This is a genomic window from Streptomyces sp. NPDC017940 (assembly GCF_044328435.1).
Taxonomy (GTDB): Bacteria; Actinomycetota; Actinomycetes; order Streptomycetales; family Streptomycetaceae; genus Streptomyces.
On the sequence record NZ_JBIRHJ010000002.1, the window covers coordinates 859977 to 917647 of the forward strand.

General features: G+C 72.8%; 48 protein-coding genes (2 of these 48 cut by a window edge). 14 read left to right on the forward strand and 34 right to left on the reverse strand.

The genetic code is table 11. The features are described from left to right. The 5 genes from ACH4DX_RS09245 to ACH4DX_RS09265 form a co-directional block, all read left to right on the forward strand. On the forward strand, positions 1-1191 hold the 3' portion of the coding sequence (locus tag ACH4DX_RS09245; protein ID WP_398154620.1) for a DUF2254 domain-containing protein. Its footprint begins 144 nt before the window's first position; only the last 1191 of its 1335 coding nucleotides appear in the window; its start codon lies beyond the left edge, outside the window; its stop codon occupies positions 1189-1191. A 298-nt stretch (positions 1192-1489) separates the two neighbouring features. Then, entirely contained in the window at positions 1490-3181 is a 1692-nt protein-coding gene (locus ACH4DX_RS09250) for a thiamine pyrophosphate-binding protein (protein ID WP_398154621.1), read from the forward strand. 12 nt (positions 3182-3193) lie between these two features. Further along, positions 3194-4423 carry a formyl-CoA transferase gene (gene frc / locus ACH4DX_RS09255; protein WP_398154622.1) on the forward strand — a complete coding sequence of 410 codons (1230 nt, stop codon included), beginning with the start codon at positions 3194-3196 and terminating at the stop codon, positions 4421-4423. Continuing rightward, positions 4424-6580 carry an acetate--CoA ligase family protein gene (locus tag ACH4DX_RS09260; protein ID WP_398154623.1) on the forward strand — a complete coding sequence of 719 codons (2157 nt, stop codon included), beginning with the start codon at positions 4424-4426 and terminating at the stop codon, positions 6578-6580. 199 nt (positions 6581-6779) lie between these two features. After that, positions 6780-8168: an OFA family MFS transporter gene (locus ACH4DX_RS09265; RefSeq protein WP_398154624.1), complete on the forward strand. Its 1389-nt coding sequence runs from the start codon at positions 6780-6782 to the stop codon at positions 8166-8168. A 176-nt stretch (positions 8169-8344) separates the two neighbouring features. Here the strand turns inward: ACH4DX_RS09265 and ACH4DX_RS09270 are convergent, their stop codons facing one another. From ACH4DX_RS09270 to ACH4DX_RS09365, 20 genes are all read right to left on the reverse strand, one after another. Continuing rightward, entirely contained in the window at positions 8345-9412 is a 1068-nt protein-coding gene (locus ACH4DX_RS09270) for a sugar phosphate isomerase/epimerase family protein (protein WP_398154625.1), read from the reverse strand. Between the two features lie 274 nt (positions 9413-9686). Further along, complete coding sequence (locus ACH4DX_RS09275; protein WP_398154626.1) at positions 9687-11087, reverse strand: nucleotide pyrophosphatase/phosphodiesterase family protein; 1401 nt, start codon at positions 11085-11087, stop codon at positions 9687-9689. Then, positions 11084-12292, reverse strand: a complete 1209-nt coding sequence (eboE, locus tag ACH4DX_RS09280; RefSeq protein WP_398154627.1) for a metabolite traffic protein EboE — start codon at positions 12290-12292, stop codon at positions 11084-11086. The genes ACH4DX_RS09275 and eboE overlap by 4 nt, the downstream gene beginning before the upstream one ends. A 3-nt stretch (positions 12293-12295) precedes the next feature. Beyond that, positions 12296-13150 carry a TatD family hydrolase gene (locus ACH4DX_RS09285; RefSeq protein ID WP_398154628.1) on the reverse strand — a complete coding sequence of 285 codons (855 nt, stop codon included), beginning with the start codon at positions 13148-13150 and terminating at the stop codon, positions 12296-12298. Next, on the reverse strand, positions 13150-14013 hold the full coding sequence (locus ACH4DX_RS09290; RefSeq protein WP_398154629.1) for an EboA domain-containing protein: 864 nt from the start codon (positions 14011-14013) through the stop codon (positions 13150-13152). The genes ACH4DX_RS09285 and ACH4DX_RS09290 overlap by 1 nt, the downstream gene beginning before the upstream one ends. Further along, on the reverse strand, positions 14010-14960 hold the full coding sequence (locus ACH4DX_RS09295; RefSeq protein ID WP_398154766.1) for a sugar phosphate isomerase/epimerase family protein: 951 nt from the start codon (positions 14958-14960) through the stop codon (positions 14010-14012). Before ACH4DX_RS09295 ends, ACH4DX_RS09290 begins: the two co-directional genes overlap by 4 nt. 209 nt (positions 14961-15169) lie before the next feature. Beyond that, positions 15170-16540: a UbiA family prenyltransferase gene (locus ACH4DX_RS09300; RefSeq protein WP_398154630.1), complete on the reverse strand. Its 1371-nt coding sequence runs from the start codon at positions 16538-16540 to the stop codon at positions 15170-15172. A gap of 271 nt (positions 16541-16811) precedes the next feature. Beyond that, the gene (locus ACH4DX_RS09305; RefSeq protein WP_398154631.1) at positions 16812-17981 is read right to left on the reverse strand and encodes an inositol-3-phosphate synthase; all 1170 of its coding nucleotides are present in this window, start codon (positions 17979-17981) and stop codon (positions 16812-16814) included. A gap of 106 nt (positions 17982-18087) precedes the next feature. After that, entirely contained in the window at positions 18088-19524 is a 1437-nt protein-coding gene (locus ACH4DX_RS09310) for a ThuA domain-containing protein (protein WP_398154632.1), read from the reverse strand. 15 nt (positions 19525-19539) lie between these two features. Beyond that, positions 19540-22023 (reverse strand): PQQ-dependent sugar dehydrogenase, encoded by a 2484-nt coding sequence (locus ACH4DX_RS09315; protein ID WP_398154633.1) that lies wholly within the window; start codon positions 22021-22023, stop codon positions 19540-19542. 333 nt (positions 22024-22356) lie between these two features. Next, complete coding sequence (locus tag ACH4DX_RS09320) at positions 22357-23361, reverse strand: sugar phosphate isomerase/epimerase family protein (RefSeq protein WP_398154634.1); 1005 nt, start codon at positions 23359-23361, stop codon at positions 22357-22359. A 12-nt stretch (positions 23362-23373) separates the two neighbouring features. Then, positions 23374-24639 carry a Gfo/Idh/MocA family protein gene (locus tag ACH4DX_RS09325; RefSeq protein ID WP_398154767.1) on the reverse strand — a complete coding sequence of 422 codons (1266 nt, stop codon included), beginning with the start codon at positions 24637-24639 and terminating at the stop codon, positions 23374-23376. 864 nt (positions 24640-25503) lie between these two features. Further along, entirely contained in the window at positions 25504-26553 is a 1050-nt protein-coding gene (locus ACH4DX_RS09330) for a substrate-binding domain-containing protein (protein ID WP_398154635.1), read from the reverse strand. A gap of 55 nt (positions 26554-26608) precedes the next feature. Further along, positions 26609-27628, reverse strand: coding sequence for an ABC transporter permease (locus ACH4DX_RS09335; RefSeq protein WP_398154636.1), 1020 nt, complete (start codon positions 27626-27628; stop codon positions 26609-26611). After that, complete coding sequence (locus tag ACH4DX_RS09340) at positions 27625-29190, reverse strand: sugar ABC transporter ATP-binding protein (protein ID WP_398154637.1); 1566 nt, start codon at positions 29188-29190, stop codon at positions 27625-27627. Before ACH4DX_RS09340 ends, ACH4DX_RS09335 begins: the two co-directional genes overlap by 4 nt. 116 nt (positions 29191-29306) lie before the next feature. Then, positions 29307-30488: an ROK family protein gene (locus tag ACH4DX_RS09345; protein WP_398154638.1), complete on the reverse strand. Its 1182-nt coding sequence runs from the start codon at positions 30486-30488 to the stop codon at positions 29307-29309. A gap of 388 nt (positions 30489-30876) precedes the next feature. Further along, the gene (locus ACH4DX_RS09350; RefSeq protein WP_398154639.1) at positions 30877-31554 is read right to left on the reverse strand and encodes a GntR family transcriptional regulator; all 678 of its coding nucleotides are present in this window, start codon (positions 31552-31554) and stop codon (positions 30877-30879) included. Between the two features lie 104 nt (positions 31555-31658). Next, entirely contained in the window at positions 31659-32606 is a 948-nt protein-coding gene (locus ACH4DX_RS09355) for a beta-ketoacyl-ACP synthase III (protein WP_398114892.1), read from the reverse strand. A gap of 122 nt (positions 32607-32728) precedes the next feature. Beyond that, entirely contained in the window at positions 32729-32878 is a 150-nt protein-coding gene (locus ACH4DX_RS09360; protein WP_398154640.1) for a hypothetical protein, read from the reverse strand. Next, positions 32850-34238 (reverse strand): OFA family MFS transporter, encoded by a 1389-nt coding sequence (locus tag ACH4DX_RS09365; protein WP_398154641.1) that lies wholly within the window; start codon positions 34236-34238, stop codon positions 32850-32852. Before ACH4DX_RS09365 ends, ACH4DX_RS09360 begins: the two co-directional genes overlap by 29 nt. 282 nt (positions 34239-34520) lie before the next feature. Between ACH4DX_RS09365 and fdhD the strand changes: the two genes are divergently transcribed. The 3 genes from fdhD (at position 34521) to ACH4DX_RS09380 (ending at position 38923) form a co-directional block, all read left to right on the forward strand. Continuing rightward, entirely contained in the window at positions 34521-35390 is an 870-nt protein-coding gene (fdhD, locus tag ACH4DX_RS09370; protein ID WP_398154642.1) for a formate dehydrogenase accessory sulfurtransferase FdhD, read from the forward strand. Positions 35391-35619: 229 nt separating this feature from the next. Then, positions 35620-37590 carry an exo-alpha-sialidase gene (locus ACH4DX_RS09375; RefSeq protein ID WP_398114899.1) on the forward strand — a complete coding sequence of 657 codons (1971 nt, stop codon included), beginning with the start codon at positions 35620-35622 and terminating at the stop codon, positions 37588-37590. A 76-nt stretch (positions 37591-37666) separates the two neighbouring features. After that, the gene (locus tag ACH4DX_RS09380; RefSeq protein ID WP_398154768.1) at positions 37667-38923 is read left to right on the forward strand and encodes a hypothetical protein; all 1257 of its coding nucleotides are present in this window, start codon (positions 37667-37669) and stop codon (positions 38921-38923) included. Here the strand turns inward: ACH4DX_RS09380 and ACH4DX_RS09385 are convergent. Next, the gene (locus ACH4DX_RS09385) at positions 38859-39944 is read right to left on the reverse strand and encodes a bile acid:sodium symporter family protein (protein WP_398154643.1); all 1086 of its coding nucleotides are present in this window, start codon (positions 39942-39944) and stop codon (positions 38859-38861) included. The genes ACH4DX_RS09380 and ACH4DX_RS09385 overlap by 65 nt on opposite strands. Positions 39945-40213: 269 nt before the next feature. On the opposite strand from ACH4DX_RS09385, the gene ACH4DX_RS09390 reads away from it, so the two are divergent. Next, positions 40214-41083: a LysR substrate-binding domain-containing protein gene (locus ACH4DX_RS09390; protein WP_398154644.1), complete on the forward strand. Its 870-nt coding sequence runs from the start codon at positions 40214-40216 to the stop codon at positions 41081-41083. 91 nt (positions 41084-41174) lie between these two features. On the opposite strand, the gene ACH4DX_RS09395 is transcribed toward ACH4DX_RS09390, so the two are convergent. Then, on the reverse strand, positions 41175-42158 hold the full coding sequence (locus tag ACH4DX_RS09395; protein WP_398154645.1) for an Lrp/AsnC family transcriptional regulator: 984 nt from the start codon (positions 42156-42158) through the stop codon (positions 41175-41177). A gap of 165 nt (positions 42159-42323) precedes the next feature. Between ACH4DX_RS09395 and ACH4DX_RS09400 the strand changes: the two genes are divergently transcribed. Together ACH4DX_RS09400 and ACH4DX_RS09405 are read left to right on the forward strand one after the other, a co-directional pair. Beyond that, complete coding sequence (locus tag ACH4DX_RS09400; protein ID WP_398154646.1) at positions 42324-43877, forward strand: MFS transporter; 1554 nt, start codon at positions 42324-42326, stop codon at positions 43875-43877. Positions 43878-44023: 146 nt separating this feature from the next. Next, entirely contained in the window at positions 44024-45847 is a 1824-nt protein-coding gene (locus ACH4DX_RS09405) for an AMP-dependent synthetase/ligase (protein ID WP_398154647.1), read from the forward strand. Positions 45848-46055: 208 nt separating this feature from the next. Here ACH4DX_RS09405 and ACH4DX_RS09410 read toward each other — a convergent pair whose 3' ends face one another. The 7 genes from ACH4DX_RS09410 to pqqA all read right to left on the reverse strand — a co-directional run bounded on the left by ACH4DX_RS09410 (position 46056) and on the right by pqqA (position 51861). Next, a complete protein-coding gene (locus ACH4DX_RS09410; RefSeq protein WP_398114911.1) occupies positions 46056-47129 on the reverse strand; it encodes a PQQ-dependent sugar dehydrogenase in 1074 nt (357 codons plus the stop codon). Between the two features lie 130 nt (positions 47130-47259). After that, entirely contained in the window at positions 47260-48108 is an 849-nt protein-coding gene (locus ACH4DX_RS09415) for a Tat pathway signal sequence domain protein (RefSeq protein WP_398114913.1), read from the reverse strand. 7 nt (positions 48109-48115) lie between these two features. Beyond that, positions 48116-49276, reverse strand: a complete 1161-nt coding sequence (pqqE, locus tag ACH4DX_RS09420; protein WP_398154648.1) for a pyrroloquinoline quinone biosynthesis protein PqqE — start codon at positions 49274-49276, stop codon at positions 48116-48118. Between the two features lie 356 nt (positions 49277-49632). Continuing rightward, the gene (gene pqqD / locus ACH4DX_RS09425; RefSeq protein ID WP_398154769.1) at positions 49633-49854 is read right to left on the reverse strand and encodes a pyrroloquinoline quinone biosynthesis peptide chaperone PqqD; all 222 of its coding nucleotides are present in this window, start codon (positions 49852-49854) and stop codon (positions 49633-49635) included. A 100-nt stretch (positions 49855-49954) separates the two neighbouring features. Continuing rightward, positions 49955-50620: a pyrroloquinoline-quinone synthase PqqC gene (pqqC, locus tag ACH4DX_RS09430; RefSeq protein WP_398116068.1), complete on the reverse strand. Its 666-nt coding sequence runs from the start codon at positions 50618-50620 to the stop codon at positions 49955-49957. A gap of 170 nt (positions 50621-50790) precedes the next feature. Then, positions 50791-51702, reverse strand: a complete 912-nt coding sequence (gene pqqB, locus ACH4DX_RS09435) for a pyrroloquinoline quinone biosynthesis protein PqqB (RefSeq protein WP_398154649.1) — start codon at positions 51700-51702, stop codon at positions 50791-50793. A gap of 9 nt (positions 51703-51711) precedes the next feature. After that, on the reverse strand, positions 51712-51861 hold the full coding sequence (gene pqqA / locus ACH4DX_RS09440; protein ID WP_107054842.1) for a pyrroloquinoline quinone precursor peptide PqqA: 150 nt from the start codon (positions 51859-51861) through the stop codon (positions 51712-51714). A gap of 343 nt (positions 51862-52204) precedes the next feature. On the opposite strand from pqqA, the gene ACH4DX_RS09445 reads away from it, so the two are divergent. Both ACH4DX_RS09445 and ACH4DX_RS09450 read left to right on the forward strand, forming a co-directional pair. Beyond that, on the forward strand, positions 52205-52987 hold the full coding sequence (locus ACH4DX_RS09445; RefSeq protein WP_398154770.1) for an aldo/keto reductase: 783 nt from the start codon (positions 52205-52207) through the stop codon (positions 52985-52987). Between the two features lie 129 nt (positions 52988-53116). Beyond that, complete coding sequence (locus ACH4DX_RS09450; RefSeq protein WP_398154650.1) at positions 53117-53818, forward strand: bleomycin resistance protein; 702 nt, start codon at positions 53117-53119, stop codon at positions 53816-53818. Between the two features lie 21 nt (positions 53819-53839). Here the strand turns inward: ACH4DX_RS09450 and ACH4DX_RS09455 are convergent, their stop codons facing one another. From ACH4DX_RS09455 to ACH4DX_RS09470, 4 genes are all read right to left on the reverse strand, one after another. Continuing rightward, positions 53840-54922, reverse strand: a complete 1083-nt coding sequence (locus tag ACH4DX_RS09455; protein ID WP_398154651.1) for a class I SAM-dependent methyltransferase — start codon at positions 54920-54922, stop codon at positions 53840-53842. 130 nt (positions 54923-55052) lie between these two features. Next, positions 55053-55799, reverse strand: a complete 747-nt coding sequence (locus ACH4DX_RS09460) for a class I SAM-dependent methyltransferase (RefSeq protein WP_398154652.1) — start codon at positions 55797-55799, stop codon at positions 55053-55055. A 49-nt stretch (positions 55800-55848) separates the two neighbouring features. Further along, positions 55849-56208 (reverse strand): 4a-hydroxytetrahydrobiopterin dehydratase, encoded by a 360-nt coding sequence (locus ACH4DX_RS09465; protein WP_398154653.1) that lies wholly within the window; start codon positions 56206-56208, stop codon positions 55849-55851. A gap of 105 nt (positions 56209-56313) precedes the next feature. Next, a complete protein-coding gene (locus ACH4DX_RS09470) occupies positions 56314-56454 on the reverse strand; it encodes a hypothetical protein (RefSeq protein ID WP_398114926.1) in 141 nt (46 codons plus the stop codon). Positions 56455-56517: 63 nt separating this feature from the next. On the opposite strand from ACH4DX_RS09470, the gene ACH4DX_RS09475 reads away from it, so the two are divergent. Continuing rightward, positions 56518-57351: a helix-turn-helix domain-containing protein gene (locus ACH4DX_RS09475; RefSeq protein ID WP_398154654.1), complete on the forward strand. Its 834-nt coding sequence runs from the start codon at positions 56518-56520 to the stop codon at positions 57349-57351. A 25-nt stretch (positions 57352-57376) separates the two neighbouring features. On the opposite strand, the gene dnaK is transcribed toward ACH4DX_RS09475, so the two are convergent. After that, positions 57377-57671: the final stretch of a molecular chaperone DnaK gene (gene dnaK / locus ACH4DX_RS09480; protein WP_398154655.1), read on the reverse strand. 1847 nt of this gene lie beyond the right edge of the window; only the last 295 of its 2142 coding nucleotides appear in the window; its start codon lies off the right edge, out of view; it ends in the stop codon at positions 57377-57379.

Sequence of the window (57671 nt, forward strand, 5' to 3'; positions counted from 1 at the left end):
GGCGCCGCGGAGCTGGACACGGAGCTGGTGCGGCTGCTCCAGGACGAGGAGGAGTACGACACCCTCGGGGACCTGAACCGGCTCGCCGAGGACGTGAAGGTGGTCATCAGCACCATCGGCTCGGCGATGATGACCTTCATCGGTGTCGTCTTCAGCATCTCGCTGGTGGCCGTGCAGATGGCGAGCGGTCAGTTCAGCCCGCGGGTGGTGCGGCTCTACGTCCGCTCCCGGATCACGAAGCTCACCCTGACGGTCTTCCTCGCGACGTTCCTGTTCTCGCTGATGACGCTGACGTCGTTCGAGAGCGAGCAGGACCCCCGCCTGGTCTCGAACGTGCCGTTGGCCGAGGCCGTGCTCGCCTTCCTGATGGTGCTCCTGAGCCTGCTCCTCTTCATCGCGTACGTGAACGGCACCCTGCGGATGATGCGCGTCGGCTTCGTCATCGACCGCATCGCCCGCGACTCGTTCCGGGTGGCCGTGCGGCACCCGGCGGAGCAGGAACCCGACCACGGCCGGCTCGGACCCGAAACCGCACGGATCACCCACGAGGGGCGGGCCGGCGTGCTGCGGGACGTCAACATCGCGCGGGCGGTGCGCGCGGCGCGGCGCCAGGGTGTCGTGCTGCGGCTGCTCCCCCGCATCGGGGACTTCGTGGTGCCGGGCATGCCGCTGTTCGCGGTGCACGGAGGGCCTCCGCCCGGCCGCCACGCCCTGCGGTACACCGTGCACGTCGGGGTGGAACGGACGTTCCACCAGGACCTCGGGTTCGGCCTCCGGCAGCTGTCCGACATCGCGCTGCGGGCACTGTCCACGTCGGTCAACGACCCGACGACCGCCGTGCAGGCACTGGACCGCATCGTGCAGTTCCTGGCGTCGGTCGCCGGACATCCCCTGGGGGCGCTGCGCCATCGCGACCGGCGCGGGGACGTGCGCCTGGTCCAGCCGGTGCCCGACTGGGAGGACCTGGTGGACCTCGGCCTCGCCGAGATCCGCTGCTGCGCCGCGGACCACCCCCAGGTCACCCGGCGCATGCTGGCCGGGCTCGACGACCTGCTCCTGCTCGCGCCCGAGGCCCGCCGGGCTCCGCTCGTCCGGCACCGGGCGCTCCTGGAGCAGGCCGTGGAACGCCTCGTACCGGAACCCGCCGACCGCGCCTTCGCCCTGCTCCCGGACCGGCAGGGCATCGGCTGACGCCGCCAGGCCCGGGTAGCGGACACCGGCTCACCGTCCGCCCCGCGGCCGCGGTGGCCGTCACGACCGCGGGGCTCCGGCTGTTGTCCGGAAAGCGCGTACGCCCCCTGGACACCACCCACTGGATGCGGGATAACAGGCTCCATACAGTATTCGTCGACTGTATGCAATGTTCCGCGTAAGCCCCTCAGCACGGCTGCTCCGACGCCTGCTCGGCGCACCGCGCACCTACCGAGCGCGCACCCGACTCCGTACGAACCGCCTACGCGCATTCCCCACGAAGGGACAGGACTTCGCCATGCCCGACGACAGCAGCGACAACGACACCCTCATATCCGGTGGACATCTGGTCGCCAAGGCCCTCAAGGCCGAGGGGGTGGACGTCATCTACACCCTCTGCGGTGGCCACATCATCGACATCTACGACGGTTGCGTGGACGAGGGCATCGACGTCGTCGACGTACGTCATGAGCAGGTCGCCGCCCACGCCGCCGACGGGTACGCGCGGATCACCGGCAAGCCCGGGTGCGCCGTGGTGACGGCCGGGCCCGGCACCACCGACGCCGTCACGGGCGTGGCGAACGCCTTCCGCGCGGAGTCCCCGATGCTCCTCATCGGCGGCCAAGGAGCCCACGCACAGCACAAGATGGGGTCGCTCCAGGACCTGCCGCACGTCGACATGATGACGCCCGTCACCAAGTTCGCGGCGACCGTCCCGGACACGGCGCGCGTGGCGGACATGGTGTCGATGGCGTTCCGCGAGTGCTATCACGGCGCTCCCGGGCCCTCCTTCCTGGAGATCCCCCGTGACGTCCTCGACGCCAAGGTCCCCGCCGCCCAGGCCCGGGTACCGCGCGCGGGGCACTACCGGGCCTCGACGCGCTCGGCCGGCGACCCCGAGGCCGTCGAGAAGCTCGCCGACCTGCTCGTGCACGCGGAGAAACCGGCCATCCTCCTCGGCGGCCAGGTGTGGACGACCCGGGGCACGGCAGCGGCGATCGAACTCGTCCGCGCCCTCGATGTGCCCGCGTACATGAACGGCGCGGGGCGCGGCACGCTGCCGCCCGGTGACCCCCACCACTTCCAGCTGTCGCGGCGGTACGCCTTCTCCCACGCCGATGTGATCGTCGTCGTCGGCACGCCCTTCGACTTCCGCATGGGATACGGCAAACGGCTCTCTCCGGAGGCGACGGTCGTCCAGATCGACCTCGACTACCGCACCGTCGGCAAGAACCGTGACATCGACCTCGGCATCGTCGGCGACGCGGGCCTCGTCCTGAAGTCGGTGGCCGAGGCCGCGTCCGGACGCATCGACGGGGGCGCGGCGCCGCGCAAGGAGTGGCTGGACGAACTGCGGGCCGCCGAGCGGGCGGCGCTGGCGAAGCGGCTGCCGAGCCTGCGCTCCGACGCCTCCCCCATCCATCCCTACCGCCTGGTGAGCGAGATCAACGACTTCCTCACCGAGGACTCGGTCTTCATCGGCGACGGCGGCGACATCGTCACCTTCTCCGGACAGGTCGTGCAGCCGAAGACGCCCGGCCACTGGATGGACCCGGGACCGCTCGGCACGCTCGGCGTCGGCATCCCCTTCGTGCTTGCCGCCAAGCAGGCCCGGCCCGACAAGGAGGTGGTGGCCCTCTTCGGAGACGGCGCCTTCAGCCTCACGGGCTGGGACTTCGAGACGCTCGTGCGCTACGACCTGCCCTTCGTCGGCATCGTCGGCAACAACTCCTCCATGAATCAGATCCGCTACGGCCAGCGGGCCAAGTACGGCGAGGAGCGCCAGCGAGTCGGCAACACCCTCGGTGACGTCCACTACGACAAGTTCGCCCGGATGCTCGGCGGTTACGGCGAGGAGGTCCGGGACCCCGCCGACATCGGCCCCGCCCTGCGCCGCGCCCACGAGTCCGGCAGGCCCTCGCTCGTCAACGTGTGGGTCGACCCGGACGCGTACGCACCCGGAACCATGAACCAGACGATGTACAAGTGAGGTGACACGGCCGTGACCAAGGCTCTCGAAGGAATCCGCGTCCTGGACATGACCCACGTCCAGTCGGGGCCCTCCGCGACCCAGCTCCTCGCCTGGCTGGGCGCGGACGTGGTGAAGCTGGAGGCGCCCTGCGGAGACATCACACGCAAGCAGCTGCGCGACCTGCCGGGCGTGGACTCGCTCTACTTCACGATGCTCAACTGCAACAAGCGGAGCATCACTCTCAACACCAAGACCGAACGCGGCAAGGAGCTCCTCACGGAGCTGATCCGCCGCTCCGACGTGCTGGTCGAGAACTTCGCGCCGGGCGCCGTGGACCGCATGGGCTTCACCTGGGAACGCGTCCAGGAGATCAACCCGCGTATCGTCTACGCCTCGATCAAGGGCTTCGGAGAGGGGCCGTACACCGACTTCAAGGCCTACGAAGTCGTGGCCCAGGCCATGGGCGGCTCCATGTCGACCACCGGGTTCGCGGACGGTCCGCCGCTCGCCACCGGTGCGCAGATCGGTGACTCCGGGACGGGCGTCCACGCCGTCGCGGGCATCCTGGCCGCCCTCTTCCAGAGGGAGACCACGGGACGCGGTCAGCGCGTCGACGTCGCCATGCAGCACGCCGTGCTCAACCTGTGCCGCGTCAAGCTGCGCGACCAGCAGCGGCTCGCCCGCGGGCCGCTCGCCGAGTACCCGAACGAGGACTTCGGGGACGCCGTGCCGCGCTCCGGCAACGCCTCCGGTGGCGGGCAGCCCGGGTGGGCCGTCAAGTGCGCCCCCGGCGGGCCCGACGACTACGTGTACGTCATCGTGCAGCCCGTCGGCTGGAGGCCCCTCACCGAGCTGATCGGCCGCCCCGAGCTGGCCGAGGATCCCGAGTGGGCGACCCCCGAGGCGCGGCTCCTCCAGCTCGGCAAGATGTTCCAGCTGATCGAGGAGTGGTCCTCGACCCTGCACAAGTGGGAGGTCCTTGAGCGGCTCAACTCCCACAACGTTCCGTGCGGGCCGATCCTGTCCACCAAGGAGATCATCGAGGACGCCTCGCTGGCGGCCAACGGGATGGTCGTCGAGGTGGCGCACCCCGAGCGCGGCTCCTTCACGACCGTGGGCTCGCCGCTCAAGCTCTCCGACTCCCCCGTCGACGTGACCGGCTCGCCGCTGCTCGGCGAGCACAACGAAGAGGTGTTCATCGGCGAGCTCGGCCTCGGTGACGGGGAGCTGCGCCTGCTGAAGTCGAACGGAGTGGTCTGAGTGCCGGCCGGGGACCGCGGGGAGCGGGTGCGCGCGCTGCTGGACGCCGTGCGCGCCGACGGGCGGGCCGCGCTGACGGCGCCGGAGGCGAAGGTCCTCGCGGACGCCTACGGCATCGCCGTGCCCGCGGAGGAACTCGCGCGGGACGTCGAGGAGGCGGTGGCCTGCGCGGCACGCTTCGACGGGCCCGTGGTCATGAAGATCGTCTCGCCGGACATCCTGCACAAGACCGAGGCGGGCGGCGTGGTCGTGGGCGTGGAGGGCGCCGCGGACGTACGGGCGGTGTTCCACCGGATCGTCGCCGCCGCACGCGCGTACGCGCCCGCAGCGCACATCGAGGGTGTGCAGGTGCAGGAACTGCTGCCTTCGGGGCCCGCCGCGCGGGAGGTGATCGTGGGCGCGGTCACCGATCCGACGTTCGGCAAGGTCGTCGCCCTCGGACTCGGCGGGGTGCTCGTCGAGGTCCTGAAGGACGTCACGTTCCGGCTGGCGCCCGTCGACGCGGACGAGGCGGAGTCCATGCTCGACTCGATCCGGGCGGCTGAGGTGCTGCGGGGCGTCCGGGGCACCCCCGGTGTCGACCGGTGTGCCCTCGCCGAGCAGATACGCCGGGTGTCCGAGCTCGTCACCGATTTCCCGGAGATCGCGGAGGTCGACCTCAACCCGGTCGTGGCGACGCCACAGGGGGCGCTCGCCGCGGACGTCCGCGTCATCCTCGCCGACCGGGCTCCGGCACCACGGCGCACCCACACGCGCGCGGAGATACTCGCTTCGATGCGGCGCCTGATGCAACCGCGCTCCGTCGCCGTGATCGGTGCCTCCAACGAGCCGGGCAAGATCGGCAATGCGGTGATGCGCAACCTCATCGACGGCGGCTTCTCCGGAGACATCCATCCGGTGAACCCCAGGGCCGATGACATCGTGGGCCGCAAGACGTACAAGAGCGTCACGGACATCCCCGGTGAGGTGGACGTGGCGGTCTTCGCCATCCCCGCCGCGTCGGTCGCCGCCGCGCTCGAGGAGGTCGGGCGCAAGGGCGTCCCGAACGCGGTCCTCATCCCCTCCGGTTTCGCCGAGACCGGTGAACAGGCACTCCAGGACGAGATCGCGGCCATCGGGGAACGCCACGGCGTGCGGCTGCTCGGACCGAACATCTACGGCTACTACTCGACGTGGCAGGACCTGTGCGCCACGTTCTGCACGCCCTACGACGTCAAGGGCCACGTGGCGCTCACCTCGCAGTCCGGTGGCATCGGCATGGCGATCCTCGGCTTCGCACGCGCCACGAACACGGGGGTCTCGGCGATCGTCGGCCTCGGCAACAAGTCGGACCTCGACGAGGACGACTTCCTCACCTGGTTCGGCGAGGACACCAACACCCGGTGCGTCGCCATGCACTTGGAGGACCTCAAGGACGGCCGGGCCTTCGTGGCGGCCGCGCGCGCCACCGTGCCGAAGAAGCCCGTCGTGGTCCTCAAGGCGGGCCGCACCGCCGCGGGCGCCAGGGCCGCGGGCTCCCACACGGGCGCCCTCGCGGGGGACGACGCCGTCTACGACGACATCCTGCGGCAGGCCGGTGTCGTCCGGGCCCCGGGGCTGCACGAGATGCTGGAGTACGCGCGTGCGCTGCCCGTCCTTGCGACGCCGAAGGGCGACAACGTCGTCATCATCACCGGGGCGGGCGGCTCGGGCGTGCTGCTCTGCGACGCGGTGACCGACAACGGCCTGAAGCTCATGGAGATCCCGGCCGACCTGGACGCGGCCTTCCGGGCGTTCATCCCGCCGTTCGGCGCCGCGGGCAACCCCGTCGACATCACCGGCGGCGAGCCCTGCTCGACGTACGAGGCGACGATCCGGCTCGGCCTGGAGGATCCGCGCGTCCATGCGCTCGTGCTCGGTTACTGGCACACCGTCGTCACCCCTCCCATGGTCTTCGCCGAGTCAACGGCCCGCGTGGTCGGGGAGTTCCGCGCCCGCGGCATCGACAAGCCCGTCGTCGCGTCGCTCGCGGGCGACGTGGAGGTGGAGGAGGCCTGCCGGTACCTCTTCGAACGGGGGGTCGTGGCTTATCCGTACACGACGGAACGGCCCGTGGCGGTACTCGGGGCGAAGTACCGGTGGGCGCGTGCCGCGGGACTTCTCGGAGGCCATCCATGAGGTGAGCCGGTACGGGGCGGCCAGCGGTGCGCGCTGGCTGGCGGTGCGCACCGGCCGACGATGCGCGCTGGCCGGCGGTGCGCGCCGGTCGGCAGTGCGCGCCGGCCGGCCGCGGAACCCGTGCGCGCGAAAGGAACGCGAAAGGAAGGGGACGGGGGCGCCGGCCAGGATCTTTCGACGCAAGGGGTGCTCAAGCGACATGACGACAACAGACTTACGCACTGCCGTCCCTTATCGGGAGGTGACGGGCGCGGGCGGCCGGGTGTACCGGGTCGGCGAGACCGACATCGACATCATGGGACGCAAGCGCACCTGGATGGTCATCCTGCCGTGGGTCGGCATGATGGGCATCAGTTCGGCCGAGTACGCTTTCGCGTCCGCCGAGGACACCCTGCACACCGCGCATTCCTGGAGCAGTCTGCACATCTTCTGGATGCTGGGGGTCTGGGTGTTCTTCCAGGCCGCGGTGGCCTTCCCGGCGGGCAAACTGCGGGAGAGCGGCAGACTTCCCGCGCGCTGGGCCATGATGTTCGGCGCGCTCGGCACACTCCTGGGCTATGTGTCACTGGCGTTCGCGCCCCATGTGGTGGTCGCCTACATCGGCTTCGGAATGTTCAGCGGCATGGGTGCCGGAATGGTGTACGCGACGTGCGTGAACATGGTGGGCAAGTGGTATCCGGAACGCAAGGGCGGAAAGACCGGTTTCGTGAACGGGGGTTTCGCCTACGGTTCGGTGCCGTTCGTCTTCCTCTTCACCGGCTACATGGACCTCACGAATTACCGCTGGGTGCTGGTCGGCGCCGGCGTTCTCCTTGCCGCGACGGTCGCCGCCGCCGGACACTTCTTCCAGGATCCGCCGAAGAACTGGTGGCCCGCGTCGGTGGACCCGCTGCGGCCGCCGAGCGATCCACGGGCCCGGCGCGCGCTGCGGATGAATCCCCCCGCGGTGCGGCAGTACACCCCCAAGGAGGCATGGCGGACCGGCCGCGTCGGGCTGATGTGGTTCTGTCTGCTCTGCACCTCGGGTGTGAACATATTCGGCATCGCGTTCCAGGTGGACATCGGTGAGGAAGCCGGTTTCACCGGTGGCATCGTCGCCACGGCGATGTCACTCAAAGCCGTCGTGAACGGCACCGGCCGCGGCGTCATCGGCTGGCTCTCGGACCGCTACGGACGCAAACGCTGCCTGATCTTCGTCTGCATCGTTCTCGGCCTCGCCCAGTACGGAATCCTGTGGGCCGCCGACCTCAAGAACCTCCCGATGTTCCTGGTGTTCTCCAGCATCTCCGGATTCGGTGGCGGCGCCATCTTCCCGATGTTCGCGGCCATGACCGCGGACTACTTCGGAGAGAACAACAACGCCTCCAACTACGGTTTGGTCTACAGCTCCAAGCTGGTCTCCGGTCTGCTCGGCTCCGGAATGGGTTCCGTGGTGGTGAACCACTGGGGCCACACCGGCGCATTCACGCTCGCCGGGTCCATATCCCTGTTCGCCGGATTCCTCGCGCTGTTCCTCTCCCAGCCGGGGAGGCCGAGATCGAAGAGCATCACTCCCAACCCGCAGCCCCTCGGTGAGGAGATGTCCTGACGGGGCTGTCCTGACGGGGCCGTCCTGACGGGGCTGTCCTGACGGCTTCCCTGACGGGACGGCTGAGTCCTGCGCCACCCGAGGGTGCTGCCCGCCGGCCGGTGGGCAGCACCCTTCCTGTACGCGGACCAGGTACTCCCCCTGTGCGTCCGTACCGTTCCCGGCCGGACGGGCGGTCAGTCGCCGCAGCGTTCCCTGAGGGAGTGCAGATGCGCGCTGGACTTGCGGGCGAAGGCGTACGACTCGGCCGGGTTGTCGTGTTCGGTCTGCCAGTGGTGGTAGCGGCGGCCGCCGTGCGTGCGGGCGGTCACCTTCGACAGGAACCTCTTGTAGTCGATGTCGCCGTCCCCCACGTCCACCATGCGGTAGCCGTCGCGGGCGGAGTCGTCACGGATGCCGTCCTTGACGTGGAACAGCGGATAGCGGTGCGGCCGCTTCAGTACGTAGTCCAGCGGGTCGAAGGGCCGCGGTGTGCCGTCCACCTGCTTACCGAAGCGGAACTGCGCCGAGTACGCCCAGTAGATGTCCATCTCCAGGAACACATGGTCCGGATCGGTCTCCGCGAGCAGTACGTCGTAGAGGCGCACGCCGGGCTTGTCCGTGGCGAAGGAGAACTCCTCGGCGTGGTTGTGCTGGTAGAACTTCATGCCCCGCGCGCGGGCCGCTTCGCCGTAGGTGTTGAAGTCCTCCGCGGCGCGCTTCCAGGCGTCGACGGTCGTGCCGTAGCGGAAGGGCCCGGCCGCGGTGCCGATGTGCTTCAGACCCAGGGCCTCCGCGTCGTCCAGGACCTTGGTGAGGTTCTGCGCGAAGGTGTAGGCGTTCGGGTTGCCGTTGTCGTAGTAGCCGACGTGACTGCCGATCGGGTGCAGGCCGTGGTGGTGCGCGAGCCTCTTCAGCTGGGCGAGCGTGATGGGCCCCGCGGAGCCCTGGGTGTACCCGGCGAACTCGATCTCGTTGTATCCGTAGCGCTCCAGCTCGGCGAAGACGGCCGCGAATCCGGCGGTGGAGACCTTGTCACGAAGGCTGTACAGCTGGACGCCGAGCCGGCCCGGCGGCAGAACGGGACGGCCGCGTCCCTTGCCCTTCGCCCGCGCGGCGGAGTCGGCCGTCGCGGACGCGGGACCCGCGGCGGCCGCGGTACCCACGAGCGCCGCCGCGGTGGCGCCCGCGGCGACGCCGAGCATGCCGCGTCGGCTGAGTCTGCGGGCGAGTTCGGGGTCGTCCGGTGTGTGCTTGCGGCTCATGGGTTCTCCCTGGGATCGGGATGGGGAAACGGGTTCGGAAACAGGTCGGCACGGGTCGGCGCGGGACGGGGTCGGGGACGGGTCAGGGGTGGGTCAGGGATCGGTTCGAGGAGCGGATCGGGGTGGAGCCAGGGGCGGACCCTGATGGCGGGGTGTGTCCGGTCTGGTTCAGTGGAGATCGACCGGAGTTCGGCGGATGCCGGGTCCGGGCGCGGCGGGGGCAGCACATGACCCGTGCGGGGCCGGTGCGTGCGTGCCGCGGGTTCGACGGGGCTCAGTGCAGCCCGGCGAGCCGGAGCAGGAGCGATTTCACATCCGTGGCCGCGACGCGGCCGGAGAGGGCTTGAGGGGTGGAGCACAGGATGAGCGGTCCGGAGTCGGGGTCGTCGGCGGCGGGGAGGCGGCCGTGGCTGCCACGAATAGGTGACGGGTCCAGGGGCACGACCGCCATGCGGTAGCGCATGCCGAGCTTCTTGCGGGCCAGGGCGCGCGCGGCCTTGACGCGGACGTAGGGGTCCTCGGGGTCCATGAAGAGCTCGACCGGGTCGTAGCCGGGTTTGCGGTGGATCTCGACGAGCTGCGCGAAGTCGGGCGCGCGGGCGTCGTCGAGCCAGTAGTAGTACGTGAACCAGGCGTCGGGTTCCGCGACCGCGACGAGTTCCCCGGCACGGGGGTGGTCCAGGTGGTGGGCCTTCTTTCCCTCGTCGTCGAGGAGCTGTTCGATGCCGGGCAGGTCGGTGAGGGCCTCGCGGGCGGCCGCCAGGTCCTCCGGTCTCCGGACGTAGACGTGGGCGATCTGGTGGTCGGCGACGGCGAAGGCGCGGGACGCCATCGGGTCGAGGTACTCCATGCCGTCCTGGGTGTGCACCTCGAGGAGACCGGCGCGGCGCAGGGACCGGTTGATGTCCACGGGCCTGCTGACTCGGGTGATGCCGTATTCGGACAGGGCGACGACGACACGTCCCTCCGTCCTCGCCTGGTCCAGGAGGGGGGTGAGCGTCGCGTCCAGGTCGGCGGCCGCCTGGTGCGAGCGGGGGTCGTCGGGGCCGAAGCGTTGCAGGTCGTAGTCGAGATGAGGGAGGTAGCACAGGGCCAGGTCGGGCCTGCGGGTGCCGATGATGTGGCGCGTGGCGTCCACGATCCAGCGGCTGGAGACGATGTCCGCGCCGGGCCCCCAGAAGTGGAAGAGGGGGAACGTGCCGAACTTGGCGGTGAGTTCGTCGTGCAGGACCGGGGGGCGGGTGTAGCAGTCGGGTTCCTTGCGGCCGTCGGCGTAGTAGACGGGCCTGGGCGTCACGGTGATGTCGGTGTCGGCGCCCATCGCGTACCACCAGCAGATGTTGGCGACGGTGTAGCCAGGATGTGCGCGGCGGGCGGCGTCCCACAGTTTGTCACCGGCGACGAGGCCGTTGTGCTGCCGCCACAGCAGTACGTCACCGAGCTCACGGAAGTACCAGCCGTTGCCGACGATGCCGTGTTCGGCGGGGGTGGTGCCGGTGAGGAAGGTGGACTGGGCGGCGCAGGTGACGGCCGGCAGGACGGTGCCGAGGGGGGCGCGGGAGCCGGACCTGGCGAGGGCGGTGAGGTGGGGCATGTGGTCGAGCAGCCGGGGCGTGAGACCGACGACGTCGAGAACGAGCAGGGGGGTCGGGCGGCCCGGGGCGGGAGGTGTCATGGCAGTTCCTTCAGGCCGAGTTCCGTCAGGAGGTCACGGGCGAGGGTGAGTTCGGCGGCGATGCCGTCGGCGAGCTGGTGGCGGGCGCGCGGGCGCAGCTCGGGCGGGAGGGCCTGCCAGGTGTAGGTCTCGACTTCGAGGTGGTGGGTGCGCGGGTGCGGGCCGCCGACGAGCCGGGTGAGGGCGTCCTTGAGGACCGGGAGGGTGGAGGTGAGCGGCGCGGTAAGGGGTGCGTGCAGCGGGACGTGGAAGTGGGACCGCCAGGGTGCCGAGTCGGGCAGGGTCCGGTGGGTCAGGGCTTCACCCAGGTCGTCGGTGCCGCGCAGGGCGGTGGCGACGAGGGTTCCGGCGGCCCCGGGGCCGCCGGGTTCCCTGGGCAGGGTGCGGGTCTGGTGCAGGAAGCGGGGTTCGTCGAAGGCGGCGAGGGCCGCGCGTACCTCCGGCAGATGGGGGTGTTCGGCGTGCAGGGCGGCGGAGAGCTGGGTCTTGACGATGGGGATGCCCGCGGTCTCGAGTGCGTGGAGAGCGGTCGCGGGGTCCTCGAAGGAGGTGGCGAGGTGGCAGGTGTCGACGCAGACGCCGATGCGGTCGTGGCCGATCGCGGTGAGGGGGGCGATGGCGTCGCCGGTGGTCTCGACGGTGCAGCCGGGTTCGGGTTCGAGACCCACACGGATGGACTTGCCGGTGAGTTCGGTGAGGGCGTCCAAGCGGTGCCCCAGTGCGCGGAGGGCGGAGTGGGCCTTCTCGGCACGGGCATCGTCGAAGGTGGTGCGCCAGGCCAGCGGCAGGGTGGAGATGGTGCCTTCGGTGACATCGTCCGGCAGCAGCTGGACGAGGACACGGGCCAGGGCGGAGGTGTGGGCGAGGCGTTCGGGATCGGCCCAGTCCGGTGTGTACACGCGGTACTTGACCTCTTCGGCACCGAAGCCCTCATAGGGGAAGCCGTTGAGCGTGACGACCTCCAGGCCGCGCCGGTCGAGTTCGGTGCGCAGTCCGCGCAGTGCGGCCAGATCGGTGACCAGGGCGTGGGCGGCGTCCTTGGCGAGCCACAGGCCGATGCCGATGCGGTCGCGGCCGAGCCGCTTGCGGACGGGTTCGCAGTGGTCCCGCAGTTGGGCGAGCACGCCTTCGAGGGTCTCGGCGGGGTGGACGTTCGTGCAGTAGGCGAGGTGGACGGTGGAGCCGTCCGGGTGCCGGAAGCGCATGGGTCATTCACCGCCGCGCAGAATGGAGTTGCCCTCGTGGGTGTCACCGGCGCCGGGGTTCGTGACGTCGAGGGCGAGTCGCCCGCTGAGCCCGTAGAAGGCCACGGGGTTGCGCCACAGGACCCGGTCGACGTCGTCGTCGTCGTACCCCGCGTCCAGCATGGCGTCGCCGACCTTGCGGGTTTTGAGCGGATCGCTTCTGCCCCAGTCGGCGGCCGAGTTGACCAGGACCCGGTCGGGTCCGTACTGCCGCAGGATCGCGACCATCCGGTCCTCGTCCATCTTCGTGTCGGGGTAGACCGAGAAGCCGAGCCAGCAGCCGGCGTCCTTGGCCTCCTTGACGGTGGTTTCGTTGAGGTGGTCGATCAGGACGCGTTCCAGGGGCAGCGGGGACTCGCGGACGACGTCGAGGGTGCGGCGCAGCCCCGTCAGCTTGTCGCGGTGCGGGGTGTGGACGAGTGCGGGCAGCTCATGGTCGGCCGCGAGCCGCAGCTGCGCGGCGAGGGCGCTGTCCTCGGCGGGCGTCATGGAGTCGTAGCCGATCTCGCCCACGGCGACGACGTTGTCCTTGACGAGGTAGCGGGGAAGCACGTCGAGGACGGGTGTGCACCGCGGGTCGTTCGCCTCCTTGGGGTTCAGCGCGATGGTGCAGTGGTGGGCGATGCCGTACTGCGCGGCGCGGAAGGGTTCCCAGCCGAGGAGCGAGTCGAAGTAGTCGACGAAGGAGGCGGGCGAGGTGCGGGGCTGGCCGAGCCAGAAGGCGGGCTCGACGACGGCGCGGACACCGGCCGCGTACATCGCCTCGTAGTCGTCGGTGGTGCGGGACGTCATGTGGATGTGGGGGTCGAAGATGCGCATCAGGACTCCTGCTCCTCACCGAGGGGCGTCGAGGGGTCGGCGTGGCGCTCGGGCACGGCGGGAGCGCCCGTCCGGGCGGGTGGCGTACGGGCGGGACCGGTGGGCGCCGAGTGGCCCGGCCGGGCGGGGCTGGTGGCGGCCGAGTCCGAGGCAGTGTTCGCGGCGTCCGCGGTGTTCGCAGTGTTCGCGGTGTGCACAGCGTCCGAGGCGGCCTCCTCGGGGCTCACGCCGGTCAAGGCGAGGACCCGGTACAGATCGCCGGGGACGGTGCGACCGGCGGCGGCGCGTTCGGTGGCGTAGTCGCCGAGCATGCGGGCCAGTTCGGCGTCGCCCCGGGAACGTCGTGCGAGGTCGGTGACGGAGTCGACGGGCACGCCGGTGAACAGGCACTTGAGGACGGCGTGACGCCAGTCGTGCGGGGGCAGGTGCGTGGCCGCGTAGGGGCCGAGGGCGGTGGCGACGAGCCGGGTGTCGTTGGTGCGCAGTGCGTCCTCGACCAGCGGCAGCGCGTCGGGGCCCGGCACCAGGTGCGGCAGGGCGGCCAGGACGGCGCGGCGTTCGGCGGCGGTGCCCTGTTCGTACAGCCTGGTCAGGGTGGTGGTGTCGGCGCGGGCCGCGTGCAGCAGGACGAGTCGGGCGGCGTCGGCGTGGTCGGGCCCGCAGCGGCGACCGGCTTCGGCGAAGCGCAGCTCCCATACGGGGGTGGCGAGGCCGGGTGCAGGATGCCGGGAGGACTCGTTCGTGTCGGCGACGGGACCGGCGGTGGCTTCGGCGGTGGCCTGGTCGAGCCAGGCGCGGGCGGCACCGCCGAGGACGGCTTCGAGGTGCGAGCGGAGGTCGGAGACGGAAGGGGCGGCGGTCACGGCGTTCCTCCTCGGGGCGGCGCCTCGCCTGCCGGCGGCGGGGACCCGGCGAGGCGTTCCGCCCGGCGCAGGAACTCGAGGGAACGGAAGGCGAGTTGGGGGCCCGCGTGGGAGTGGCGGGGCAGTTCGACGACGGTCAGTCCCTGGTAGCCGGTGGCGGACAGGGCGCGCAGGACGGGCGGGAAGTCGATCTCGCCGTCACCGAAGGGGAGGTGTTCATGGACGCCGCGGCGCATGTCCTCTATCTGGACGTGCCGGAGCCAGGGTGCGGCGGCGCGGACGCAGTCGGCGGGTGACTGCGGTTCCAGGCACTGGCAGTGACCGATGTCCAGGGTGAGGCCGAGGGGCTCGGGGCTGCCGAGCAGCTCACGGAGGTGGTGGAAGTCGGCGAGGGTGGCGAGGAGGTGTCCGGGTTCGGGTTCGATGGCCAGCGGCACGTGGGCGCGGGACGCGGCTTCGAGGACGGGGGTGAGCGCGTCGCCCAGGCGTTGCCAGGCCGTGGCGTCGGTGGTGCCGTCGGGGGTGATGCCGCTGAAGCAGTGCACGGCGTGGGCTCCGAGGTCGGCCGCGACCTGCACGGCGCGGAGAAGGAGACGCACGCGTGCGGCGCGGCGTTCGGGGTCGGGATCGAGGAGGGAGGGGCCGTGTTTGCGGCGGGGGTCGAGGACATAGCGGGCGCCGGTCTCGACGGTGGCGGTGAGGCCGAGCCGGTCGAGGCGCCGGGCCACCTGACGGGTGCGGGTGGTCAGGTCGGGCGCGAGGGGGTCGAGGTGCATGTGGTCGAGGGTGAGTCCGACACCGGAGTAACCGAGGTCGGCGAGCAGCGCGAGGGCGTCGTCGAGCCGCAGGTCGGTGAGTCCGTTGGTGCCGTAGCCGAAGCGGAGGGGGGTGGCGGGGGTGTCGGTGCCCGCGGGTGCCGGTGCGGCTGCCGGTGCCGGTGCGACCACCGCTGCTGGTGCCGGTACGGCCGCCGCTGCTGGTGCCGGTACGGCCGCCGCTACTGGTGCCGGTGCGACTGCGACCGCCTGCGCGGGGGGCCTCACCTGGCCCGAGACACCCGCCCTCCCGGAGGCACCCACCTCCGGGGCGTCGACGCTCGGCTCAGGGCTCGTGGCGCCCGGCCCTCCTGCGTGCGGCGCCGTGCCGCCGTCGTCGCTCACGTGACACTCACCTTGCGGGCGAAGCGGCGAGCCGCGGGGGCGAGGGCCGCGGTGAGCAGGGCGGTGCCGAGAGAGCCGTAGCGGGCGGCGAGGGCGGCTTGGAGAGGGATGAGTGCGCGGATGCCGCCGCCGACGGCTCGTTGGGTCAGAGGAGGTGAGGGGTTCAGGGTCGCGTGGAAGTAGGGCCGGGCGGCGGTGCCTGCGTAGGCCGCGGCGAGGGCGGTGGTGGCGCCCGGCAGGGCGGTGGTGGCCAGGGGGTGCCGACCTTCCGGGGCCGAGGGGGTTGACGATGCCATGGCGCGGCCGAGGGCCAGGGTCGTGACGAGAGCACCCAGCGGGGCGCCGGTCGAACCGCCCTGCGTCTCGTTGCGGGAGACGGTGGTCACGGCCAGGGTGTGCGCGGCGAGGGTGGCTGCCGCGGGCAGGGCGGCCCGGACGGCGGCCACGGCGGCCTGGAGGAGGGGGGCTGCCGTGGTGTCGGCGGGAGAGTGGTTGCCGCCTGTGTGGGGGGTGAGGGTGTAGGGGCCTCCCGTGCGGGGGGCACCCGTGCCGCCGGGTCCCGTCCCACGGGCTCCCGTGACGCTGGGCACCGTACCGCCAGGTCCCGTCCCACGGGCTCCCGTGACGCTGGGCACCGTACCGCCCGCTCCCGTCCCACGGGCTCCCGTCCCGCCCGTTCCCGTCCCTTGGGCACCCGTGCCGCCCAGGGCCGTGCGCGGTGGCCACGGAACCGTACGCGGTAGCCACGAACTCGTACGCGGTGGCCACGGGCTCGGTCGGGATGGCCATGGTCCCGGTTGGGTCAGCCGTGGTGAAGGGCCCCCACCGGCCCGCTCGGTCGAGTTGGTCACGGCCAGACCCTTCGCAGGTGGGTCGGCGGGAGGCGTGTGCTTCCCGGGCGGTGTGGGCGCCGAGGTGGCGGTGCGGGTGGCGACGGCTCCGAGGAGCAGGTCGAGGCCACGCGCCGCGGCCATGGCTGCGGGCCCCGCGGGGGTGCGTTTCAGGCCCAGGTCGTAGGCCCAGACCGTGCCGGCGAGGGCGGTGGCGGTGGCCAGGGCGGGGCGGCCCGCGCGGGCGGCCAGGGCAAGGCCGCCCGCGGTGAGTGCGACGGCGGCCGTGAGTGCGGCGGTGGGGGTGACGCGTCCTGAGGGGATGGGCCGTTGCGGGCGGTCCACGGCGTCCTCGGCCCGGTCGGCCCAGTCGTTGAGGGCCATGCCGGCTTCGTACAGGCAGAGGGAGGAACCGATGGCGAGGAAGGTGCCCCGGCCGGGGCGCAGGCCCGTTGCCGCGGCGCCCGCGAGGGCGTCACCGGGGACGGTGAACAGGGCGGGGAGGCGAAGGAGTTCGACCCAGGCGCGGAGGTTCACGCGGCCTCCCCGCGCCGCGGGGCCACGGTGGGCGGGGGTGCGGTGACCCGTGGCACGGCACCCCACGGCACGGCACCCCACGGCACGAGCGCAGACGCAGGCGTGGGCGCAGACGTTGACGCAGGCACAGGCACGGGCGCAGACGCAGGCACGGACACAGGCACAGGCGCAGACGCAGGCACGGGCACAAGTGCACGCGCAGACGCAGGCACGGGCCCAGGCACAGGCACGGGCGCGGGCGCGGGTGCAGGCAGGTGCCCGGTCGGGGCCGTCACGCCTCCGCCCCCCGGTCCCGGAGGCGCGCGGCGAAGGTGAGGAGGGTGTGGTGTTGGTCGGGCAGGGCGGAGGAGGCGCCCGGGTCGGGGTCCTTGAAGTAGAAGGCGAGTTCGGGGCGTGGGCCGGTGAGGCCGGTTTCGTGGGCGCGGGCGAGGAGGCGGGCCAGGTCGAGGATCAGAGGGGCGGCGAGCGCCGAGTCGCAGCCCTGCCAGGTGGTCTGGAGGGTCATGCGGGTGCCGAGGAAGCCGTCGAAGGCGATGTGGTCCCAGGCGGTCTTCCAGTCGCCGAGGGCGGGGACGTCGTCGATGTGGACCTCGCCTTCGGGGGCGGCGCCGAGGGTGTCGGCGAGGACGCGTTCCTTGCCGGCGTTCTTGGCGGCGGCCGCGGCGGGGTCGGCGAGGGCGGCGCCGTCACCGCCGCCGAGGAGGTTGGTGCCGGACCAGGCGCGGACGGCCAGAGCGCGCTGGGCGAACATCGGCCCGAGCACGGAGCGCAGCAGGGTCTGGCCGGTCTTGCCGTCGCGTCCGGCGAACGGCAGTGGGGCGTCGGCGGCGAAGGCCGCGAGGGCGGGGTGGTGCAGCCCCGCGGAGGGCGTGAAGTTGGCGTAGGGCGCGCCGGCGCGCAGGGCGGCGGCGGCGTAGAGGGAGCTGGGTGGCAGCCGGTCGTCGGGGCCGGGGACGGGGGTGGGTTCGGTGGAGGCGACGTTGACGACGACCACGCGGGCGAGGTGGTGGCGGTGGGCGAAGTCGAGGATCTCGGCGGCGAAGTCGGCGATGAGTTCGTCGTCGCTGCGGGTGTCGCCGGGCAGTGGGCCGCCGGTGCGGATCTCGGCGTCGGCGGCGGCCAGTTCGGCGCGCACGGCGGCGGGCAGACCGTGCGGCAGTACGCCACCGGCGGCGAGCTGTTCGGCGCGTTTGGGCAGCGGGCACTCCAGGGTGTCGTGCCCGCCGAAGACGAGGGAGGAGAGCGCGGGGATTCCGGTGCCGGAGAAGGGCGGGGATTCGGTGACGAGGCCGGTGGGCGGGTGCAGTCCCGCCGACATCGCCGCGCAGCCCGCGACGGCCGTGGTGGCGACGGAGCCGCGCGCTCCGATCAGCCACACCCCGGTGGGTCCGGTGCCGGAAACGTTCGGGCCCTCGGTAGCGGAAGGGGACTCGGTGGACACGGCGGCTGCCTCCTGTCGTCACGCGCGTACGGTCGTCGCCCGCGCGTCGCGGTGCACGGCGGGCAAGACGGTGGGCGGAGGTCCGGCGTCCTCCGCCCACCGCCGTCTAACGGCCGCCCGCCTCCTCGGCGGCGGCCAGTTCCCTCACCCGGATGTCGCGGAAGGCGACCTGGTCGTCGGCACCGTGGTTCTGGATGCCGATGTGGCCGTCCCGCAGGCTCCGTGCCGGATCGGTGTTGGTGAAGTCGTTGATCTGTACGCCGTTGAGCCGGATCCGCAGGCGCTCGCCCTCGACGCGCAGTTCGTAGGTGTTCCACTCCCCCGGCGGGTTCAGGGCCCGGTCGCGGGCGGCGAGGTCGGCGGACTTGAAGCCGTAGACCGAGCCGGTGGTCTTCTCGGGGACGTCGGTGGCGTCGATCTGGATCTCGTAGCCGTTGGCGACCGCCGTCCAGGGGTCGTCGGACGGCGGGAAGCCCACGAAGATCCCGGAGTTGTCGTCCTTGTCGGTGCCGGTCATCCTCCAGTCGAGCTTCAGGGAGTACGCGCCGAACTGCTCGGGCGCGTACCAGAGCAGGCCCATGCCGCCCACGGAGGTGATGGTCCCGTCGTCCTCGCGTGCGAAGGATCCCGGCCCTGCCTGGCGCCACCGCGCGAGGGACTCAGCGGTGCCGTCGAACAGCGGCTCGTAGCCCTGTTCGGGGCGGCAGTCGGCCTGGGCCGTGCCCATCGCGTAGCGGATGCCGCCCCCGAGGTGCCGGCGGAAGGCCGGGTCGGCGAAGGACTCCTCGGTGTGGCCGCCGCCGGTGTAGAAGGAGCGGCCGGGGGTGCCGTCGACGTCGCCCTGGCACCAGGCGATCGGATGGTCGCCGCCCATCGAGCCGCCGCTGTAGGAGGACTCGTCGAGGGAGGCGAGGACGCGGGCGCGGGCGCGCGGGTTGGAGCGGTAGTCGTACCACTCGTCGGTGCGTTCCCACACCGGACCGAGGTGGGCGGTGGCGGGGTGCGCGTGGTCCTCGACCTGGACGTCGGCGGCCTGTATCGCCGGGTGCGACTGGAAGTAGGCACCGGCGAGACGGCCGTAGAAGGGCCAGTCGTACTCGGTGTCGGCGGCGGCGTGCACGCCGACGTAGCCGCCGCCCGCGCGGATGTACTGCTCGAAGGCGGACTGCTGCTTGCCGTTCAGGACGTCGCCGGTGGTCGAGAGCCACACGACGGCGTCGTAGCGGGCGAGGTTCTTGGGGGTGAAGGCGGCGGCGTTCTCGGTCGCGTCGACCGTGAAGCCGTGGGTCGCGCCCAGGTCCCGTACGGCGGCGATGCCCGCGGGGATGGAGTCGTGGCGGAAACCGGCGGTCCTGGAGAAGACCAGGACCCGTTCAGCGGCCCGGTCGCGGTCACCGGCCCGGTCACGCTCACGCTCACCGGCCCGGTCGCGTTCTCCGGACGGGGCCGTGGGGTCGGGATCGGACGCCGCCGGCCCCGACACGCAGCCGATCAGCAGGGCCGCTGCCGCCGTCGCGGTGATCAGACGTGCTCGTGCGCGCATGGGGTGCCCCCTTCCTCAGCCGGTGGTGAAGGTGAAGTCGTCGACGTCGTAGAGCGCGCCCGTGCCCGCGCCCTTGAACACCAGGAACAGCGTCGTCGTCCCGGCGGGTGCTCCGGTGAGGGCGGTGCTGACGTCCGTGTACGTCTCCCACGACCCGGTGGGGTCGACCCTCGCGCTGCCGAGCAGCGGTCCCTCGGCGGAGCCGCTGCGCACCTCGAGGGTGCCGCCGGAGCCCGCGGAGGCGACGCGGGCGGTCAGCTTCGTGGCGTTGCTCAGGATGTACGGCTTGAAGGAGACCCAGTCGCCGTTGTGGATGTCGCCGACGGTCCTGCCGCCGTGCGCGGGGGTGTGGTTGACGATCGACACGCCCTTGGAGTCGCCGTAGTGCTCGCCCTGGCGGTGCCGGGTCTGGGTGACGCTCTGGTCGTGGGTGGTCAGCGGGGGCTGGCCGTTCGCGCCCTTGTCGGTGTACTCGGCGTCGAAGACCCCGAAGATGTTCGCGTTCGGGTCGTGTTCGCCGTCCGCGGACGTCTGCAAGGTGCCTTCGCAGCCGTTGGCGGTGGTGACCGGATGGCCGTGGCTGTCGTGGCCGAGTATGTGGGTGACCTTGACCTTGGAGCAGTCGACGGCCCCGTCCTCGGGGTCGCTCACGGTGACCTTGAAGGGCACCTTGTCGCCGAAGGTGAACAGCTGTCCGTCACCGGGGAGTTCCAGCTTGACGGTGGGGGCGGTGTTGCCGACGGTGATGTGGGCGCTGGAGGTGCCGGTGCGGCCCGAGGGGTCCTTGGCGGTGACGGTCGCGGTGTATGTGCCGTTCCTGTCGTAGGTGTGCGCGGGATTCTGCTGGGTGGACGTGGTGCCGTCGCCGAAGTCCCAGGCGTACGTCAGCGCGTCGCCGTCGGCGTCCGTCCCCTTGGCGGTGAACTGGGTCCTCAGGGGGGCCTGGCCACTGGTCACGGACGCCGATGCCTCCACGACCGGAGAGTGCCCGCCGGTGGAGTTCTCGATGCGGTACAGGGCGGAGTTCTGGTCGCCGTTGAAGAAGCCGGTGCCGTAGTCGAGGACGTACAGCGCGCCGTCCGGGCCGAACTCCATGTCCATGACCTGTGTGCCCGCCCAGGGGAAGGCGTTGATGGACCGCACGGTGCCGTCGGCGCCCTGGTCGACGCGCTTGATCCAGCGGCGGCCGAACTCCCCGGCGAAGAAGTCCCCGTCGTAGGCCTGCGGGAACTTGACCGGGGAGTCGAGCCGCGCGTCGTAGCGGTAGACCGGGCCGCCCATCGGCGACTCCGAGCCGGTGCCGAACTCGGGGACGGATCCGCCGTCGTAGGGGATCCAGGCGGGCTGTGCGGCGGGCAGGTCGGTCCTGCCGGTGTTGCGCGGCGAGGTGTTCTTCGGCGCGGCGCAGTCGAAGGCCGGGCCGGAGGTCCTGGTGGCGAAGTCGTAGTCCACGTACGCGTCGTTCTTGCCGGTGCAGTACGGCCAGCCGTAGTTGCCGGGCTTGGTGACGCGGGCGAACTCCACCTGGCCCGCGGGACCGCGCTTGGGGTCGGCTGCGCCCGCGTCGGGGCCGTAGTCGCCGACGTACACGATGCCGGTGGGCTTGTCGACGCTCATCCGGAAGGGGTTGCGGAAGCCCATGGCGTAGATCTCGGGGCGGGTCTTCCTGGTGCCCTTGGCGAAGAGGTTGCCCTGGGGCACGGTGTACGAGCCGTCCGGCTTCACCTTGATGCGCAGGATCTTTCCGCGCAGGTCGTTGGTGTTGGCGGAGGTGCGCTGCGCGTCGTACGCGGGGTTGCGGTCCGGGCGCTCGTCGATCGGGGTGAAGCCGTCGGAAGCGAAGGGGTTGGAGTCGTCGCCCGTCGACAGATAGAGGTTGCCCGCCTTGTCGAAGTCGATGTCGCCGCCGACGTGGCAGCAGATGCCGCGGCTCGCCGGGACGTCGAGGACCTTCTTCTCACCGGCCGTGTCCAGGGTGCCGTCGGCCTTCAGGACGAAGCGGGACAGCCGGTTCACGCCGTCGAACTTCTTGAAGTCGGCCGCCGTGCCCTCGTTGGGGGCGTCGCCCGCGGGGGTGCTCAGGGGCGGGGCGTAGTAGAGGTAGACGGCCCGGTTCTTCTTGAAGCCCGGGTCGACGGCGATGCCCTGGAGGCCTTCCTCGTCGTGGGTGTAGACCGGGATCCTCCCGGCGACCTTGGTCTCGCCCGCGGCGTCCGTCAGGCGGACCGTGCCGTCGCGCGACGTGTGCAGGACCGAGCGGTCCGGGAGCACGGCGAGGGTCATGGGCTCGCCCATCTCCGGCTCGCCCTTGGCGAGGGTGACCTGCTGGAAGTTCTCGGCCTTCGGCTGCGCGCCGGTCCCCGCGGCGGCCTCGGGCGCGGCCTGCGGCCCGGTCCTGGCTCCGGCGTGGGGCGCGGCGAAGGTGAGGGTGGCGGCGGTGAGCAGGGTTCCGGTGAGCAGGGCGAGGCCTCTGCGGTGGGGTGGGCGGAGTCTGTGCACGGGGTCCTCCGGTCGGGGGCCGTTCGCTGTGGGGGTGCGTGGCTGGCGCCCGGGGTGCGCCGTCACCCCGGGAGGGGTCTATGTCCTGTACACATCAGGGACGGTAGCCAGGTTTGTCCTTGGCGGAAAGACCTTGCACAACGCTTTAGTTGGACTTTTTCCCGTGGGTGGACAAACCTGGTTCCGGGCAGCCCGGGGCACCGCGGGGCGCCACAGGTGCGCTCCGCGGCACGCCGCGCGGAACTGCTCCGCGCCGGGGAGCCGCTCGGCCTCCGAGAAGCGCTCGGCCTCGGAGAGCCGCTCGGCTCCGGAGGGCCGCTCGCCGCCCGCGACCTACTTGTCGGCGCCGAAAGCCGCGTCGAAGGACGCCGTCGGCGGCTCGAAGTCGTACGCCTTCAGATGCCGCAGCGCTTCCGGTGCGCCTTGCAGGCGGTCCATCCCCGCGTCCTCCCACTCCACCGATACGGGTCCCTCGTAGCCGATGGAGCGCAGCACCCGGAACACGTCCTCCCAGGGGACGTCGCCGTGTCCCGCCGAGACGAAGTCCCAGCCGCGGCGCGGGTCGCCCCACGGCAGGTGGGAGCCGAGCCGTCCGTTGCGCCCGTCGAGGCGGCGCCGGGCCTCCTTGCAGTCGACGTGGTAGACGCGGTCCTTGAAGTCGAGCAGGAATCCGACGGGGTCGAGGTCCTGCCAGACGAAGTGCGAGGGGTCGAAGTTCAGGCCGAAGGCGGGCCGGTGGCCGACGGCCTCCAGGGCCTTGTGCGTGGTCCAGTAGTCGTAGGCGATCTCCGAGGGGTGCACCTCGTGGGCGAACCGGACGCCCTGCTCGTCGAAGACGTCCAGGATCGGGTTCCAGCGCGCGGCGAAGTCCTCGTAGCCTCGTTCGATCATCGACTCCGGGGCGGGCGGGAACATCGCCACCAGGTGCCAGATCGACGAGCCCGTGAAGCCGACGACGGTGTCCACGCCGAACGTGGCGGCGGCCCGCGCGGTGTCGGCCATCTCGGCCGCGGCGCGCCGCCGTACGCCTTCGGCGTCGCCGTCGCCCCAGATGCGGGCCGGCAGGATCGCCCGGTGGCGCTCGTCGATGATCGCGTCGCAGACCGCCTGGCCGACCAGGTGGTTGGAGACGGCCCAGCACTTCAGGCCGTACTTGTCGAGCAGCGCGTGCCGCCCCTCGACGTACGCGGGGTCGGCGAGGGCCCTGTCGACCTCGAAGTGGTCGCCCCAGCAGGCGAGTTCCAGGCCGTCGTAGCCGAAGTCGCGGGCCAGGGCGCAGACCTCTTCCAGGGGCAGGTCCGCCCACTGGCCGGTGAAGAGGGTGAACGAACGGGGCATCGGGGGGCCTCCTCAGACTGCCGTGGCGCCGGCGTCGGACCCGGTGGGGGCATCGGCGACGGGCGCGGCGTGGGCGGGGGTGCCGACGGGCGGGCCGGCGGGGGTGTCGGCCGGGGTGCCGACGGGGGTGTACACGGCGTTCTTCGCCGCGCTCTCCTCCACGGCGGCGAGCACCCGCTGCACGGAGAGCCCGTCCGCGAAGGAGGGCTCGGGTGTGCTGCCCGTGGCGACGGCGTGGAGCAGGTCGCGGGCTTGGTGCACGAAGGAGTGCTCGTAGCCGAGTCCGTGGCCGGGGGGCCACCAGGCCTCCAGGTAGGGGTGGCCGGGTTCGGTGACGAGGATGCGGCGGAAGCCGGACGAGACGGCGGGTTCGGTGTGGTCGTGGAAGGACAGCTCGTTCAGCCGCTCCAGGTCGAAGGCGAGCGAGCCGTCGGAGCCGTTGAGTTCGACGCGCAGGGCGTTCTTGCGTCCCGCGGCGAAGCGGGTGGCCTCGAAGGAGGCGAGTGCGCCGGAGGGGAAGCGCGCCGTGAAGACGGCCGCGTCGTCGACGGTGACCTGCCCGGTCTCCGTCCGTGTCCGCCCCGCCACGGCACCGGCCGCGGAGATCGCGCCGGCGCCCGCGTCGGGGAGCGGGCGTTCGCGTACGAAGGTCTCCGTCAGGGCCGATACACCCGCGATCGGCTCGCCGGTCAGGTACTGCGCGAGGTCCACGATGTGCGCGCCGAGGTCGCCGAGCGCGCCGGAGCCCGCGCGGTCCCTGCGCAGCCGCCAGGTCAGCGGGAAGGAGGGGTCGACGAGCCAGTCCTGGAGGTAGGTGAGGCGGACGTGCCGCAGTGTGCCGATGCGCCCCTGCGCGACCATGCGGCGGGCGAGCGCGAGCGCCGGGACCCGGCGGTAGTTGAAGCCGACCATCGCCACCTGGCCGCTGGCGGCGGCGCGGGCGGCGGCGGCCGCCATGGCCTCCGCCTCCTCGACGGTGTTGGCGAGCGGCTTCTCGCACAGCACGTGCTTGCCCGCGTCGAGGGCGGCGACGGCGATCTCCGCGTGGCTGTCGCCGGGGGTGCAGATGTCGACGAGGTCGATGTCGTCCCGGGCGACGAGGGCGCGCCAGTCGGTCTCGGCGGAGGCCCAGCCGAGCCGGTCGGCCGCGGCGCGTACGGCGGCTCCGTCACGGCCGCAGACCGCGGCGAGGCGCGCGTCGACCGGCAGGTCGAAGACGCGGCCCACGGTCCGCCAGCCCTGCGAGTGGGCGGCGCCCATGAAGGCGTAGCCGACCATGCCGACACCCACCACCCGCCGCACCCCGGCGTTTCCGGTCCGCGCCCCGGCATCCGCAGGCCGCGCCCCGACGTCCCCGGTCCGCACCCCGACGTCCCCGGTCCGCACCCGGGCATCCGCAGGCTGCACCCCGGCGTCCGCAGGCTGCGCCCCGGCGCCCCCGGTCTGCGCCCCGGCATCCGCAGGCTGCACCCCGGCGTCCGCAGGCTGCGCCCCGGCGCCCCCGGTCCGCACCCCGGCGTCCGCAGACTGCACCCCGGCGCCCCCGGTCCGCACCCCGACGTCCGCAGGCTGCACCCCGGCACCCCCGCTCCGCACCCCGGCATCCGCAGACCGCACCCCGGCACCCCCGCTCCGCACCCCGGCATCCGCAGACCGCACCCCGGCACCCCCGCTCCGCACCCCGGCATCCGCCGGACGCGCAAGCGGGACGCCCACCGGGCCCAGGTCACCGCCGGTGCCGGAGTCACCCGCCGAGGACGGCGCCCCCACCGGCTCGGCAGCGGACCCGACCGCGGGACCGGCCACGGGCCCAGCCACGGGCCCGGCCACGGACCCGACCCCGGCCCCGCCCGGAGCTCCGGCAGCGGATCCACCCGCCGACCCACCAGCGACCCCGGCCTCGGGCCCACCCGCAACCCCGGCATCGGGAGCCCCGGCCCCGGCAGCGAACCCACCGGCAACCCCGCCCGCAACCCCGGCCTCGGGAGCCCCGGACCCGGTCACGGGCCCGCCCGCGGGCCCGTCCTCGTGCTCCGTCTCACTCATGCGGCAACTCCTCCTCGTCGACACGTCGACTCCACTCGCTCGGCCCGGTGTGCCCGGCGCGGCAGCGCTCCCGTGCCCGCCGCGGGGCGGGCCGCGTCACTTGAAGCCGGTGGACATGTACTGGTCGACGTTGTCCTTGTCGACGACGGCCGAGTAGAGCGTCAGGGACGCCGGGATCTCGAACTCGGCCATGCCGCTGACGCCCTTGCCCTGGCCGAGCGCGCGGGCCAGGTCGATGGCGGAGGCCGCCATCGTCGGCGGGTACAGGACGGTGGCCTTCAGGACGCCCCGGTCCTGCTTGATCTCCTCGAAGGCGGAGAGCGCGCCCGCGCCGCCGACCATCATGAAGTCGTCGCGGCCCGCCTGCTCGATGGCGCGCAGGGCGCCCACGCCCTGGTCGTCGTCGTGGTTCCACAGGGCGTCGAAGTTCTTCTGCGCTTGCAGGAGCTGGGACATCTTCGACTGCCCGGACTCGACGGTGAACTCGGCCGCCTGCCGGGCGACCTTCTCGATGTTGGAGTAGTTCTTCAGGGCGTCGTCGAAGCCCTTCGTGCGCTGCTTGGTCAGCTCCAGGTTGTCGAGGCCGGCGAGCTCCACGACCTTCGCGTTCTTCTTGTCCTTCAGCTTCTCGCCGATGTAGTGCCCGGCGTTCAGGCCCATGCCGTAGTTGTCGCCGCCGATCCAGCAGCGGTAGGCCTGCGCGGAGGCGAAGATCCGGTCGAGGTTGACCACGGGGATGCCGGCCCGCATGGCCTTCAGGCCGACCTGGGTGAGCGCCTTGCCGTCGGCGGGCAGGATGACCAGGACGTCGACCTTCTTGTTGATGAGGGTCTCGACCTGGCCGATCTGCGCGGCGGTGTCGTTGGAGCCCTCGGTGGCCTCCAGGGTGACGTCCTTGTACCTCTTGGCCCGCGACCTGGCGTTGTCGTTGATGGCGTTGAGCCAGCCGTGGTCGGCCTGCGGGCCCGCGAAGCCGATGGTGACCCGCTTGCCGGGCTTGTCGTCGGCGACGGCCTGCTTGTTGTCGCCGGAGGTGTCCCCGTCGGAGTCCTTGGACTCGTTGCTGGTGCAGCCGGTCAGCACGGCTCCCGCGGACACGGCGGCCGCCCCGAAGAGCAGCCCTCTGCGGCTCGTGAACTCTGGCATGACATGAACCCCTTAGGTGATGTCCGTACGTACGCCTCAGGTGGTGCCGTACGCCTCAGGTGGTGGCCGTGCGCCGCTGGACCAGGACCGCGGCGACGATGATCGCGCCCTTGGCGATCTGCTGGACCGCGGTCTCCAGGTTGTTGAGCGCGAAGATGTTGGTGATCGTGGTGAAGATCAGGACGCCGAGCACGGAGCCGGTGATGGTGCCGCGTCCGCCGCTGAGCAGGGTGCCGCCGATGATCGCGGCCGCGATGGCGTCGAGCTCGTACAGATTGCCGTTGGTGTTCTGACCCGACCCGGACAGGATGATCAGCAGGAAGGCGGCGATGCCGCAGCACAGGCCGGACAGCAGATACAGAGAGAGCCGCTGCCTGCGGACGTCGATGCCGGCCAGGCGGGCGGCCTCCGCGTTGCCGCCGACGGCGACGGACCTGCGCCCGAAGGTGGTGCGGTTGAGGAGCAGCCAGCCGACGACGGTGACGGCGGCGAACACGAGGACGAGCGGCGGGATGCCGAGGACGTAGGAGTCGCGCTCGCCGAGCTTCAGGACGCCGTCCACGGTGACCATCTGCGTCTTGCCGTCGGTGATCTCCAGGGCGAGGCCGCGTCCGGAGGCGAGCATGGCGAGCGTCGCGATGAACGGCACCATGCCGCCGTAGGCGATGAGCAGCCCGTTGACCAGGCCGCAGCCGAGTCCGACGACCACGGCGGTGAAGAGGATGCCCGCGAATCCGTAGTCCTGGGTGGCCACCGTCGTCGCCCACACCGACGCGAGCGCGACGATCGCGCCGACCGACAGGTCGATGCCCCCGGAGATGATGACGAAGGTCATGCCGACGGTGACGACACCGATGACGGACGCCTGGGTGAGGATCAGCTGGAGGTTGTCGGTGTCGAGGAACGCCTCGGGCTCGGTGATCCCGCCGATGACGACGAGGGTGGCGAGGACGCCGAGCAGCGAGAGCGTCCGCACGTCGACCCGGGCGGCGAGGAACCGCCACGGCCTCGGGTCGCCGTCCGCGGGCGCGCTCTTCTCGGTGACGGGCCGGGCGGGCGATGCGGGCTGCGTCATGACGCCGGGCTCCCTTCGTTGGTCGCGGGGTCCGTGGTCTCGGGTCCGTGTCGGCCGGAGGCAAGGACGAGGTCGAGTACGCGGTGCTCGTCGAGGTCCGCGGCGGGCGCCGTGTGCACCACACGGCCTTCGCGCAGGACGAGGACGCGGTCGGCGAGGCCGAGGACCTCCGGCACCTCGCTCGACACGAGGAGCACGGCGAGGCCTTCGTCGGCGAGCCGCCGGATGACGGTGTACAGCTCCGCGCGGGCGCCGACGTCGACGCCGCGCGTCGGCTCGTCGAGGAGCAGGACGCGGCAGCCGCGCAGCAGCCAGCGGGCGAGTACGGCCTTCTGCTGGTTGCCGCCGGAGAGGGTGCGCACCGGTACGGCGGGGTTGTCGGGCCGCAGCGAGAGCTCCCGGGTGGCCTCGCGGGCGGCCCGCAGCTCCTTGCCCCGGTCCACCCATCCCCCGTACGAGAAGCGGGACATGGAGGACACCGACACATTGCGGGTGACGGACTCCAGCATCAGCAGGCCCTGCGCCTTGCGCTCCTCGGGGGCGAGCCCGAGACCGGCGCGCACGGCCGCCCGCACACTGCCGGGACGCAGCACCCGGCCCTCCAGGCGGACCCGGCCCCGCGTCGGCTTCCGGGCGCCGTAGATGGTCTCCAGGATCTCGGAGCGCCCGGAGCCGACGAGTCCGGCGAGCCCGACGATCTCGCCGGGCCGCAGTTCGAGGTCGAGCGGCTCGAACTCTCCCTGCCTGGCGAGGCCTTCGACGGTGAGGACGGGTGCGGGCGGTGTCGCCGGGGGCCTCGGCCGGTCGGGGAAGACGTACGCGACGTCGCGCCCCGTCATCAGCGCGATGACCTCGCGCGTCGGGGTCTGCTTCGCGGGCAGTCCGACGGCGACGGCACGTCCGTCCTTGAGCACGGTGACGCGGTCGCCGATGCGGCGGATCTCCTCCAGGCGGTGCGAGATGTAGACGACGGCGACGCCTTCGGCCGTCAGATCGCCCACGATCCGGAAGAGGTTGTCGACCTCGTCGGGGTCGAGCGCGGCGGACGGCTCGTCCATGACGATGAGCCGCACCTCGTGGGAGAGCGCCCGCGCCATGGACACGATCTGCTGCTGGGCCGCGGAGAGGTCGCCGACGAGCCGCGCCGGGTCGATCTCGCCGTGCCCGAGCCGCCCCAGCAGCGCACCGGCCGCCGCCCGCGCGTCACGGCCGCGCACCACGAATCCGGCCGTGGTGGGCTCGTGCCCGAGGAAGACGTTCTCGGCCACGGACAGGCCCCGCACCAGGTCGAGTTCCTGGTAGATGGTGGCGATGCCCAGGCGCATGGCGGCGATCGGGGAGCGCAGCGTGATCTTCTCGCCGCGCCAGGCGATGGTGCCGCCGTCGGGCTGGTGGGCACCGGCGAGGACCTTGATGAGCGTGGACTTGCCCGCGCCGTTCTGGCCGAGCAGGCAGTGCACCTCACCGGCCTGGACGCGCAGGTCGACGCCGTCGAGCGCACGGACGCCCGGGAACGACTTGGTGATGCCGGACATGGTGAGCAGGGGTGGTTCTGGTGCCATGACGGTTCCCTCGGGGGGTGCGGCCGGGTTCAGGGCAGAGCAGGGCTGTACAGGGCATGACAAGGAGACTCGCGGCGCCGGGTGGCGCCGGGTACGCGTGCGGCTGTTCCGCCGGGCTATGCCGGTGAGAACAGGTGGTCGCTGATGAGCCGGGCGCCGCCGATGACTCCGGCGGTGGGGCCCAGCTCGCCGAGGACGATGGGGAGGTTGCCGGTCGCGAGGGGCAGCGACTGGCGGTAGACCTGGGTGCGGATCGCGGCGAGCAGCGTGTGGCCGAGTCCGGTGACACCGCCGCCGATCACCACGAGACCGGGGTTGAAGAAGCTGACGAGGCCCGCGATGACCTGGCCGGTGCGGTTGCCGCCGGCGCGGATCAGGTCGAGCGCGGTGGGGTCGCCGGCGGCGGCCGCGGCGGCGACGTCGACGGCGGTGAGCCGCCCCGAGCCCTCGAAGCGGGTGGAGAGCTCGGGGGAGCGTCCGTGGTGGGCGGCGTCCTCGGCGTCGCGGGCGAGGGCGGCGCCGCTGAAGTACGCCTCCAGGCAGCCCTTGTTGCCGCAGGCGCAGGCGCGGCCGTCCGGTTCCACCTGGATGTGGCCGATGTCGCCCGCGCTGCCGGTCGTACCGCGGTACACGTCGCCGCCGACGACGATGCCGCAGCCGATGCCGGTGCCGATCTTGACGCAGAGGAAGTCGCCCACCGAGCGGGCCACGCCCGCGTGCTGCTCCCCCATGGCCATCAGATTCACGTCGTTGTCGACCATGACCGGGCAGCCGAGGTCCTGGCTGAGCGCCTCCCGTACGGGGAAGCCGTCCCAGCCGGGCATGATCGGCGGCGCCACGGGAACGCCCTCGGGGAAGCGGACGGGTCCCGGTACGCCGATGCCGGCGCCGTCGAAACCCTCCGCGAGTCCCGAGGCCCGCAATTTGGCCGCCATGGCCAGAACTTGCTCGAAGACGGCCACGGGGCCCTCGCGCACGTCCATGGGCTGGTTGATGTGCCCGAGGACCTCCAACTCGGCGTTGGTGACGGCGACGTCGATCGAGGTCGCGCCGATGTCCACGCCGAGGAAGCGGAGGGCCGGGGCCAGGCGGATGTTGTGGGAACGGCGGCCGCCGCGGGATGCGGCGAGGCCGTCGGCCACCACGAGGCCGGTCTCCAGGAGGCGGTCCACCTCCACGGCCAGTTTGGACCGGGAGAGGTCGACCTGGTCGCCCAGTTGGGCACGGGAGTTGGGGCCCGTGTCACGCAGCAGCCGCAGTAGCCGCGCCTGGTGCGCGTTGGCGGGTCGAGCAGTCATGCGTCTCACGCGCCCCTCCCCGCCTCTTCGGCCGAATCCCGTGTGTGTTCGCTGGGCTTTGGAGGGGAACGTAGCAGCGCGTGCCGGGACTGGGAAGAAGTTGAGCACGAATTACCCATGACTTTCTCCAGTCACAGGACAAAGGTGCGGGAGGGTGGGCCCGCGCGGGGCGCCCCGGGCCCGCCCCTTCTCCGAAACCAGGGGCGCTGCGCCCCCTGGGCCCCCGCCCTTTGTCGGCGCTTCGCGCCTCGTCCTCGAACGCCGGACGGGCTGAAACTGCGGGCGGCTGGACCCACGCTTCGCACCTCGCGCCCTCGCGCCCGCGCGCCCTCGAACGCCGAACGCCGAACGCCGGACGCCGTACGCCGGACGCCGGACGCCGGACGCGCTAGGAAACAGCCCGTTCGTGGTACGTCTTGCGCGTGTGCTCCGTGTGCGCCCGCATGACCTCCGTCGCCCGCGCCCCGTCGCGGGCGACGATCGCGGCGATGAGTTCGCGGTGCTCGATCCACGACTGGATCCCGCGCTGCCGGGCCACCGGCGTGTAGTACCAGCGCACCCGCCGGTCGACCTGACCGGCCAGTTCGGCGAGCACGACGTTCCCCGCGAGCTCCATGACCTTGGCGTGGAACGCCGCGTTCGTGGCCACGACGAGGTCGACGTCGCCGCCGGCGACGGCCGACTCGCCCTTGGCGCACAGCTCTTCGAGGGCGGTGATCCCGGCGGCCCCGGCGTGCGCGGCGGCGAGCCGGGCGGCCTCGGCCTCCAGCAGGGTGCGGACCGTGAGCAGCTGGTCCGCCTCCTCCTCCGTCGGCTCGTGCACGAACGCGCCCTGCGCGGGCCGCAGATCGACCCACCCCTCGGTGTTGAGCCGTTGCAGTGCCTCACGGACCGGCTGCCGCGACACTCCGAGGTGACCGGCCAGCTCGCTCTCCACCAGGTGCTGGCCGGGGCGCAGCGCCCGGGTGGTGATGAGTTCGAGCAGCGCCTCATAGACCCGCTCGCGCAGCGGTCCCGGCCGCTCCAGCTTGGGCACCGTGCCCTGCGGCAGTCCCCTGGACAACATCGCGGTCCCCCTCCTGGGCGACAACAGCCGGAGTTGAATTGGCTTTTGTCTACAGTTTACCGAACACGGGGGTCAGGGCCAGGGGCAGTTGGGGGAGCCCGGGGTCACGGGCAGCGCACGACCTGTCCCGCGTACGACAGATTGCCGCCGAAGCCGAACAGCAGCACGGGGTCTCCCTTGCCGATCTCCCCCCGCTCCACCAGCTTGGACAGGGCGAGCGGCACGGACGCGGCCGAGGTGTTGCCGGACTCGACGACATCGCGGGCGACGACGGCGTTCACGGCGCCGATGCGCTCCGCGAGCGGTTCGACGATGCGCAGGTTCGCCTGGTGCAGCACGACCGCGGCGAGGTCGGCGGGGACGAGCCCCGCCCGCTCGCAGGTCGCGCGGGCCAGCGGCGGCAGCTGGGTGGTCGCCCAGCGGTAGACGCTCTGGCCCTCCTGCGCGAAGCGCGCGGGCTCCCCCTCGATGCGTACCGCGTGCCCCATCTCCGGCACGGAGCCCCACAGGACCGGGCTGATCCCCGCCTCCTCGCCGTCCCCGCACGGTTCCACGACCGCCGCGCCCGCGCCGTCGCCGACGAGCACACAGGTGGTGCGGTCGGTCCAGTCCACGACGGCGGACATCTTGTCGGCGCCGATCACCAGGGCCCGGTCCGCCGCCCCGGCCCGCAGGGCGTGGTCGGCGGTGGCGAGCGCGTGCGTGAAGCCCGCGCACACGACGTTGACGTCCAGCGCGGCGGGCGAGCCGAGGCCGAGGCGGGCGGCCACCCGTGCGGCCATGTTGGGCGAGCGGTCGACGGCCGTGGACGTGGCGACCACGACGAGGTCCACGGAGGTGTGCGCCAGGCCCGCGGTGGCGAGGGCCTTGGCGGCGGCGTGCGCGGCCAGCTCGTCGACGGGCTCGTCGGGCCCCGCGAGATGGCGGGTGCGGATGCCGACCCGGGAGCGGATCCACTCGTCGCTGGTGTCGACCATGTCCGCCAGGTCCTCGTTGGTGAGTACCTTGGCGGGCTGGTAATGGCCGACGGCGGCGATGCGTGAGCCGGGCATGGACGTTCCCCTCGTGGTGCCGGACGTGCGTGACCGTCCAGTCTGCTCAGCGACTCACGGGTACGAGGTGACGTGAAGCGACAGTTTTGGGGCGTCTGGTTTGGATGCTTCACCACATCGCGTCACCCGGTGAAGAGCTGTTTGGCCTTGTGTACGAGTTCGTAGAGGCCGTACGCGAGGGGCGCTCCCACCCACAGCCAGGCCCCCGCGATCAGGGCGCGGCGGCGCGGCGGGGACGCCGGGTCACCGGGCCGGGGACGCGGTGGTGTCATCGGTGGGCTCCTTCGGGGCGTGGACGTGGTGGCGGGGGTGCACGGGGCGTACCAGCTCATTGGCGACGAACCCGACGACCAGCAGGCCGATCATGATGGACAGGGAGAGCCCGTAGAGGCCCGCGCCGTGCTTGCCCGCCTCCTCCTGGCGGTCGGCGACCCAGTTGACGATCAGCGGGCCGAGGACCCCGGCGAGGGACCAGGCGGTGAGCAGCCGCCCGTGGATCGCGCCGACCTGATGGGTGCCGAAGAGGTCCTTCAGATAGGCGGGGACCGTCGCGAAGCCGCCGCCGTAGAAGGAGAGGATGACCAGGGCGCAGACCACGAACAGGGGTTTCGACTCGTCCCCGAACAGGGCGATGAGCAGATACATCAGCGCCCCCGCGCCCAGGTAGAGGCGGTACACGTTCTTGCGTCCCACCAGGTCGGACGCGGACGACCAGCCGATGCGGCCCGCCATGTTCGCGGCCGAGAGCAGGGCGACGAAGCCCGCGGCGGCGGACGCGGAGACGGGTGCGGAGGTGTCCGCGAAGAAGTCGCTGATCATCGGCGCGGCCTTCTCCAGGATGCCGATGCCCGCGGTCACGTTCATGCAGAGGACCACCCACAGGCACCAGAACTGCGGAGTGCGCACGGCCTGCCGGGCCGAGACCTGCGGGCCCGCGGCCGGCGCACTCGGTGTCCCGGAGGCCTGCGCATCGGAAGGCGCAGGACTCCCGGGAGCACCGGAGGGCCCGGGCCCCCCGGACACCCCCTCCGCCCTCGGCACCCGTACGAGGACCACGCCGAGCGCCATGAACACGGCGTACGAGAGCCCGTGCACCAGGAACGCGAGCGCGATGCCGGAGGAGTCCGCGCCGAACGACTCCAGCATCCGCGCCGACCACGGCGAGGCGATCAGCGCGCCGCCCCCGAAGCCCATGATCGCGATGCCGGTGGCCATGCCGGGGCGGTCGGGGAACCACTTGATGAGGGTGGACACCGGGGAGATGTAGCCGATGCCGAGTCCGATGCCGCCGACGAAGCCGTAGCCGAACACGATCAGCCAGTACTGGCGGGTCTCGGCGCCGACGGCGGCGAGCAGGAAACCGGAGGTGAAGCAGACGAGCGCGACGGACATCGCCCAGCGCGGACCGTTGCGCTCCACGAGGGTGCCGCCGAACGCGGCGGACAGGCCGAGCATCACGATGCCGAGCTGGAACGGCAGCGCGCTCTGGGTGCCGCTGAGGTCGAGGGCAAATTCGAGGGGCGGCTTGAAGACGCTCCAGGCGTAGGCCTGGCCGATCGAGAGATGCACCGAGAGTGCGGCGGGGGGTACGAGCCAGCGGCTCCAGCCGGGGGGCGCTACGGGGGGCCTCATGATCCCGAACGGTAGAAATCCGGACGACCGTTGGGAAGGGGTCGGACACACTTTTCGTCGACGGTATGCGATGTACGGGTACCGGCTGCGCGGAGTGCGGAGTCGGCTGCGACCGCGCGGCCGGTTGCGCGTACCGCGGAGCCGGCTGCGAGCGCGCACCGCGCGTGCAGGACAATGGCATCGTCGAGGTCGCCTCCCCGCACGGGGGACCGGTGACCCACGGCACCCTCCGCGGCAAGGGCCGCTTTGGCCACCAGACGTACAGAACCGGGACTGATCGACATGGGACGAGTCACGGAGCGCCGCCGGGTCATCCGCATCCGCGACGGCGCGGTCAGCGAGCGGGCGGACACGCTCGTCGCCGAGGAGCCGCTGGAGATCCGGCTCAACGGCAGGCCACTGGCGATCACCATGCGCACTCCCGGCGACGACTTCGCCCTGGCCGCCGGTTTCCTCGTCAGCGAGGGCGTGCTCGGCGCCGCGGACGAGCTGCGGAACATCGTCTACTGCGCGGGGGCGACCGCGGACGGCTCCAACACGTACAACGTGGTGGACGTGACCACCGCCCCCGGTGTCGTCGTCCCGGACATCACCCTGGAGCGCAACGTCTACACGACGTCGTCCTGCGGCCTGTGCGGCAAGGCGAGCCTGGACGCGGTCCGCACCACCGCCCGCTGGCCCGTCGACGACACCCGCGGCGTCGCGCCCGGCACTCCCCCGGTCCTGCTGACGCCCGAGCTGCTCGCCCGCCTGCCCGAGCGGCTGCGGGCGGCCCAGCGGGTCTTCGACCGGACCGGGGGGCTGCACGCGGCGGCGCTGTTCACCGAGGACGGCGAGCTGATCGACGTCCGTGAGGACGTGGGCCGCCACAACGCCGTGGACAAGATCGTCGGGCGGGCGCTGCGGGACGGCGGGCTGCCGCTGGCCCGCACGGTCCTGATGGTGTCGGGGCGCGCCTCCTTCGAGCTGGCGCAGAAGGCCGTGATGGCGGGCGTCCCGGTGCTCGCCGCGGTCTCCGCGCCCTCGTCCCTCGCCGTCGACCTCGCCGCCGAGACCGGTCTGACCCTGATCGGGTTCCTGCGCGGCTCCTCCATGAACGTGTACGCGGGCGAGCACCGCGTGGCCCTGCGGACCGAGGCCACTTTGGCCTGACGGCGCCCCCGCCGTTCTGTCGGCCGTCCGTACACGAGCAATCGTGCCGCGCGTCAAGACCGGACAAATCCTACTTATCCCCTAATCTGGGCAGGTCCGCGCCCGGCTCCGGCCGGGATTCCGTTACGCGCACGCTTCTTGTGTTGCTCCAAGGCCCCCAAGTAGCTTCGGTGACGCGCACGTTGGACGTGGGATGTCCGAATGTCCGGTCGACATGAAGGGCCACACGATGCCGTCGAGACTCCGTGTACGCCTCAGATCGCCGCACCGCCCCCGGCCGCGGCCACCCGCCGCGCTCCGGGCACGCACCGCCCCCCGGCCGCGCTCCCTGGCCGCCCTGACCGCCGCCGCCCTCGCCGCCCTGGCCCTGCCACCGGCGCTCGGCTCCACGGCCCGGGCGGCGGGCGAGGCGCAGCGGGCCCCCTTCGACCAGCAGGTCCTGTTCAAGGCTTCCCAGGATCCCGGCTACTCGTGCTTCCGGATACCAGCGATCGTGAAGACGGTGAAGGGAACGCTGCTCGCCTTCGCCGAGGGACGCGTCAACGATTGCAGCGACGCCGGTGACATCGACCTGGTCCTCAAGCGCAGCGAGGACGGCGGCCGCACCTGGGGCCCGATGCGGGTCATCAACGAGGGCGGCGGCGACACGCACGGCAACCCCGCGCCGGTCGTCGACCGCAGGACGGGCCGCATCCTGCTCGGGGAGACCTACAACCGGGGCCGCACCGACGGCAAGAACTGCGCGGTGCCGTGCGAGCGCACACCCCATTTGCAGTACAGCGACAACGACGGCGAGACCTGGTCGACGCCCCGGAACCTGAGCGCGGAGATCCTGCCCGAGAGCTGGAACTCCTGGTACGCCACCGGACCCGTGCACGGCATCCAGCTGACCAAGGGCCGGCACAGGGGGCGCCTGGTCCTCACCGTCAACGCCGAGACGTGGAACGGCAGCCGGGTCACCGAGAACCACGCGGCGCTCGCCCTCAGCGACGACGGCGGCGACTCCTGGCGGATCGGCGCGACGGACACGTACCCGATCTCCGAACGCGACGGCACGTTCCGGCAGAAGCCCTCGGAGATGACGCTCACCGAGCGCCGTGACGGCTCGGTCTATGTGAGCGGACGCGAACAGGACGGCACCGACCTCGGCCACCGCGACCACGCCGTCAGCCGGGACGGCGGCGAGAGCTTCGCCGCACCGTTCTCGGCCGCCCCCGACCTGTACACGCCCCAGGTGCAGGGGTCGACGCTGCCGTTCGGCGACCGGCTGCTGCTCGCAAGTCCCGGCGACCCCGACCGCCGCAGGACCATGATGATCCGCTCCTCCTACGACGGCGGCCGCACCTGGGACAGCGTCGACCGCGGCACCGTCGTCACCACCGACTGGTCCGGCTACTCCGACATGGTGGCGGTCGACGACGAGCTGGCGGGCCTGCTGTACGAGGGCGGCGCCGTCGACGCCCGCGACGAGATCCGGTTCGCGCGGTTCACGGAGGACTGGCTGAAGCCGCGCCGCGGGCCGGACCCGCGGACCGACGACCGGGCGCCCGGCGCGAGGGACGCCGCGGTGCTCGGCGGCGCGACCACCACGGACGGCGTCTTCGGCGGCCGGGCGATGGCCTTCGACGGTCAGGACGACGCGGTGCGGCTGCCCTACAGCTCCCGGCTGCCGCTCGGCACCAAGGACTTCACCGCGGCGCTGTGGTTCCGGTACTCGGCGCGGGAGGGCGAGCAGCCGCTGCTGTGGATGGGTGGCGTCGGCACCAGCCAGCCGCAGGTGTGGCTGCGCGCCGAACCGGCCAACGACCGCGTACGTGGCCTGATCACCACCCGGGACGGCGGGAGCCCGCCGCGCACGGTGTCGCTCGACACCGCCGGTGCGCACAACGACGACCGGTGGCACCACATCGCGCTGCGCCGCGGCGACGGCAGGCTCACGCTGTTCCTCGACGGCGCCCCGCTGTCGCGGGACGACGTCCCGGGCAGCGTCAGCCGCAACTCGCCGTTCGGTGTGCACATCGGGCAGCGCATGGACAGCAGGGCCCACTTCGAGGGCGCCATCGACGACGTCGCGGTGTTCCGGCGGGCCCTGTCGGACGGCGAGGTGGAGCGCCTCGGCTCCGACCGCGGGCCGTCGTCCGCTGTGACGTGGGACACCGTCACCCGGCTGCCCATGGACCGGGTGCGCGCGGGGAACTAGCGTCCCGGGCGTGTCCGCAGCCACACAGCCTTACGCAGACCCGTCCACCACGGGCGGGCCGCCGGGCGGCCGGGGCGTGCGCGGGACCCTGGTGGTCCTGCTGCTCGCCCTGGCCTGCGCGGCCGTGTTCCTGACCGCTCTGCCCGACGGCGAGGACGACCGGGAGAGCGGTCCGGCGTGCGCGGCGACCACCGTACGGACCGCGACCGCGGACTCGCGGCTCACCGGCGCGTTCGGCGCGTACGGCGACGACGGCGCCCGCAGCGACGACTGGACGGGCGGCGACGGCACGCACTCGGTGCGGCTGCCGGACGGACGGGTCCTGTGGCTGTTCTCCGACACCTTCCTCGGGCGGGTGCACGCACCGCCCAACCCGCAGGGGCAGCCGCACGCGTGGCGGGACGGCAGCGCGCCGATGGTGCGCAACTCCGGCGTCGTGATGGACCGTTCGGGGGCCCTGGAGCGCACGCTGCCCACCCCGCTGTTCGCCGACCCGGCGCCGGGCCAGTGGCGCTGGCCGGTCGCCGCGAAGGTCGAGCCGCGGCTGCCCGGCGGTGACGAGGACGTGCTGCGGGTGCTGCTGTGGACCCGGGCCACGGGCACCGGGCCGTGGATCTACGGCGTGCCCGCCGCCACCGAGGTCGCCACGCTCACGCTGCCCGACCTGCGGGTCGAGGGCATCACCCAGATCTCGGACCAGCGCGGTGTCGCCGACCCCGAGCAGCGCGTCCTGTACGGCACGACGACCGCCGACGAGGGCGAGTGGACCTACGTCTTCGGCGGCACCGACGCCCAGGCCACCGCCCGTCCCACCTCGCACGCCTACGTCGCCCGCGTCCCGCGCGGGGGGCTCGCCGACCCCGCGGCCTGGGAGTACTGGAACGGCTCCGGCTTCACCCGTACGGGCAAGCCGCGCCCGGTGCTCGGCAACGGCGACCGCGAGGGCGTGGGCAGCGCCTTCACCGTGGTGCGCACCGGCGGCACGTACGTCCTGCTCACCATGGCCGCGGGCACCGAGGGCCTGGCGCGGGTCACGTCCTACTGGTCCTGCTCCCCCACCGGGCCCTGGCACGGACCCGCCCAGGCCTTCGCGCCGCCGCTGCCGAAGGACACGGCGGGCGCCCCCGGCGCGAACGGCCCGTCGGGGACGGCCGCCGCGGCACCCTACAACCCGCAGGCGCACCCGGCCGTCAGCCGCCCGGGGCGCCTGGTGGTGAGCTACGACGTCAACTGGCTCGACCCGGCGGCCGCGAACGCGCAGGCGAACATCAACCGGAACGTCGCGTTGTACCGGCCGCGGTTCGTGTCGCTGCGCTTCGAGCGGGAGGACTGACCGGGCCTGCCGCGGCCGGCGCGCCGGGTTCCTCGCCGGCCGTCCCGGACCCGGCCGGTTCGCGGGAGCGGCGCTTGGCGATGACCGCGCCGACCATCAGCTGCATCTGGTGGAACAGCATCAGGGGCAGCACGGCGAGCGAGGCCTCGGCCCCGAACAGGACGCTGGCCATGGGCAGTCCGGCGGCCAGGGACTTCTTCGACCCCGCGAACTGGATCGCCACCCGGTCCGCGCGCCCGAACCCGAGCCACTTCGCGCCGTACCAGGTCAGCATGAGCATCACGGTGAGCAGCACCGCCTCGACGCCGAGCAGCGCCCCGAGCCGCGCCGGGCTGACCTGGTGCCAGATGCCCTGCACCATGCCCTGGCTGAACGCGGTGTAGACGACGAGCAGGATCGAGCCCCGGTCGACGAGGCCGAGCACCTTCTTGTGGCGGGCGACGAAGGGGCCGACCCACCGGCGCAGGAACTGCCCCGCGAGGAACGGCACGAGCAGTTGCAGCACGATCTTCAGGAGCGAGTCGGCGGAGAACCCGCCCGCGCTGTGACCGAGCAGCCCGGCCGCGAGCAGCGGGGTGAGCACGATGCCCGCGAGGGAGGAGAACGAACCGGCGCAGATCGCCGCGGGGACGTTGCCGCGCGCCATGGACGTGAAGGCGATCGACGACTGGATCGTCGAGGGCACCAGGGTCAGGAACAGGAAGCCGCTGTAGAGCGCGGGCGTCAGGACGTACGGCACGAGTCCCCTGGCGGCGAGGCCGAGCAGCGGGAAGAGCGTGAACGTGCAGAGCAGCACGGCGAGGTGGAGCCGCCAGTGCCGCAGTCCTTCGAGCGCCTCCCCGGTGGAGAGCCGCGCGCCGTAGAGGAAGAACAGGAGGGCTACCGCCGTGGTCGACGCCCCGGACGCCACGTCCGCCGCGGTGTCCCTGGCGGGCAGCAGCGCGGCGAGGCCCACGGTGCCGAGCAGCGCCGCTATATAGGGGTCGATCGGCATCCAGGACGGCCAGGACGGGCGTTTCACAGTGCTCCATGCGCTCGAAGTGCGGGGTCCGGCGTGCGGGCCGGTGCGGTGTCCGGCGTGCGGGCCGGTGCGGGGTGCCCGGCGGTCCGTGCCGGTACGGGACCTCCGGTGGCCCTAGTCGGTACGGATCCTCCGGCGGCCCGTGCCGGTACGGGACCTCCGGCGGCCCGAGCCGGCACGTGCCCTCTCCATGGTCCTCCTCGCGGGCGCGATCGGGAATCCCGTACACCGCTCTGACTGTCATCACGTCCCGCGATAACCTGTCGGGTGTGTACGACCCCGTACGGCTCCGCACCTTCCTCGCGGTGGCCCAGACGCTGAGTTTCACGCAGGCCGCGCGGCGCCTCGGTCTGCGCCAGTCGACGGTGAGCCAGCACGTGCGCCGCCTGGAGGACGCCACGGGCCGGCCGCTGTTCGCCCGTGACACGCACCGGGTGGAGCTGACGGAGGCGGGCGAGGCGATGCTCGGCTTCGCCCGCCGCATCCTGGAGGTGCACGAGCAGGCCGCGGCGTACTTCACCGGGGCGCGGCCGGGCGGCAGGCTGCGCTTCGGCGCCTCCGAGGACTTCGTCCTGACCCGGCTCACCGACATCCTCCAGTCCTTCCGCCGCGGCCACCCCGAGGTGGACCTGGAGCTGACCGTCGAACTGTCCGGCACGCTGCACGAGCGCCTCGACGCCGGCAAGCTCGACCTGGTCCTCGCCAAGCGGCGCCCCGGGGATCCGCGCGGCGAACTGGTCTGGCGCGACGACCTGGTGTGGATCGGCGCGCCCCGGCTGCGCGTGGACCCCGAACTGCCCGTGCCGCTCATCGTGTACCCGCCGCCGGGCATCACCCGCGCGGTGGCCATGGAGGCCCTGGACCGCGAAGGGCGCCCCTGGCGCGTCGCCTGCACGAGCGGCAGCCTCAACGGCCTGGTGGCGGCGGCGCGTGCGGGGCTCGGCGTGATGGCGCACTCCCGTGGTCTGATCCCCCAGGGCCTGGAGCGGCTCCCGGACCGGGCGGGGCTGCCCGAGCTCGGCTCGGTGGACTTCGTGCTGCGGCACGGTGACCGCGACGCTGCGGCACGGGGTGCCTCCGATGCCCTTGCGGTGGCGATCCTCGCCGGTGGGGATCGCTTGCAGCGCGGCCAGGGGTGAGGGGTCCGGCCCTCTTTCCTGCAAGTGCGTCGTGGCTGGTCGCGCGGTTCCCCGCGCCCCTTTGGGGCGCGCCCGCACCGTCGGCGTCCCCTCAGCGCCGGGGGCGGTACGTCAGCTGCTTCACCCGGCGCAGGAACGGCGCCGTCTCCACGTGCTGGACCCCGTCCAGGCGGCCGAGGTCCCCGCTGAGGTAGGCGTAGAGCCCTGAGGTGTCCGCCGCGACGGCCGTCGCCACCAGGTTCGACGGCCCCGCGGTGGCCGCGGCGAAGGCGATCTCGAAGTGCTCGGCGAGCGCCTGCCCCACGGAGTGCAGCGCGCCCGGCGCGGTCGTGATCCACAGAACGGCGGACGTGTGGTACCCGAGCATCTCGTGCGTGTACTCGATGTCGACGAAGACCGCCCCCGAAGCGAGCAGCGCCCCGAGCCGCCGCTTCACGGAGGACTCGGACAGGCCGGTGGCGCGCTGGAGCTGCGGGTAGGTGGCGCGGCCGTCCGCCTCCAGAGCCGCGACGAGGGGCTCGTCCCGCGGCGTGATCCGGGCCGGGCCCGCCCCCGGCCGCGGGGTGTCCGGGGTCAGGGCCGCCCGCTGCTCCCCGGTCAGCGGCGCCAGCTTGCCGAGCCAGCCGCGCGGCCCGCCGAAGAAGGTGTGCAGGAGCTGGTGGGCGCGGATCTCGACGATGCTCGGGGTCCGCGGCAGCTTGCCGAGCAGCAGGTCCTCGTGGTCGCCGGGGGTGCGGGGCCGGGTCAGGCAGACCACTTCGGTGCCGCCGGACGTCAGCCCCACCCAGTAGGTGTCCGGGCGGCGGGCGAGCGCGTTCGCGATGGTCGTGGCGCCGTCGGGCGCACAGCGCAGCCGCAGCATCCAGTGGTCGCGGCCCAGGCGCTCGGCGTTGCGCAGACCCACCACGCGCAGACCGCCCTCGGCGGTGAGCCGACGGTAGCGGCGGGCGATGGTCTGGTCGGACACGCCGAGCACCGCGCCGAGCCTGCTGAAGGAGGCGCGGCCGTCGGTCTCCAGGGCCTGGAGCAGCTTCACGTCGAGGTCGTCCACCGTGCCGTGAGTGTGGCTTTCCATCACCTGTCGCCCCTCTGATGTCGAATGCGGACGGTGGGAGCCCGACAGCCACCGCGATCGTCCACCCCCGACGGATCGTACGACGTCGAACGAAACACCCGGCGAGACAACCGGCGAAGCACATGACGAGGCCTCCACGAGCGAGGCCGGAGAAGGAGAACGAGCATGCGCACATGGGGGCCGCTGACCGCGGTGTGCCTGGGCACTTTCATGCTGTTGCTCGATGTGACGATCGTGGTGGTGGCGCTGCCCGACATGGCGCACGCCCTGGACGCGTCGCTGAGCGATCTGCAATGGGTCATCGACGGCTACGCGCTGGCGCTCGCGGCACTGCTGCTCGGCGTCGGCGCCGCCGCCGACGTCCTCGGGCGGCGGCGGACACAGGTGGCGGGCACGGTGGTGTTCGCCCTCGCGTCCCTCGGCTGCGGGCTCGCGTCGAACGCGGAGGTCCTGGTGGCGGCGCGCGCCGTCCAGGGCCTCGGCGCGGCCGCGATGTTCGCGACGACGCTGCCGCTGCTCGGCGCCGCGTACCGGGGCAGGCAGCGCTCGACCGCGCTCGGCGTGTGGGGCGCGGTCAGCGGCGGCGCGGCGGCCCTCGGGCCGATCGTCGGCGGGCTGCTCACCGCGGGGCCCGGCTGGCGGTGGATCTTCTTCGTGAACCTGCCGGTGAGCGTGGCCTCGGTGTGGCTGACGCTGCGGGTGGTGCCGGAGTCCAAGGGGCGCGCGGAGCGGCGCGTGGACTGGGCGGGCACGGTGACGTTCGCGCTGTTCGCGGGGGCACTGACCTACGCGGGGGTGCGGGCGCCGACCGTGGGCTGGACCTCGGCGCGCACCGGTGCGACCCTCGCCGTGGCGGTGCTCGCGCTGCTCGCCTTCGTGGTCGTCGAACGGCGCGCCGCGCATCCGCTCCTCGATCTGCGGCTGCTGCGCACACCCGCGTTCACGGGCGTGCTGCTCGGCGCGATCGGCTACAACGCGGCGGCCTTCGGCGTGATCCCGTACTTCTCGATCTGGCTCCAGACGGTGCTCGGGATGAGCCCGGTGCGCGGCAGCCTGGTCCTGCTTCCTCTGGCGGCGACGGCGTTCGTGGTGGCCGCGGTCGGCGGACGGCTGCTGCACGGCGTCCCCGCGCGGTACGTCATCGGGTCCGGTCTGCTCCTGATCGGCGCGGGCTGCCTGGCGACCGCGGTGCTCGACGCCGGGTCGTCGTGGACCGCCCTGGTGCCGGGCCTGACGCTCGCGGGCATCGGTACGGGCCTGGTCTCGCCGGGGCTCGCGGGGGCGGCCCTCGCCGCGGTGCCGCACGAGGACGCGGGCATGGCGGGCGGCGCGGTGAACGCCGTCAGGCAACTCGGCTACGCCCTCGGGGTCGCCGGGTTCGGTGCGGTCCTGACCTCGCGGATGCAGGACGCGATCGGCCGGGACGCGGCGCACACCGCGGCCGGGGGCGGGGCGGCCGCGCTGCGGGGCACGGTGTCCGGGCACGACGTGCGCCAGGCGTTCGCGTCCGGGCTCAACGGGGCCTCGCTCACGGCCGGTGCGGTGGGGCTCGCCGCGGGCCTCGCGGTCCTCCTGATGGTCCGGACCACATCGACGCCCGTCGCAGGTCGGACTCCGTCGGCCCCGCGGGACGAACCTCGGGGAAGCAGCTCCAGGGGTGACTGCCGCGTACAGATTCCGTGGAGATTGCGGCACCGGAACTTACTCAGCCGTCAGTAATCTGTCCGCCCCTTACCCTTGTGGCCGCATTTAGACCGCTGACCTGTGACGATCGTCCCCGTAAGGGCGCATCCCACCCCCCTCCCGGACGGGACCGGGGTGGGGTACCGTCACCGGCGCTGTGCGGAGCGCCACAAGGAGCACCATTGCGCGAGTTCACGAACCCTCCCATGGCGTCGGCGCCACGGGTGGGCGGCCTTGCCGACGTCGTGTTCGACCATGCCGTCGAGGACCCGGTCCGCGTCGTCCTCGGCCGCAAGCGCGACGGTGTCTGGCAGGACGTGACCTCCGCCGAGTTCCGGGACCAGGTCCTGGCGCTCGCCAAGGGGCTGCTCGCCCAGGGCGTCCGGTTCGGCGACCGCGTCGCCATCATGTGCCGCACCCGCTACGAGTGGACGCTGTTCGACTTCGCCCTGTGGACCGTGGGCGCGCAGGTCGTGCCCGTGTATCCGACGTCGTCGGCGGACCAGGTCCTGTGGATGCTGCACGACGCGCAGGTGACGGCGGCCATGGTCGAGCACGAGGACCACGCGATGACGATCGGCTCGGTCGTCGACCGCCTTCCGCACCTGCGCCGGCTGTGGCAGCTCGACGCCGACGCGGTGGGTGAGCTCGCCGGGGCCGGGCGCGACCTGGACGACGAGGTGGTGCACCGGCACCGCCGCGCGGTGACGCCGGACTCCGTCGCCACCGTCATCTACACCTCGGGCACCACCGGTCGGCCCAAGGGCTGTGTGCTCAGCCACGCGAACTTCATGTTCGAGGTGGACACACTCGTCGCGCGCTGGGAGCCGCTGTTCCGCTCCCGGCGCGGCGACGAGCCCTCGACCCTGCTGTTCCTGCCGCTCGCACACGTCTTCGGCCGGATGGTGCAGGTCGCGGCGGTGCGGGCCCGGGTCAAGTTCGGCCACCAGCCGAGCCTGAACGCCGCCGCCCTGATCCCCGACCTGGCGGCGTTCCGGCCGACGTTCGTGCTCGCGGTGCCGTACATCTTCGAGAAGGTCTTCAACGCGGCTCGCCGCAAGGCCGAGCGGGACGGCAGGACGGGTCCTTTCGACAAGGCCGTGGAAGCGGCGGTGCGTTACGCCGACGCCATGGAGGCCAAGGCCTTCGGCGCCGGACCCGGCCCCTCCACGGCCCAGCGCATGCAGCACCAGGTCTTCGACAGGCTCGTCTACGCCAAGGTCCGCGAGGCCATGGGCGGCCGGGTGCGGCACGCGATGTCCGGCGGCTCCGCCATGGACCGCAGGCTCGGCCTGTTCTTCGCGGGGGCGGGCGTGACGGTCTTCGAGGGGTACGGCCTGACGGAGTCGACGGCCGCCGCGACCGCCAACCCGCCCGAACGCACCCGCTACGGCACCGTCGGCCAGGCCATTCCCGGCACCACCGTGCGCATCGCGGAGGACGGCGAGGTGTGGCTGCGCGGCGGCCATGTCTTCCAGGGCTATCTCAACGACCCCGGGGCGACCGACGCCACGCTCCTGGACGGCTGGCTGGCCACCGGCGACCTGGGCTCCCTGGACGAGGACGGCTATCTCACCATCACCGGGCGCAAGAAGGAGATCCTGGTGACCTCCGGCGGCAAGAGCGTCTCGCCGACGCAGCTGGAGGAGCGGGTGCGGGACCACCCGCTGGTCGCCCAGTGCATTGTCGTCGGCAACGACCGGCCCTACATCGCCGCGCTCGTCACCTTGGACGCGGAGGCCGTCGAGCACTGGCTCACCATGCGCAGAAAACCACCGATGGCGGCACGCGAACTCGTCCACGACCCCGACCTGGAGACCGAGGTCCGCCGTGCCGTGGTCGCCGCGAACACCCTGGTGTCGCAGGCCGAGTCGATCCGCACCTTCCGGATACTGGCGCACCGGTTCACCGAGGAGCACGGGCTGCTCACACCGTCCCTGAAACTCAAGCGGAAGGCCATCGAGCAGGCCTACGCATCCGAGGTGGACGCGCTCTACCAGGGCTGACGCGGGGCCCCTGGCCGAGGGCCCCGGGCCGCCCCGAGGTGTGCGCGACGCGTACCTCGGCACCACCGCCGGGCCGCCCCAACGGCCCGGCGGCCCACCGGCGGACGTCCGGCCCGCCCGGGACGCCCCCTGGCTCCCCGGACGGGGAACCCCTGAGCGCGCGGGCGGGCACGGGGACTCCGCCGTGGCCAGGTGTGCGCCCCTGCGGCTATCCGATGTCCACGCGGAAGATCTTGTCCACGCCGTCCGGCTGCCCGCCGGGGTTGTCCGCGTTGGTCGTCGACAGCCACAGCGCGGTGGCGCCCGGCACGGCGGTCACGGCGCGCAGCCTGCCGTACTGCCCGACGTAGAACGCCTTGGGCGTGCCGACGTTCTCGTTGTCGGCGTTGATCGGGATGCGCCACAGGCGCTGCCCCTTGAGGGCCGCCATGTAGACCGCGCCGTCCACCACGGCCACACCGCTCGGGGAGGCCTGCGCCACGCCCCAGGTGGCCTTCGGGTTGGTCATCCCCGCGACGTTGCAGGTGCCCTCGCAGGTGGGCCAGCCGTAGTTCCTGCCGGGCTTGATGAGGTTCAGCTCGTCCCGGGTGGCGTCGCCGAGCTCGGCCTCCCACAGGCGGCCCTGCGGGTCGAAGGCGATGCCCTGGGGGTTGCGGTGGCCGAGGCTGTACACGTGGTTGCCGAAGGGGTTGCCCGGGGCGGGCTTCCCCTCCTTCGTCATGCGCAGGATCTTGCCGTTCAGCGAGTTCCTGTCCTGGGCGAGGGGGCGGTCCTGGGCGTCGCCGGTGGTGGCGTACAGGTACCCGTCGGGGCCGAAGGCCAGGCGGCCGCCGTTGTGGTACCTGGCCTTCTTGATGCCCTTGAGCAGGACCGTGTAGCCGCTGAGTGACGAACCGTCGTACGTCATGCGGGCGACGCGGTTGCCCTCGGCGGCGGTGTGCATGACGTACACGTGGTGGTTGTCGGCCCACTGGGGGTCGACGGCGATGCCCATCAGGCCGCCTTCGCCGCCCGTGGTCTGGGACTCGGGCACCTTGCCGACCAGCCTCTTCGCGGAACCGTCGGCGGCGATCGACGAGACCCCGAAGCCGTCGCGCTCGGTGACGAGGGCGGACTTGCCGTCCGGCAGCCAGGCGGTGCCCCAGGGGATGGTCCAGCCGGTCGATATCGTCGTGATGTCGGTGGGCTCACCGGTGACGGCGGCCGGGGCGGGCGGGGCGGCCGACGCCCGGGGCGCCGTCGGGACGTACGCCACGAGTCCCGCCGCCAGCGCGGCGGTCACGGTGACCGCCGTCCTCCGGGTGGAGCGCCTGCTTGTCCTCAAGCCGTGCATGAGTACCTCCGGGTGTTCCGGGTGGGGGGTGTCGGCCCGCGTGGTGAGCCACGGTCTCGCCGGGCCCACCGGGCTGCGCTCAGGCGAGTTGGTAGCCGCGCAGGGCCGTGAGGAGCATGTACGTGTTCTTCAGGGAGCCCGAGGTGTCGCCGAGGGAGCGGTAGATGCCCCACTTGGGCCGGACGCGGTCGGCGAGGAAGGTGTCCACGCCCGTGCGCGACTCGTCGACGACGGTCGCTCCGCCGCTCCTGAGGATCCAGCGCACGGACCCCGACGAACCGTCACCGACCTTGATGCGGAAGTCGACGTCGGTCCAGGTGTCGTGCAGCGGCTCCAGGTCGGTGCGGCCGACCAGGATGTCCCCGCCGAAGACCTTCAGCTCGATCGTCTGCCTGCCGTCGACCCGGCGCAGCGACTGCACCACGAGCGGGGAGGTGCCGGGGCCCGGCTGCTTCATCTGCATGATGTGCGTGAAGGTCGTCGTCGCCCGCAGCGAGCTCGGCAGGAACATGCGGTAGGTGACCCGCCAGGTCTGGCCCTGGTGCCACTTCAGGTAGGAGTCGCCGGTGCGGCAGCCGGTGACCTCGTGGCGCTGCCGGTCCTCGTGGGTGTCGCGGTCGACGGTGTGCATGGTGAAGCGGAAATTGTCGCCCTCGGTGGTGATGTGCGGGGCCGCCGACGGGTGGGAGTGGGCGCGGTCGTCCTCCAGGGTCTCGAAGGCACGCAGGCCGACGTCGCGGGCGGAGGGGGACCAGCGCAGCTGCCAGGCGGCGGGGGCGGCCGGGGGCGCCGGTCCCGCCGGGGCGGCGGCCGCGCCAGGCGCTCCCGGCGTCGACGCCGCCGCGACGGGCAGCCCGGCGGCCGTCGCCGCCGCGCCCGCGCCGGTGCCGAGTGCCGCGGCGAGCACGGTCCTTCGGGAGGGCGTCATCGCTCGCTCACCTCTGCTTTCCTCGGGGCTCGTGCTGGGGGGCTCGGGTCTGGCCGGAGGGTGCGGGGGCGCGGTAGACGTAGGCGCCTGCCGCTGCCGGGCCGCGGGCGGCCTCGACGAGCTCGCGCACCAGGCCGTGGTCGGGCGAGCGGTGGCAGGCGGGGTCCGTGCGGGCCGCGTCGCCCGTCAGGGCGAAGGCCTGGCAGCGGCAGCCGCCGAAGTCCAGGGTCCGCAGCTCGCAGGAGCGGCAGGGATCGCGCATCCAGCCCTCGCCGCGGTAGCGGGTGAACGCGGGCGAGGACCGCCAGATCCAGTCGAGCGGCTGCTCGCGTACGTTCGGTGCGTCGGCGCCGAGCAGTTCGGCGGCGGCCGGGCAGGGCAGCACCGTGCCGTCGGGTGCCACGGTCAGGGAGATCGCGCCCCAACCGCCCATGCACGGCTTGGCGGTGGCGTCGACGTAGTCCGGCGCGACCCAGACGAGTTCCATGCGCCCGGCGAGTTCGGCCCGTCGGCGTTCCAGGGTGCGCCGGGCGCGGGCCACCTGCTCCGGGTCGGGGAGCAGGGCGTCGCGGTTGCGCAGGGCCCAGCCGTAGAACTGGGTGTTGGCCAGCTCGATCCGGTCGGCGCCCCAGGCGAGGCCGAGGTCCACCAGGGCATCGAGGGCGTCGAGGTTGGCGCGGTGCAGTACGGCGTTCAGGCCGAGCGGCAGCCCCGCCTCGCGGACGAGCCGGGCGGCGCGCTCCTTCGCCCTGCTCGCGCGGGCACCGGCGATGAGGGCCGCGCGGCCGGGTTCGGGGTGCTGCACGGACAGCTGGACGCTGCGCAGCCCGGCCTCGACGAGCCCCGCGAGCCGTGCCTCGTGCAGACCGACACCGCTGGTGACGAGCTGGGTGTGGACACCCGCCTGGTCCGCGGCCGCCACGATCAGATCCAGATCCCGCCGCAACAGCGGCTCACCGCCCGACAGATGCGTCTGCACGACACCGATCCCGGCGGCCTGCCGCAGCACCCCCGCCCACTCGTCCCCCGTCAGCTCCCCCGACCGACTGTTCAGCTCGACCGGGTTGGAGCAGTACGCGCACCGCAGCGGACAACCATGGGTCAACTCGGCGAGAAGCGCCCAGGGGGGCGCGGGTTCCGGGGGCGGGGGCTGGGCGGGCTCGGTCATGGGCGGCGGTTCGGTCACCGGCGGGGGTGCGGCCGCGGGCGGCGGTCCGGCCACTGGCGGGGGCGCGGCTGCGGGCGGAGGTCCCGCCACCGGCGAAGACCCAGCCACGGACAGCGGTCCCACCACCGGCGAAGACCCAGCCACGGACGGTGTCCCGGCCGCCGGGGGCGGCCCACCCACGGACGGTGGTCCGGTTACCGGCGCAGGCCCGATCACGGACAGCGGCTCCGCCACCGGCCAAGACCCAGCCACGGAAGGCAGCCCCGCCACCGGCAGAGACCCGGCCGTGGGCAGTGTCCCGCCCACCGGGGGCAACCCGACCGCGGGCGGCACCCCGCCCCCCGGGGGTGGCCCGGTCACCGGAGCCACCCCTCCTCGCGCAAGCGGGCGAGGAACGCCGGGACTTCCGCCTCCACGGGTGCGTCCGGGTGGCGGCGTGCGAGTTCCGCGACGATGGCGGTCACGTCGCGCGTGCCGTCGCACAGTGCCACGATGCCGCCCGCCGACCCGCGCAGCACCACGACCCGCTCCGGCAGCAGCAGCAGGTCGACGCCGCGCACCCGGTCGTGCCGGAACATCACCGAGCGGGCGCGCACCGGCCGCCAGTCGGGCAGCACCCGGTCGTCCGGCGTCGCGTCCCGGGCGTCGGCCACCGTGCCGCGGCCCCGCGGCGCCGCCTCACGCACGGCCGCCCCCGTCCACGGCGTCGAGGAGCGACCACAGCACGTCGCACTTGAAGGCGAGCGCCGCCACGGCCCGCTCCTGCTCCTGGCGGGTGCGGGCCCACGCGCGCACCAGCGCGAGGGCCTCCTGTCCGTCCCTGCCGCCCTGGCCGACCCGGCCCCGGAAGTAGGTGAGGCCCTCGGGGTCGATCCACGGGTAGTGCCGCTCGAACGCGGCGATACGGGTCCGCATCAGGTCCGGCGCGGACAGCTCGGTGAGGGAGGCCGCGACGGCGTCGAGGGCGGGCCGCAGCCGGCAGAAGTTGACGTATCCGTCCACGGCGAGCCGTACCCCGGGCAGCACCCGGGAGGTGTCGAGCAGCTCCTCGCGCGCGAGGCCCGCCGCCTCGCCGAGCCGCAGCCAGCGTTCGATGCCGCCCTCGCCGGGCCGCTCGCCGTCGTGGTCCCTGATCCGCCGCGACCAGCCGCGGCGCAGCGCGGGATCGTCGAACTTGGCGAGGATCAGGGCGTCCTTGACGGGGATGTGGCGCTGGTAGTGGAAGCGGTTGGCGATCCAGCGGCGCAGCTCGGCCCTGGTCAGGGTGCCTTCGTGCATGCGTACGTTGAAGGGGTGCCGGTCGTGGTAGCGCTCGGCGGAGACCGCGCGCAGCCGCTCGGTCAGCTCGTCGGGGGTCCATGCTCGCGCGGAGGGCGCGGAGGGCGCGGAGCCAGCCGGAGCCGTGCAGGGCCCGGGGGTCGTGGACGGCGTGGGCGGGGTGGACGGCGTAGGCGGGGTGGAGGGTGTGGTCCCCGCGGGCGTGGGGGGCTTCGCGGTGGTCCTGGCGGTAGTGCTCACAGCTCGATCACCATCCGGTCCGCTGCGACTTCGAGCCCCCGCTCGGCGAGGTGCCCGTGCTGCTCGGCGCGCGGGTCGCCGAGCGGGTTGGTGTTGTTCAGATGGGTGTAGAGGCACCGCCCAGGCAGCCGGGCGAGGCGGTCGGCGGTGCCGCCGGGTCCGGTGACGGGCAGATGGCCCATGCCGGTGGCCGTGCGCGTGCTGAAGCCGGACCGCCGGGGCTCCTCGTCGTCCCAGAAGGTGCCGTCGACGAAGAGGACGTCGGCTTCGCGCGCGGCAGCTTCGAAGGCGTCGGTCCAGGCGGCGAGCGCCGGGGCGTACAGGACGGTGCGGCCGCTGGCGGTGTCGTGCAGGCGCAGGGCGACGGACCAGGTGGGCGCGTCGGGACCGGTGCCGGCGGCGTAGCGGGGCCGTTTGGCCGAAACCGGAACGGCGGACACCGTTACCGGCGAGCCGTCGTCCAGTTCCTGCGCCGCGCCGGTGAGCGCGCGCCAGCGCACCTTCGTGTAGGGGTCGAGCACGGCACCGAGGCCGAGGCGGTCCCGGACGGCGGTGGTCACCGGGGCGGTCGCGAGCACGTCGAAGCCGTCGCGGGCCTCGCGCAGCCGGGCCACGCCGAGGGTGTGGTCGAGTTCGGCGTCCGTGAGGACGACGCCGGCGAGCGGGGAGCTGCGGGCACCGGCCGCGGATCCGGGTGGCGGCAGGAGGTCGGGGCACCCCTCGATCTGCTCGCCGATGTCGGGGGTGGCGTTGACGACGTACCAGCGGCCCGGGCCCGCGCGAAGGGCGAGGGAGGCGTGCCTGCGGCGGCGTCCGGGGTGGGCGCGTGCCCCGGCACAGCCGGGACACGCGCAGTTCCACTGGGGGAGCCCGCCGCCCGCCGCGGTGCCGAGCACCTGGAGCAGCATGGGGCCGGTCTACCGGTCGGCGAGGCGGTAGGCGGTGACCTCCAGCGAGGTCTCGACGACCGTGTACCCGGGCGACTGCCAGCCCGTACCGGAGGCACCTTCAGGAGCCGCGGAGCCGACGGGGACGGCCTCCGGGGTCTCCTTCTCCTGAGTGTTCATGTGCGTGTCCTGCCTTCCTGAAAAAGTGGGGGTTCAGGAGCCACTGGGGACGGAGTGCCACGCGGATGCGCAGCATGCGCTGGGTGCGCAAACTGTTCACATGGGTGGCCTGTGTTCAGTGACGTGCAACAGAGTTGCGCCATGCCGGGACGCGGTCAATGGTTCGGACCGATAAGGTCGGAGCTATATCCAGCCATTCTCCGGGGGCCCCGCAGCGGGAACGCCACGCCAGGAATGCGCCCCGGCCCCTGATCGTTGACCATGGACGTACCACCCGACGACGTATAAGGATCGAGAGCTCGTGAGCAAGGTCCCCCCGATCATCCTGAACAACGGCATCGAGATGCCGCAGCTCGGCTACGGCGTGTGGCAGGTGCCGGACGACGAGGCGGAGCGGGCCGTGGCGACGGCGCTGGAGTCCGGGTACCGCAGCATCGACACGGCGGCCGTCTACGAGAACGAGAAGGGCACCGGCAAGGGCATCGCGGGCTCCGCCGTCGCCCGCGAGGAGCTGTTCGTCACGACGAAGCTCTGGAACACCGAGCAGGGGTACGACTCGACCCTGCGCGCGTTCGACGCCTCGCTCGCCAAGCTGGGCCTGGACTACGTCGATCTGTATCTGATCCACTGGCCGGTGCCGTCACAGGACAGGTACATCGACACGTACAAGGCCTTCGAGAAGATCCTCGCCGACGGTCGCGCCAAGTCGATCGGTGTCTCCAACTTCCTTCCGGAACACCTGGAGCGCCTCATCGACGCCACGTCCGTCATCCCCGCGGTGAACCAGATCGAGCTGCACCCCCACCTCCAGCAGCACGCCTCCCGCGAGTACCACGCGCAGCAGGGCATCGCCACGGAGGCCTGGTCGCCGCTCGGCCAGGGCAAGGGCCTCCTCGAGGTCCCGGCGATCGTCGCCATCGCCCGGAAGCACGGGCGCACGCCCGCGCAGATCGTGCTGCGCTGGCACCTCCAGCTCGGGAACGTGGTCATCCCCAAGTCGGTGACCCCGTCCCGCATCAAGGAGAACATCGACGTCTTCGGCTTCGGGCTCGACCCGGAGGACATGGCGGCGATCAGCGCGCTGAACGAGGACCGGCGCCTCGGCGACAACCCGGCGGACATGTAGTCCCACCCGCTCGACGACCGGCCCGCACGGGCCCCCAAGGGGGTCCGCGCGGGCCGGTCGCTTTCTCCAACGACCTGCGATCACCGTCGTCCCCAGTGCTTGCTATTCAATTTTGACTAGACTGACGGCATGGCTGAGAAAACCATCCCCCTGCTGCCCTGCCGGACCGTCCAGCCGGTCGTCGACTTCTACACCGCGCTCGGGTTCGAGACCACGTACCTCCAGAAGAGTCCGTACGCGTACGCCGTCGTCGAACGCGGCACCGTGGAACTACAGTTCTTCGGGATGAAGGAGTACGACCCCGCCGAGTCCTTCTCGGGCTGCTACGTCCTCACGGACGACGTGGAGACGCTGTACGCCGACTTCCGGGCGGGGCTCAAGGAGGCGTACGGGAAGATCCCGCGCCGGGGGCTGCCGCGCATCGGGCCGCTGAAGGACATGTCGTACGGAGTACGGCAGTTCCTGATGACCGACCCCGCCGGGAACAGCATCCGCGTCGGGCAGCCCATCAGCGACGACCAGGAGCACAGGGCCGCCCCGAAGGAGACCTTCGCGCGGGCCCTGCACATCGCGGACGCCTTCGTGGACTCCAAGGAGGACCTGACGGGCGCCGCGAAGGTCATCGACCGCGCCCTCGGCCTGGAGGACGAACACCCCACCCCCGCGCAGCACGTGCGGCTGCTCGTGCTGCGCGGGGACATCGCCCAGCGCCTCGGCGACGACGCCCTCGCGGCCCGGCTCCTCGACCGGGCGGCGGGGATCGCGCTCACGGAGGAGGAGCGGGACGGGGCGCGGGACGCTCTGGTGCGGCTCGGGGAGCTGCGGGAGTAGCGCCGACGGGTGGTGGCCGTCTCAGGCAGTGGTCGCCACGTGGACCGTGTGGGCCGTGAGGAGGTACAGGTCGGCCCGGCGGTGCAGGCTCTCCTCGTCCTGCGGGTCCAGGAGGCGGTCCAGGGTGGCGAGGTCCTCGGCGGTGAGGACCGCGGTGCTGTCGGTGGCCGCGGCGAAATCGCGGTAGCGCTGGAACGTGGCGACGACGTGCGCGCGGGCCGCGTCGTCGAGGGGCGCGGGCAGGTCGAGCAGGAAGCTGCGCGTCGCCACGTGCCGAAGACCTGCCGCCGCGAGCAGCGCGGGCCAGTGCTCCGTCGTCTCCTTGGCGCCCGGCAGCTCCGCCCGCATCCGGGTGAACCACTCCTCGTTGGCCGCGTCCAGGCGGGCCTGGAGTCCGGGGCGGCCGACACCGAAGTCGCGCGGCAGGCTGCGCGGCGCCAGGCCGCCCTCGAGGATCGCGAGCACGCCGCCGGGCGCGAGCCGGTCCGCGAGCGCCGTGAGGGCGGCGACCTGGTCACCCACGTGGTGCACGGAGCGTGCCGCCCAGATGAGGTCGGCGGGCGCCAGCTCACCGAGCCCGTCGGGGAGTTCCGCGCGGTGCGTGCCGACGCGGTTCGCGAGGCCGAGGCGGGTCGCGCGGGCGGCCGCGCGGGCGAGCAGCGCCTCCTCGGGGTCCGCCGCGATCACCCGGGAGGCGGGGAACGCCTCGGCGAGCAGACAGGACACCACGCCGGGGCCGCTGCCCGCGTCGACGATCAGGGACGGGTCGCCGCCCCGCTCCGCGGCGCCCTCGCCGCCGTGCACCGTGCGGACGTCGCGCAGCCAGGCCGCCACCTCGCGGTAGACGGGGGCCGTGACCTCCGCGTTCTGCTCCAGTACGGGAGCCATGACGGCCCAGTCGATGTCACCGTGCCCGTGGCCGCCGTGGCCGCCGTGGCCGTGGCCGCCTTCATGGCCGTGCCCCGGGTCACCCCCGTGGCCGTGTCCGGCAGCGCCGTGCCGGTGCCCGGCACCCGCCCCGCGCGTCGCGGCATCGCCGCCACCGTCGCCGCCCTTGTCGCCGCCGCCGTTGTCGCTGCTGCCCGCGTGCCCCGTCACCGTCATCGTCGCCGCCTCTCTCGTACTCTCACCTGGGAACGTTGCCAGCGTGCCCCCGCGCCCGCGTTTTCAGCCAGCCGTGTTGCCGGTTCGGCAAAAGGTGGGTCGCCGCGGCGAAGGGGCGGGGGAGGTCGCCTCAGGCGTGCGGTGGCTTGCGGTAGGCGTGCAGCGTGAACTCCGGGTCGGGGCGCGGGACGTCCTGGTCCGGGAGTGCCGCGAGGCGCGCCGCGAACCGCCCGGCGGACGCGCTGTCGGGCGGGATGCCGGTGAACCAGCCCCGGTGCACGTCGGCGACGGTGCTGCGCGGGCTGCGGCCCTGGCCGTGACCGCGGAAGCGGGCGCGGCCCGCGGGGGTGAGGCCGTGCGCGGCGGCGTACTGTCCGACGCGGGCCGCGGCGTCCACGGCCCCGCGGATCGGGCGGCCCGCGAGCGCCGCGTCGATGTCGCTGCCCACGTCGTGCGAGGTGGCCTTGTCGACGGAGGTGACGAGGACCCCGCCGGGCCGCAGCACCCGCGCGCACTCCCCCACGACGGCCGACGCCTCCTCGGGGTCCCGCAGCAGGTGCAGCAGCCACACCGCCGACACGGCGTCGAAGGCGCCGCCGGGGAACGGCAGCCGCCTGCCGTCCCCGATGACGACGGCTCCGGGCACCCGGGCGGCCGCCATGCGCGCCATGGCGTACGCCGCGTCGACGCCCGTCACCCGCAGTCCCCGCCGGGCGGCGAATTGCCGGGTGACGAGGCCGGTGCCGCAGGCGACGTCGAGCAGCGCGGCGGTGCCCGGGGGCAGCAGCGAGAGCACCGCGTCGGCGGCGGCGACGGCACGCGGCTCACCGCCGCGCGAGGCGTCGTAGCGGACGGCCTCCTTGTCGTAGTCGAGCATCAGGCCCCCGCTCCCGCCCGCCCCCGGCGGGCCGTGGCCACGCCGTGCCTCACAGGGCCCCGTGCCCCGCCGCGAGGACCTCGACGGCACCGGCCAGTGCGAAGTCCAGGTCGGTGAGGGCGCCGCCCGCGCTGTGGGTGGACACGGTCAGGGTGACGGTGTCGTAGCCGAGGGTCAGCTCGGAGTGGTGCTGGAGCTCCTCCTGCACCTGGGCGATGTGGACGACGACAGCGGTCGCGGCGAAGTGCGAGGCCAGGCGGTAGGTGCGGGTCAGCTTCGGGGCGGCGCCACCGCCCGCCGAGGTGCCGGTGCCGGCCGTGGTGTCCGTGCCGGCCGTGGTGAGGGTCCAGCCGGGGAGTTCGGCGAGCCGGTCCTCGATCTCCTTCTGCGACAGCGGTTCTCCAGGCATGGCCTCGCTCCTGTCTGTCTCTGTGGGGGGTGAGCTTTCTCTGTGGGGGTGAGCTTTCTCTGCTCTGTGGGGGGGGGTGAGCTGTCAGCGTGCCACAGCGGCCGCTCACCGGGGAGCCGACTCCTGGCCGACGCGTGCGGCGCCGGGGCCCGTCGTCGAACTCCCGCCGAGCAGACAGCCACGCACCCGGGCCCCGTACGCCACGGCCGCCTCCCACGACGGCGCGTCGTCCCACGGGTTCGGCATGCACCCCTCCTCGAACACGCTCAGAACAGCCTTCCGCGCGGCCTTCTGAACTACCTTCTGAGCATGACCACTGTCGCGCCCGTCCGCCGGAACAGCAAAGACAGCCCCGCGCAGGCTCCCTCCGAGGTGGGGGCCCTGCTGCGCGCCTGGCGCGAGGAACGGCGCGTCAGCCAGCTGGAGCTCGCGCTGCGCGCGGACTCCTCGGCACGGCACATCAGCTTCGTCGAGACGGGCCGCTCCAAGCCGAGCGAGGAGTTCGTGCTCAAGCTGGCCGAGCGCCTCGACGTGCCGGTGCGCGAGCGCAACGCGCTGCTGCTCGCGGCCGGGTACGCACCCCGCTTCCCGCAGACCCCGCTCGACGACCCGGCGATGGACGGCCTGCGGGCCGGACTCCAGCAGCTCCTCCAGGGCTTCGAGCCGTATCCGGCACTCGTCGTCGACGCCACGTACCAGGTGGTCGCGGCGAACCGGGGCATCGCGATGCTCCTCGACGGCCTGCCGGAGGACGTGCTGGAACCGCCGCTCAACGCCATGCGGATCACCCTGCACCCGCGGGGTCTCGCGTCGCGGATCCGCAATCTGGGCGAGTGGCGCGGACATCTGCTGCACCAGATGGAGCGGCAGATCGCGCTGCACCGCTCGGCCGCCCTGCGGGCGCTGTACGAGGAGGTGGCGGCCTACCCCGTGGCGGAACCCGGCGAGGACACGGCCGCGGACGGGCAGGTCCACCACTTCGCGCTGCCGTGCAGGATCGAGCACGAGGGCCGGGTGCTCTCCTTCGTCTCGTCGATCTCGACGTTCAACACGCCGATGGACGTGACCGTCGCCGAGCTGGCCGTCGAGACCCTGCTCCCGGCGGACCCGGCGACGGTCAAGTACCTCCAGTCACGGGTGTGACCCGCACGCCTCCACCCGGTCGCGGCTACCGGCCAGCGCCCTGCCCGCCACCACCCTGCTCACCGGCGCCGCCCTGCCCGCCGACGCCGCCCTGCCCGCCGACGCCGCCCTGCCCGCCGTCCCGCGTGCCCTGCGCCCGTTCGGCGCCCCTGGTGCCCGTAGCGTCCCCGGCGGGCCCTGCGGCTCCAGCGGACCCTGCGGCTCCGGCGGGCCCTGCGGCCCCTGCAACCTCGGCGTCGTCGTCGACGAGTTCCGCGTCCACGACACCGTCGTCACCGCCGTCCCGCGCACCCGCCGACGCGTCCCGCGGTGGCGTGTCC

Coding starts and splice junctions, on each gene's coding strand:
- ACH4DX_RS09365 (WP_398154641.1), bottom strand. CDS start 34,238: ATGAGGCCCCCCGTAGCGCCCCCCGGCTGGAGCCGCTGGCTCGTACCC.
- ACH4DX_RS09335 (WP_398154636.1), bottom strand. CDS start 27,628: ATGACGCAGCCCGCATCGCCCGCCCGGCCCGTCACCGAGAAGAGCGCG.
- ACH4DX_RS09455 (WP_398154651.1), bottom strand. CDS start 54,922: ATGACGGTGACGGGGCACGCGGGCAGCAGCGACAACGGCGGCGGCGAC.
- ACH4DX_RS09470 (WP_398114926.1), bottom strand. CDS start 56,454: ATGCCGAACCCGTGGGACGACGCGCCGTCGTGGGAGGCGGCCGTGGCG.
- ACH4DX_RS09450 (WP_398154650.1), top strand. CDS start 53,117: ATGGCTGAGAAAACCATCCCCCTGCTGCCCTGCCGGACCGTCCAGCCG.
- ACH4DX_RS09265 (WP_398154624.1), top strand. CDS start 6,780: ATGACGACAACAGACTTACGCACTGCCGTCCCTTATCGGGAGGTGACG.
- ACH4DX_RS09400 (WP_398154646.1), top strand. CDS start 42,324: ATGCGCACATGGGGGCCGCTGACCGCGGTGTGCCTGGGCACTTTCATG.
- pqqA (WP_107054842.1), bottom strand. CDS start 51,861: ATGAACACTCAGGAGAAGGAGACCCCGGAGGCCGTCCCCGTCGGCTCC.
- ACH4DX_RS09320 (WP_398154634.1), bottom strand. CDS start 23,361: ATGCCCCGTTCGTTCACCCTCTTCACCGGCCAGTGGGCGGACCTGCCC.
- ACH4DX_RS09275 (WP_398154626.1), bottom strand. CDS start 11,087: ATGACACCTCCCGCCCCGGGCCGCCCGACCCCCCTGCTCGTTCTCGAC.
- ACH4DX_RS09360 (WP_398154640.1), bottom strand. CDS start 32,878: ATGACACCACCGCGTCCCCGGCCCGGTGACCCGGCGTCCCCGCCGCGC.
- ACH4DX_RS09310 (WP_398154632.1), bottom strand. CDS start 19,524: ATGCGCGCACGAGCACGTCTGATCACCGCGACGGCGGCAGCGGCCCTG.
- ACH4DX_RS09350 (WP_398154639.1), bottom strand. CDS start 31,554: ATGTTGTCCAGGGGACTGCCGCAGGGCACGGTGCCCAAGCTGGAGCGG.
- ACH4DX_RS09325 (WP_398154767.1), bottom strand. CDS start 24,639: ATGGTCGGCTACGCCTTCATGGGCGCCGCCCACTCGCAGGGCTGGCGG.
- ACH4DX_RS09415 (WP_398114913.1), bottom strand. CDS start 48,108: ATGACGCCCTCCCGAAGGACCGTGCTCGCCGCGGCACTCGGCACCGGC.
- ACH4DX_RS09250 (WP_398154621.1), top strand. CDS start 1,490: ATGCCCGACGACAGCAGCGACAACGACACCCTCATATCCGGTGGACAT.
- ACH4DX_RS09465 (WP_398154653.1), bottom strand. CDS start 56,208: ATGCCTGGAGAACCGCTGTCGCAGAAGGAGATCGAGGACCGGCTCGCC.
- ACH4DX_RS09375 (WP_398114899.1), top strand. CDS start 35,620: ATGCCGTCGAGACTCCGTGTACGCCTCAGATCGCCGCACCGCCCCCGG.
- ACH4DX_RS09355 (WP_398114892.1), bottom strand. CDS start 32,606: ATGCCCGGCTCACGCATCGCCGCCGTCGGCCATTACCAGCCCGCCAAG.
- ACH4DX_RS09460 (WP_398154652.1), bottom strand. CDS start 55,799: ATGCTCGACTACGACAAGGAGGCCGTCCGCTACGACGCCTCGCGCGGC.
- ACH4DX_RS09345 (WP_398154638.1), bottom strand. CDS start 30,488: ATGACTGCTCGACCCGCCAACGCGCACCAGGCGCGGCTACTGCGGCTG.
- ACH4DX_RS09395 (WP_398154645.1), bottom strand. CDS start 42,158: ATGGAAAGCCACACTCACGGCACGGTGGACGACCTCGACGTGAAGCTG.
- pqqB (WP_398154649.1), bottom strand. CDS start 51,702: ATGCTGCTCCAGGTGCTCGGCACCGCGGCGGGCGGCGGGCTCCCCCAG.
- pqqE (WP_398154648.1), bottom strand. CDS start 49,276: ATGACCGAGCCCGCCCAGCCCCCGCCCCCGGAACCCGCGCCCCCCTGG.
- ACH4DX_RS09445 (WP_398154770.1), top strand. CDS start 52,205: ATGCCGCAGCTCGGCTACGGCGTGTGGCAGGTGCCGGACGACGAGGCG.
- ACH4DX_RS09340 (WP_398154637.1), bottom strand. CDS start 29,190: ATGGCACCAGAACCACCCCTGCTCACCATGTCCGGCATCACCAAGTCG.
- ACH4DX_RS09285 (WP_398154628.1), bottom strand. CDS start 13,150: ATGCGCATCTTCGACCCCCACATCCACATGACGTCCCGCACCACCGAC.
- fdhD (WP_398154642.1), top strand. CDS start 34,521: ATGGGACGAGTCACGGAGCGCCGCCGGGTCATCCGCATCCGCGACGGC.
- pqqD (WP_398154769.1), bottom strand. CDS start 49,854: ATGTTCCGGCACGACCGGGTGCGCGGCGTCGACCTGCTGCTGCTGCCG.
- ACH4DX_RS09330 (WP_398154635.1), bottom strand. CDS start 26,553: ATGCCAGAGTTCACGAGCCGCAGAGGGCTGCTCTTCGGGGCGGCCGCC.
- ACH4DX_RS09475 (WP_398154654.1), top strand. CDS start 56,518: ATGACCACTGTCGCGCCCGTCCGCCGGAACAGCAAAGACAGCCCCGCG.
- eboE (WP_398154627.1), bottom strand. CDS start 12,292: ATGCGCTTCCGGCACCCGGACGGCTCCACCGTCCACCTCGCCTACTGC.
- ACH4DX_RS09270 (WP_398154625.1), bottom strand. CDS start 9,412: ATGAGCCGCAAGCACACACCGGACGACCCCGAACTCGCCCGCAGACTC.